51 protein-coding genes and 2 pseudogenes (2 of these 53 running past the window's edge) are annotated in these 55,845 nt (G+C 68.4%); 34 read left to right on the top strand and 19 right to left on the bottom strand.

Annotated elements, in window-relative coordinates:
* Both ACZYRS_RS11725 and ACZYRS_RS11730 read left to right on the top strand, forming a co-directional pair.
* On the top strand, window positions 1-68 hold the 3' end of the coding sequence (locus ACZYRS_RS11725) for a long-chain fatty acid--CoA ligase (RefSeq protein WP_463419405.1). Its footprint begins 1,624 nt before the window's first position; only the last 68 of its 1,692 coding nucleotides appear in the window; its start codon lies beyond the left edge, outside the window; it ends in the stop codon at window positions 66-68.
* A gap of 82 nt (window positions 69-150) precedes the next feature.
* Window positions 151-692: pseudogene (locus ACZYRS_RS11730) on the top strand (thermonuclease family protein).
* A 334-nt stretch (window positions 693-1,026) separates the two neighbouring features.
* Here ACZYRS_RS11730 and ACZYRS_RS11735 read toward each other — a convergent pair.
* Window positions 1,027-1,275: a hypothetical protein gene (locus ACZYRS_RS11735; protein WP_463419406.1), complete on the bottom strand. Its 249-nt coding sequence runs from the start codon at window positions 1,273-1,275 to the stop codon at window positions 1,027-1,029.
* Window positions 1,276-1,291: 16 nt separating this feature from the next.
* Window positions 1,292-2,647, bottom strand: coding sequence for an NAD(P)/FAD-dependent oxidoreductase (locus ACZYRS_RS11740; protein ID WP_463419407.1), 1,356 nt, complete (start codon window positions 2,645-2,647; stop codon window positions 1,292-1,294).
* 155 nt (window positions 2,648-2,802) lie between these two features.
* On the opposite strand from ACZYRS_RS11740, the gene egtB reads away from it, so the two are divergent.
* The 5 genes from egtB to ACZYRS_RS11765 all read left to right on the top strand — a co-directional run bounded on the left by egtB (window position 2,803) and on the right by ACZYRS_RS11765 (window position 7,595).
* Window positions 2,803-4,062, top strand: coding sequence for an ergothioneine biosynthesis protein EgtB (gene egtB, locus ACZYRS_RS11745; RefSeq protein WP_463419408.1), 1,260 nt, complete (start codon window positions 2,803-2,805; stop codon window positions 4,060-4,062).
* A gap of 113 nt (window positions 4,063-4,175) precedes the next feature.
* Window positions 4,176-5,072, top strand: a complete 897-nt coding sequence (egtD, locus tag ACZYRS_RS11750) for an L-histidine N(alpha)-methyltransferase (protein WP_463422479.1) — start codon at window positions 4,176-4,178, stop codon at window positions 5,070-5,072.
* A 921-nt stretch (window positions 5,073-5,993) separates the two neighbouring features.
* A complete protein-coding gene (locus tag ACZYRS_RS11755; RefSeq protein WP_198787219.1) occupies window positions 5,994-6,275 on the top strand; it encodes a DUF427 domain-containing protein in 282 nt (93 codons plus the stop codon).
* Window positions 6,272-7,027 (top strand): 2OG-Fe dioxygenase family protein, encoded by a 756-nt coding sequence (locus ACZYRS_RS11760; protein ID WP_463419409.1) that lies wholly within the window; start codon window positions 6,272-6,274, stop codon window positions 7,025-7,027. Before ACZYRS_RS11755 ends, ACZYRS_RS11760 begins: the two co-directional genes overlap by 4 nt.
* A 127-nt stretch (window positions 7,028-7,154) precedes the next feature.
* The gene (locus ACZYRS_RS11765) at window positions 7,155-7,595 is read left to right on the top strand and encodes a universal stress protein (RefSeq protein WP_013542598.1); all 441 of its coding nucleotides are present in this window, start codon (window positions 7,155-7,157) and stop codon (window positions 7,593-7,595) included.
* On the opposite strand, the gene ACZYRS_RS11770 is transcribed toward ACZYRS_RS11765, so the two are convergent.
* Window positions 7,582-8,244, bottom strand: a complete 663-nt coding sequence (locus tag ACZYRS_RS11770) for an RluA family pseudouridine synthase (protein WP_463419410.1) — start codon at window positions 8,242-8,244, stop codon at window positions 7,582-7,584. The genes ACZYRS_RS11765 and ACZYRS_RS11770 overlap by 14 nt on opposite strands.
* Before the next feature lie 111 nt (window positions 8,245-8,355).
* Between ACZYRS_RS11770 and ACZYRS_RS11775 the strand changes: the two genes are divergently transcribed.
* The gene (locus tag ACZYRS_RS11775; RefSeq protein WP_463419411.1) at window positions 8,356-9,666 is read left to right on the top strand and encodes an MFS transporter; all 1,311 of its coding nucleotides are present in this window, start codon (window positions 8,356-8,358) and stop codon (window positions 9,664-9,666) included.
* Here ACZYRS_RS11775 and ACZYRS_RS11780 read toward each other — a convergent pair.
* The 3 genes from ACZYRS_RS11780 to ACZYRS_RS11790 are packed head-to-tail and all read right to left on the bottom strand — an operon-like array spanning window position 9,663 to window position 10,392.
* Window positions 9,663-9,944 carry a 2Fe-2S iron-sulfur cluster-binding protein gene (locus tag ACZYRS_RS11780; protein ID WP_093431029.1) on the bottom strand — a complete coding sequence of 94 codons (282 nt, stop codon included), beginning with the start codon at window positions 9,942-9,944 and terminating at the stop codon, window positions 9,663-9,665. The genes ACZYRS_RS11775 and ACZYRS_RS11780 overlap by 4 nt on opposite strands.
* Window positions 9,941-10,246, bottom strand: coding sequence for a VF530 family protein (locus ACZYRS_RS11785; RefSeq protein WP_463419412.1), 306 nt, complete (start codon window positions 10,244-10,246; stop codon window positions 9,941-9,943). The genes ACZYRS_RS11780 and ACZYRS_RS11785 overlap by 4 nt, the downstream gene beginning before the upstream one ends.
* Window positions 10,243-10,392: a hypothetical protein gene (locus tag ACZYRS_RS11790; protein WP_013542593.1), complete on the bottom strand. Its 150-nt coding sequence runs from the start codon at window positions 10,390-10,392 to the stop codon at window positions 10,243-10,245. Before ACZYRS_RS11790 ends, ACZYRS_RS11785 begins: the two co-directional genes overlap by 4 nt.
* An 86-nt stretch (window positions 10,393-10,478) precedes the next feature.
* Between ACZYRS_RS11790 and ACZYRS_RS11795 the strand changes: the two genes are divergently transcribed.
* The 3 genes from ACZYRS_RS11795 to ACZYRS_RS11805 all read left to right on the top strand — a co-directional run bounded on the left by ACZYRS_RS11795 (window position 10,479) and on the right by ACZYRS_RS11805 (window position 12,700).
* The gene (locus ACZYRS_RS11795; RefSeq protein WP_463419413.1) at window positions 10,479-10,997 is read left to right on the top strand and encodes an N-acetyltransferase family protein; all 519 of its coding nucleotides are present in this window, start codon (window positions 10,479-10,481) and stop codon (window positions 10,995-10,997) included.
* Window positions 10,998-11,001: 4 nt separating this feature from the next.
* The gene (locus tag ACZYRS_RS11800; RefSeq protein WP_463419414.1) at window positions 11,002-11,697 is read left to right on the top strand and encodes a PepSY-associated TM helix domain-containing protein; all 696 of its coding nucleotides are present in this window, start codon (window positions 11,002-11,004) and stop codon (window positions 11,695-11,697) included.
* A gap of 94 nt (window positions 11,698-11,791) precedes the next feature.
* The gene (locus ACZYRS_RS11805) at window positions 11,792-12,700 is read left to right on the top strand and encodes a DUF808 domain-containing protein (RefSeq protein ID WP_463419415.1); all 909 of its coding nucleotides are present in this window, start codon (window positions 11,792-11,794) and stop codon (window positions 12,698-12,700) included.
* Between the two features lie 57 nt (window positions 12,701-12,757).
* Here ACZYRS_RS11805 and ACZYRS_RS11810 read toward each other — a convergent pair whose 3' ends face one another.
* Together ACZYRS_RS11810 and ACZYRS_RS11815 are read right to left on the bottom strand one after the other, a co-directional pair.
* Window positions 12,758-12,970, bottom strand: a complete 213-nt coding sequence (locus ACZYRS_RS11810; protein WP_463419416.1) for a hypothetical protein — start codon at window positions 12,968-12,970, stop codon at window positions 12,758-12,760.
* A 40-nt stretch (window positions 12,971-13,010) separates the two neighbouring features.
* Window positions 13,011-14,207, bottom strand: a complete 1,197-nt coding sequence (locus tag ACZYRS_RS11815; protein WP_463419417.1) for a lactonase family protein — start codon at window positions 14,205-14,207, stop codon at window positions 13,011-13,013.
* Between the two features lie 101 nt (window positions 14,208-14,308).
* On the opposite strand from ACZYRS_RS11815, the gene ACZYRS_RS11820 reads away from it, so the two are divergent.
* The 3 genes from ACZYRS_RS11820 (at window position 14,309) to ACZYRS_RS11830 (ending at window position 15,939) form a co-directional block, all read left to right on the top strand.
* Window positions 14,309-14,581, top strand: a complete 273-nt coding sequence (locus ACZYRS_RS11820) for a DUF2164 domain-containing protein (protein WP_198787230.1) — start codon at window positions 14,309-14,311, stop codon at window positions 14,579-14,581.
* A gap of 69 nt (window positions 14,582-14,650) precedes the next feature.
* Window positions 14,651-15,079 carry a hypothetical protein gene (locus tag ACZYRS_RS11825; protein WP_198787231.1) on the top strand — a complete coding sequence of 143 codons (429 nt, stop codon included), beginning with the start codon at window positions 14,651-14,653 and terminating at the stop codon, window positions 15,077-15,079.
* A 62-nt stretch (window positions 15,080-15,141) separates the two neighbouring features.
* Complete coding sequence (locus tag ACZYRS_RS11830) at window positions 15,142-15,939, top strand: enoyl-CoA hydratase/isomerase family protein (protein WP_198787232.1); 798 nt, start codon at window positions 15,142-15,144, stop codon at window positions 15,937-15,939.
* Between the two features lie 27 nt (window positions 15,940-15,966).
* Here ACZYRS_RS11830 and ACZYRS_RS11835 read toward each other — a convergent pair whose 3' ends face one another.
* Both ACZYRS_RS11835 and ACZYRS_RS11840 read right to left on the bottom strand, forming a co-directional pair.
* Window positions 15,967-17,070, bottom strand: coding sequence for a M14 family metallopeptidase (locus ACZYRS_RS11835; RefSeq protein WP_463419418.1), 1,104 nt, complete (start codon window positions 17,068-17,070; stop codon window positions 15,967-15,969).
* A 34-nt stretch (window positions 17,071-17,104) separates the two neighbouring features.
* Window positions 17,105-18,436 carry an MFS transporter gene (locus ACZYRS_RS11840; RefSeq protein ID WP_198787234.1) on the bottom strand — a complete coding sequence of 444 codons (1,332 nt, stop codon included), beginning with the start codon at window positions 18,434-18,436 and terminating at the stop codon, window positions 17,105-17,107.
* 148 nt (window positions 18,437-18,584) lie between these two features.
* Between ACZYRS_RS11840 and ACZYRS_RS11845 the strand changes: the two genes are divergently transcribed.
* Window positions 18,585-19,487: a LysR substrate-binding domain-containing protein gene (locus ACZYRS_RS11845; RefSeq protein ID WP_463419419.1), complete on the top strand. Its 903-nt coding sequence runs from the start codon at window positions 18,585-18,587 to the stop codon at window positions 19,485-19,487.
* On the opposite strand, the gene ACZYRS_RS11850 is transcribed toward ACZYRS_RS11845, so the two are convergent.
* Window positions 19,484-20,149 carry a glutathione S-transferase gene (locus ACZYRS_RS11850; RefSeq protein ID WP_463419420.1) on the bottom strand — a complete coding sequence of 222 codons (666 nt, stop codon included), beginning with the start codon at window positions 20,147-20,149 and terminating at the stop codon, window positions 19,484-19,486. The two genes, ACZYRS_RS11845 and ACZYRS_RS11850, sit on opposite strands and share 4 nt — an antisense overlap.
* A gap of 68 nt (window positions 20,150-20,217) precedes the next feature.
* Between ACZYRS_RS11850 and ACZYRS_RS11855 the strand changes: the two genes are divergently transcribed.
* From ACZYRS_RS11855 to zigA, 4 genes are all read left to right on the top strand, one after another.
* Window positions 20,218-21,087: a helix-turn-helix transcriptional regulator gene (locus ACZYRS_RS11855; RefSeq protein WP_463419421.1), complete on the top strand. Its 870-nt coding sequence runs from the start codon at window positions 20,218-20,220 to the stop codon at window positions 21,085-21,087.
* A gap of 42 nt (window positions 21,088-21,129) precedes the next feature.
* The gene (locus ACZYRS_RS11860; protein WP_198787238.1) at window positions 21,130-22,029 is read left to right on the top strand and encodes an SDR family oxidoreductase; all 900 of its coding nucleotides are present in this window, start codon (window positions 21,130-21,132) and stop codon (window positions 22,027-22,029) included.
* An 88-nt stretch (window positions 22,030-22,117) separates the two neighbouring features.
* Window positions 22,118-22,822, top strand: coding sequence for a DUF899 family protein (locus tag ACZYRS_RS11865; RefSeq protein ID WP_463419422.1), 705 nt, complete (start codon window positions 22,118-22,120; stop codon window positions 22,820-22,822).
* A gap of 90 nt (window positions 22,823-22,912) precedes the next feature.
* Window positions 22,913-24,106, top strand: coding sequence for a zinc metallochaperone GTPase ZigA (gene zigA / locus ACZYRS_RS11870; RefSeq protein ID WP_463419423.1), 1,194 nt, complete (start codon window positions 22,913-22,915; stop codon window positions 24,104-24,106).
* 115 nt (window positions 24,107-24,221) lie between these two features.
* On the opposite strand, the gene ACZYRS_RS11875 is transcribed toward zigA, so the two are convergent.
* A complete protein-coding gene (locus ACZYRS_RS11875) occupies window positions 24,222-24,692 on the bottom strand; it encodes a Fur family transcriptional regulator (RefSeq protein ID WP_198787241.1) in 471 nt (156 codons plus the stop codon).
* Between the two features lie 115 nt (window positions 24,693-24,807).
* Between ACZYRS_RS11875 and ACZYRS_RS11880 the strand changes: the two genes are divergently transcribed.
* From ACZYRS_RS11880 to ACZYRS_RS11895, 4 genes are all read left to right on the top strand, one after another.
* Window positions 24,808-25,800 (top strand): AraC family transcriptional regulator, encoded by a 993-nt coding sequence (locus ACZYRS_RS11880; protein WP_463419424.1) that lies wholly within the window; start codon window positions 24,808-24,810, stop codon window positions 25,798-25,800.
* A gap of 146 nt (window positions 25,801-25,946) precedes the next feature.
* A complete protein-coding gene (locus tag ACZYRS_RS11885) occupies window positions 25,947-26,882 on the top strand; it encodes a tryptophan 2,3-dioxygenase (RefSeq protein ID WP_198787243.1) in 936 nt (311 codons plus the stop codon).
* Between the two features lie 11 nt (window positions 26,883-26,893).
* A complete protein-coding gene (locus ACZYRS_RS11890; RefSeq protein WP_463419425.1) occupies window positions 26,894-28,066 on the top strand; it encodes an FAD-dependent oxidoreductase in 1,173 nt (390 codons plus the stop codon).
* A gap of 111 nt (window positions 28,067-28,177) precedes the next feature.
* A complete protein-coding gene (locus tag ACZYRS_RS11895; RefSeq protein WP_463419426.1) occupies window positions 28,178-29,167 on the top strand; it encodes a Bug family tripartite tricarboxylate transporter substrate binding protein in 990 nt (329 codons plus the stop codon).
* Between the two features lie 29 nt (window positions 29,168-29,196).
* Here ACZYRS_RS11895 and ACZYRS_RS11900 read toward each other — a convergent pair whose 3' ends face one another.
* A complete protein-coding gene (locus ACZYRS_RS11900; RefSeq protein WP_463419427.1) occupies window positions 29,197-29,505 on the bottom strand; it encodes a hypothetical protein in 309 nt (102 codons plus the stop codon).
* 148 nt (window positions 29,506-29,653) lie between these two features.
* On the opposite strand from ACZYRS_RS11900, the gene ACZYRS_RS11905 reads away from it, so the two are divergent.
* The 3 genes from ACZYRS_RS11905 (at window position 29,654) to gshA (ending at window position 32,424) form a co-directional block, all read left to right on the top strand.
* On the top strand, window positions 29,654-30,316 hold the full coding sequence (locus tag ACZYRS_RS11905) for an alpha/beta hydrolase (protein ID WP_463419428.1): 663 nt from the start codon (window positions 29,654-29,656) through the stop codon (window positions 30,314-30,316).
* A gap of 68 nt (window positions 30,317-30,384) precedes the next feature.
* Complete coding sequence (locus tag ACZYRS_RS11910) at window positions 30,385-30,696, top strand: putative quinol monooxygenase (protein WP_198787248.1); 312 nt, start codon at window positions 30,385-30,387, stop codon at window positions 30,694-30,696.
* A 171-nt stretch (window positions 30,697-30,867) separates the two neighbouring features.
* Window positions 30,868-32,424, top strand: coding sequence for a glutamate--cysteine ligase (gene gshA, locus ACZYRS_RS11915; RefSeq protein ID WP_198787249.1), 1,557 nt, complete (start codon window positions 30,868-30,870; stop codon window positions 32,422-32,424).
* A 22-nt stretch (window positions 32,425-32,446) separates the two neighbouring features.
* Here the strand turns inward: gshA and ACZYRS_RS11920 are convergent, their stop codons facing one another.
* Together ACZYRS_RS11920 and ACZYRS_RS11925 are read right to left on the bottom strand one after the other, a co-directional pair.
* Window positions 32,447-33,337: a cyclase family protein gene (locus ACZYRS_RS11920; RefSeq protein WP_463419429.1), complete on the bottom strand. Its 891-nt coding sequence runs from the start codon at window positions 33,335-33,337 to the stop codon at window positions 32,447-32,449.
* A 105-nt stretch (window positions 33,338-33,442) separates the two neighbouring features.
* Window positions 33,443-34,464 (bottom strand): annotated as a pseudogene (locus tag ACZYRS_RS11925) (aldo/keto reductase).
* Between the two features lie 102 nt (window positions 34,465-34,566).
* Between ACZYRS_RS11925 and ACZYRS_RS11930 the strand changes: the two are divergent.
* From ACZYRS_RS11930 to ACZYRS_RS11950, 5 genes are all read left to right on the top strand, one after another.
* The gene (locus ACZYRS_RS11930; protein WP_463419430.1) at window positions 34,567-35,478 is read left to right on the top strand and encodes a LysR family transcriptional regulator; all 912 of its coding nucleotides are present in this window, start codon (window positions 34,567-34,569) and stop codon (window positions 35,476-35,478) included.
* 181 nt (window positions 35,479-35,659) lie between these two features.
* A complete protein-coding gene (locus tag ACZYRS_RS11935; protein WP_463419431.1) occupies window positions 35,660-36,040 on the top strand; it encodes a response regulator in 381 nt (126 codons plus the stop codon).
* Between the two features lie 143 nt (window positions 36,041-36,183).
* A complete protein-coding gene (locus tag ACZYRS_RS11940) occupies window positions 36,184-37,110 on the top strand; it encodes an SDR family NAD(P)-dependent oxidoreductase (RefSeq protein WP_463419432.1) in 927 nt (308 codons plus the stop codon).
* A 100-nt stretch (window positions 37,111-37,210) separates the two neighbouring features.
* Window positions 37,211-37,633: a nuclear transport factor 2 family protein gene (locus ACZYRS_RS11945; protein ID WP_463419433.1), complete on the top strand. Its 423-nt coding sequence runs from the start codon at window positions 37,211-37,213 to the stop codon at window positions 37,631-37,633.
* A complete protein-coding gene (locus ACZYRS_RS11950; protein WP_463419434.1) occupies window positions 37,623-38,120 on the top strand; it encodes a MerR family transcriptional regulator in 498 nt (165 codons plus the stop codon). Before ACZYRS_RS11945 ends, ACZYRS_RS11950 begins: the two co-directional genes overlap by 11 nt.
* 9 nt (window positions 38,121-38,129) lie before the next feature.
* Here ACZYRS_RS11950 and ACZYRS_RS11955 read toward each other — a convergent pair whose 3' ends face one another.
* The 3 genes from ACZYRS_RS11955 to bamE form a co-directional block, all read right to left on the bottom strand.
* Window positions 38,130-38,489 carry an HPF/RaiA family ribosome-associated protein gene (locus ACZYRS_RS11955; protein WP_198787257.1) on the bottom strand — a complete coding sequence of 120 codons (360 nt, stop codon included), beginning with the start codon at window positions 38,487-38,489 and terminating at the stop codon, window positions 38,130-38,132.
* 136 nt (window positions 38,490-38,625) lie between these two features.
* A complete protein-coding gene (locus tag ACZYRS_RS11960; protein WP_042581711.1) occupies window positions 38,626-39,054 on the bottom strand; it encodes a CBS domain-containing protein in 429 nt (142 codons plus the stop codon).
* 136 nt (window positions 39,055-39,190) lie between these two features.
* Window positions 39,191-39,790 carry an outer membrane protein assembly factor BamE domain-containing protein gene (gene bamE, locus ACZYRS_RS11965; protein WP_463419435.1) on the bottom strand — a complete coding sequence of 200 codons (600 nt, stop codon included), beginning with the start codon at window positions 39,788-39,790 and terminating at the stop codon, window positions 39,191-39,193.
* A gap of 215 nt (window positions 39,791-40,005) precedes the next feature.
* Here bamE and ylqF point away from each other — a divergent pair, with 215 nt between their 5' ends.
* Window positions 40,006-40,962, top strand: coding sequence for a ribosome biogenesis GTPase YlqF (ylqF, locus tag ACZYRS_RS11970; protein WP_198787259.1), 957 nt, complete (start codon window positions 40,006-40,008; stop codon window positions 40,960-40,962).
* Window positions 40,963-41,048: 86 nt separating this feature from the next.
* On the opposite strand, the gene ACZYRS_RS11975 is transcribed toward ylqF, so the two are convergent.
* On the bottom strand, window positions 41,049-42,683 hold the full coding sequence (locus ACZYRS_RS11975; protein ID WP_463419436.1) for a DUF4139 domain-containing protein: 1,635 nt from the start codon (window positions 42,681-42,683) through the stop codon (window positions 41,049-41,051).
* A gap of 236 nt (window positions 42,684-42,919) precedes the next feature.
* On the opposite strand from ACZYRS_RS11975, the gene ACZYRS_RS11980 reads away from it, so the two are divergent.
* Window positions 42,920-43,348: a PaaI family thioesterase gene (locus tag ACZYRS_RS11980; protein ID WP_463419437.1), complete on the top strand. Its 429-nt coding sequence runs from the start codon at window positions 42,920-42,922 to the stop codon at window positions 43,346-43,348.
* A gap of 539 nt (window positions 43,349-43,887) precedes the next feature.
* On the top strand, window positions 43,888-55,845 hold the start of the coding sequence (locus ACZYRS_RS11985; RefSeq protein WP_463419438.1) for a tandem-95 repeat protein. The gene runs 15,777 nt beyond the window's last position; only the first 11,958 of its 27,735 coding nucleotides appear in the window; the start codon lies at window positions 43,888-43,890; the stop codon falls past the right edge of the window.

Consider the following 55,845-nt stretch of genomic DNA (forward strand, 5'->3'; position numbering starts at 1 on the left):
AGGCGCTGCCCAAGAGCGGCAGCGGCAAGGTGATGTGGCGGTTGTTGCAGGAAGACGAAAACAAATGATTCGGCCGGATGGCGCGGGCGCTTCGCGTCGAGAATCTTTCCCCTCTCTCTTCTTCTCGCAACGCGTCCGTTCCATTCCTGCATGCGCTTTTTTCGACCGACTTTCCTTCTCTCCGTTTTCCTCTCCCTCCCCCTGCTGGCGCAAGCCGCGCCCCGCACCTGCCTCGTCGTTGGCGTGACCGACGGCGACACGCTCACCGCGCGCTGCGGGCACGTCGGGTCTTACGAACAGGTCAAGGTGCGCATCGCCGCCATCGACGCGCCTGAAAAAAGCAGCCCTACGGCCAACGCAGCCGGCAGGCGCTCAGCCGCCTCTGCTACGCCGAGAAGGCGGTCATCACCGAGCGCGACACCGACCGCTACGGCCGCACCGTGGCCGACGTGTCGTGCAACGGCGAGGACGTCGGCGGCCGCATGGTGTCCGAGGGCTGGGCCTGGGTGTACGACTACAACAAGATCGCGACCAAGCGCGGCGGCGGGCTCTTCAAGCTGCAGGACAGCGCGCGCTCGCGGCACTTGGGGCTGTGGGCCGATGCGAAGCCGGTGGCGCCGTGGGACTGGCGAAAGCAACAGCGTGAGTCGCGCGAGCCGCGCGAGTCGCATTGGGGGGCGGGCTTCTTCTGAGGCCTGTTCCGTTCGGGGCGCTTTGTTCGGGGCGGCACTCGCGCCGACGGTGGGCTCTGTTTCGCGAATGTCCCCCGGCCTGCGGCCTCCTCCTTGATTTCGCGAAACAGAGCCCACCATCAGCGCGAGCGCTTCAGAGCGGTCGTTGATCGGCGGTTCACCCAGAGCGTGCCCCCGTGCGCAGGGCATCGGGTGCTCCCCGCAGCGAAATCAAGGAGGAGGGCGAAGCCCGGGGGACATTCGCGGAGGGGAGTACCCGGTGGCCTGTGCACGCCGCATCACGACAAACGATGGCGGCGTGATCGGGACCTGAGGCCGAAAGGGGCGGCGGCGTTCAGCAGGCGCCGCTGCTCCAGCACCGCAGCGAGGGCATGAACAGCCCCACGACGAAGGTGATCGCGCAGAACACCAGCAGGATCAGCGCCGCCATGCGCAGGCCCTCGGCGCTCCAGCGCGGTGCGAAGTTGCTGATGAAGCCCGAGGCCCACGAACCCTCGAGCCGCTCCGCACCGCCCCAGCGCAGCACCCAGACGAGAAACAGCGCCTCGATGGCGTGAATGGCGATCCACCAGATCATCGACATGGCCCCGGCTCCTGTTTCAGGATTCGCTCTTGCCCTGCACGTCGGCCACCACGCGCGCGTTGCGCTGGAAGCTCCAGTACGCGCCGGCCCAGTCCATCATCACGACCACGCGGTTGCGAAAGCCGATGAGGAAGTACGCGTGCGCGAACAGCCAGAAGAGCCACGCGAGGCGGCCGCTGAAGCGCAGCGGGCCGAAGGGCGTGCCCAGGTCCACCACCGCCGAGTTGCGGCCGATGGTGGCGAGGTTGCCGTAGTCCGCATAGCGGAACGGCACGGTCGGCTGGCCGGCGATGCGGCGCAGGATGTTCGATGCCGCGGCGCGGCCCATCTGCTTGGCGCCGGGCGACACGCCGGGCACCGGCTTGGGCGGCTTGCCGGGCGCGTGGCTCATGGCGGCCGCGAGGTCGCCCACCACGCTGATCTCGGGGTGGCCCGCGAGACTCAGGTCGGGCTCGACCTTGATGCGGCCCGCGCGGTCGCATTCGACGCCGGTGGCCGTGCCCAGCATGCGGCCCAGCGGCGATGCCGCGACGCCCGCGGCCCAGACCACGCAGCTGCTATCGATTCGGTAGCTCGCGACCGGGGCGCCGTCCGCGCCGCCGCCGGTCTGCACTTCGAGGCCGGTGGCGTCGATGGCGGTGACGCGCGCATTCAGCCGCACTTCGACGCCGAGCTTTTCCAGCTGTTCGAGCGCCTTCTGGCTCAAGCTTTCGGGCATGGCCTGCAGCACGCGCGGGCCGCCTTCGACCAGCAGCACCTGCGAGCTGCTGGGGTCGATGTGGCGGAACTCGCCCGAGAGCGTGTGCTTGGCGATTTCGGCCAGCGTGCCGGCCATCTCCACGCCCGTCGGGCCGGCGCCGATCACCACGAAGGTGAGCAGGGCGCGGCGGCGGTCGGGGTCGGTGGTGGTCTCGGCGGTCTCGAACGACAGCAGCACGCGACGGCGGATCTCGAAGGCGTCGGCCAGCGTCTTCAGGCCCGGCGCGACGGGCGCCCACTCGTCGTGGCCGAAGTAGCTGTGCGTGGCGCCGGCGGCGACGATCAGGTGGTCGTAGGGCACGGCGGTGCCGCTGGCCAGCTGCACCGTGCGGCCGGCCGGATCGATGGCGCTCACTTCGCCCAGCAGCGTGGTGATGTTCGGTTGCTTGCGAAAGAGCGAGCGCACCGGCGCCGCGATGGAGGGCGCGGCGAGCCCGGCGGTGGCCACCTGGTAGAGCAGGGGCTGGAACAGGTGGTGGTTGGTCTTGTCGATCACGGTCACATCGACATCGGCGCGCTGCAGCTTGCGGGCCGCCTCGAGTCCACCGAATCCGCAGCCGACGATGACGACGCTGGGCCGGGCAGGCCCGCTCGAGGAGGTGTTCGTTTGCATCGAACGGATGATACGCAGCCGCCCTGCACGCCCTCCCATCTTGTGCCACAGTGGCTGCCCGTCGAATTTCCGGCGGCGGCCCTGCGGCGTTTTGTCCTACGGACGGCGCCGACCCGGATGGGCTAAAACTTGCTGCTGACCCGACTGGAGACCCCATGACGCTTTCCCGGCCGATCACACAGGCGGCGAGCGCACTGCGCGACAGATTCCGCGACGTGCGCGCCACGACCCTGGCCCTGGCCGCCCCGCTTTCCGCCGAAGACCAGTGCATCCAGTCGATGCCCGATGCGAGCCCGACCAAGTGGCATCTGGCGCACACGACGTGGTTCTTCGAGACGGTGCTTCTGCAACCGCATGCACAGGGCTACCAGCCTTTCGACACGCGATTTCATTACCTCTTCAATTCGTACTACGAGGCGCTCGGCCCGCGGCATCCGCGCCCGCAGCGCGGGCTGCTCACGCGGCCTTCGGTCGATGAGGTGCATGCGTACCGGCGGCATGTGGACGAGGCGGTGCTCGCGCTGCTCGAAGGCGGCGTCGACGAGCAGGACTGGGCGGCGATCGAGCCCATCGTCACGCTCGGGCTGAATCACGAGCAGCAGCACCAGGAGCTGCTGCTCACCGACATTCTGCATGCGCTGTCGTGCAATCCGCTGCTGCCTGCGTACAAGGCAGCAAGCGGTCCTGCATTGCGCCTGGCTGCTGTGCCTTCCCCGGTGCGCTGGCTCTCGCAGCACGGCGGCATCGCCGAGGTGGGGCATGCAGGGCAGGACTTTTCTTTCGACAACGAGACGCCGCGCCACAAGGCGCTGCTGCAGCCGTATGCGATTGCGGACCGATTGGTGAACTGCGGCGACTATGCGCAGTTCATCGCCGATGGCGGCTATCAGCGTGCGGAGCTGTGGCTCTCCGATGGCTGGGCCGCGGTGCAGGCCAATGGCTGGCGCCATCCGGCGTACTGGCTCGCGGCCGACGATCCGCGCCTGGACCTCGGAACGCAGCAGCAAGGCACGGCCGAATGGCATGTGTTCGGCCTGCATGGCGTGCGGCCGATGGAGGCCGATGCGCCGGTGGCGCAACTGAGTTTCTATGAAGCCGCTGCATATGCCGAATGGGCCGGCGCACGGCTGCCGACCGAGTTCGAATGGGAGGCCGCGTTCGAGGCGCCCGGCATCACGCAGATGACCGGCCATGTCTGGCAATGGACGCGTTCCTCGTACGACCCGTACCCCGGCTTTCGTCCGATGCCCGGGATCGCAGCCGAATACAACGGCAAGTTCATGGTGGGGCAACTGGTGCTGCGCGGCGGCAGCGTGGCCACGCCGGCCGGGCATGCGCGGCCCAGTTATCGCAACTTTTTTCCGCCGGCAGCGCGCTGGCAATTCTCGGGGCTGCGGCTCGCGAAAGACCTTTGATCATGCGCAATCCAACTTCTTCTTCGTCGCTCTCTTCCTTCGTGGCCTCGAAGTCGGCGAAGACGCCCCGCTCGCCGGCGGCCGTCGTGCCGCTGTCCGAATTCGGACGGGAGATGCAGGCGGGCCTGGCGCGCACGCCGCGCAGCATTTCGCCCAAGTTCTTCTACGACGTGGCGGGCTCGCAGCTGTTCGACCGCATCTGCGACCTGCCCGAGTACTACCCGACGCGCACCGAACTGCGCATCCTCGGCGAATGCGCGGGCGAGATCGCCGAGCAGGTCGGACCGAACGCCGAGATCGTGGAGTTCGGCGCAGGGTCGCTCACGAAGGTGCGGCTGCTGCTCGATGCGCTCGAGTCGCCCAAGCGCTATCTGCCGATCGACATTTCGGGCGAGCACCTCGAGGCGGCGGCGGAGCGGTTGAAGGCGGACTATCCGGCGCTTGTCGTGCAGCCCATTGCCGCGGACTACACGATGCCTCTGGTGCTGCCTGCGCCCCTGGCTGGCGCGGGGCGGCGTGTGGGGTTCTTTCCGGGCTCGACCATCGGGAATTTCGAGCCTGAGGAGGCGCTGGCTTTTCTACAGCTGGCGGCGCGGATGCTGCGGGGCGGCGGGCTCTTGATTGGCGTCGATCTGGTGAAGGCGCCGGAGCGGTTGCATGCGGCTTACAACGATGCGCAAGGGGTGACTGCGGACTTCAATCTGAATCTGTTGCGTCGTGCGAATACCGAACTGGATGCGAACTTCGATCTGGATGGGTTCGCGCATGCGGCGTTCTACAACGCGCCTCGGCAGCGGATCGAGATGCATCTGGTGAGCCGCAAGGCCCAGAGCGTTTCCTTGAATGGGGAACAGTTTGGGTTCGAGGAGGGCGAGACCATTCATACGGAGTACTCGCACAAGTTCACTGTGGATGGGCTTCGGGCGCTGGCTGTGCGGGCCGGGTTTCGGCCGGGGGCTGTGTGGACGGATCCGGAGAAGCTCTTCAGTGTTCACTGGCTGGCTGCTTAGGTTTCTTCCGAGGCCGGGTCTCGCCCCGGCGGGCGACTCACTTTCTTTTGCTTCGCCAAAAGAAAGTAAGCAAAGAAAAGGCGACCCCGCTGTCTGCGACCCCTTCGCTGCGCTACGGGGCAACCTGCGGTGCTCGCGTTTCGCGGGGTCTCGCCGAACTCGCTGCGCTCAGACAGCGGCGAGCCCTGATCCGCGAAACGCTGCGCTCCTCGGCGCAGCCAGAGGGGGGTGGATACCGAACGGGCCATCGCTTCGCTCGGCTTGCAGTCGGGCCTTCGCTTCGCTCGGCCACTGTGCCCCCACTCTGCCTTCCGTCGGGAGGAAGGGAGAAGGACAAGACATGTGACATCGGGCCTCATGCATTTCTCTTCCCCTCCCGGGGGAAGGCTGGGATGGGGGCAGACGGCGCTCGCTACACAGCCGCGCCTCATCAAGCGCCGCGTGCCCCCACCCCAACCCTCCCCCCGGAAGGGGAGGAAGCCAATCCAAGCCGAGCGAAGCAAAGGCCCGTGAGGTGTCCAGGCGCCGAGCGCAGCGATGGCCCGCTGGTTCCCAAATCCCTTCTGTCTGCGCCGAGGAGCGGAGCGTTTCGCGGATCAGGGCTCGCCCTTGTTTGAGCGAAGCGAGTTTGGGCGAGACCCCGCGAAACGTGAGCACCGCAGGTTGCCCGCAGCGAAGCGAAGGGTCGCAGACAGCAGGGTCGCCTTTTCTTTGCTTACGTTCTTTTGGCGAAGCAAAAGAAAGTAAGTCGCCCGCCGGGGCGAGACCCGGCCTCGGAAAAAAACCACCTCAATAACGTTCATACATCCCCGAAGAAATCACGCAAGCCAAGCAACGGCACAATACCCAAGCCCCGTGCGCCAGCGATCAGGCCACCGCAACGGCCAGCTCCCCCCGCACCACTCCCCCGGAGATCAGTTTATGAAAGCAACCTGGAACGGCGTCACCATCGCCGAAAGCGACGACACCGTGCTCGTCGAAGGCAACCACTACTTCCCGATGAGTTCGCTCAACCGCGATCACGTCACCTTCAGCAACCACAAGACCACCTGCCCCTGGAAGGGCACTGCGAGCTACTACTCGCTGCTGGTCAACGGCGAGCTCAACACCGACGCCGCCTGGTACTACGCAGACCCGAAGCCCGAAGCCGAGGAAATTCGCGACCGCGTCGCGTTCTGGAAGGATGTGAAGGTCGCCGCGTGACCACCGCCGCCTTCACGCCGCCCTTCATCGATCCTGCCGAACTGCCCGCCGCGCTGCGCGAACAGGGCTACGCGGTGCTCAGCCCGCAGGGCGTGAGCGACTGGCTCGGCGCACCGCTCGCGCAGCTCGAGGCGCTGCACGCGGACTGGAACGACCTTCCGCCCGACGAGTACCTGAAGGACGGCGGCCGCTACCGCACGCGGCGCCATGCCTGCTTCACCGTCGAGGCCGACGACAACGCCACACTGCAGCAGGTGCCGCACCGCGCGCACTGGCAGCCGGTCGAATACAACGCGCTGCACGGCGGCATGCAGCGCTGGTTCGCGCCGATGCTCGCGGAGACCATCGTGCAGCCGGTGTGGCAGCGGCTGCTGCAGCACCTGGGTACCGCGGCGAGCGAGATGCGCGGCGCGCCGCAAAAATGGTTCGTCGAGGCGCACCAGTTCCGCATCGACACCGCAGGCGGCATCGGTCGCCCGACCCCCGAAGGCGCGCACCGCGACGGCGTCGATCTCGTGGCCGTCGCACTGGTCGGCCGCCAGGGCATCAAGGGCGGCGAGACGCGCGTGTTCGAGGCCAACGGCCGGCGCGGCGAGCGCTTCACCATGACCGAGCCGTGGACGCTGCTCGTGCTCGACGATGCACGCGTCATTCACGAATCCACGCCGATCCAGCCGCTCGAAGAGGGCGGCGCGGGCTGGCGCGATACGCTCGTGATCACCTGCCGATCTCAGGGTTTCCAGGGCGATTGACGTCCGTTGGCGGTACTTTGGGTGCCGCTGGCCCGAGTCCTACAGCCGCCCACCGGTGTAGCGGTTAAATTCGGGACCCGGTTCGACTTCGAGCCGTGTCTGTCTGCGAACGAAAGCGAGGTCCGCCATGTTCAATCACATCCTGGTTCCCATCGACGGTTCTGAAACTTCCATGCTCGCCGTCAGCAAGGCCAGTGGCCTCGCACTGGCTTTCGGAAGCCGCATCACGCTGATCCACGTGATCGACAACTACCCCTTCATCGGCGTGGGCGCGGACTATGCGCTCGGCCAGAACGAATACCTCGCCGCCGCCACCGCGAGCGCGAATGCGGCCCTCGCACGCGGCGTGGCCGCATTGGCCGCCGAAGGCCTGCACAGCGACCAGCGCGTCATCGACGGGCACGTGGTGCACGAAGGCATCGTGGACACGGCCATCGCCATCGCGGCCGACCTGATCGTGATGGGCTCGCACGGCCGCAGCGGCATCGAGAAGCTGCTGCTGGGCAGCGTCACGCAGCGCGTGCTGCAGGACGCAACGATGCCGGTGCTCGTGGTCAAGGGCGGCTGAGCGAGAAGCCTGAAGGAGTCTCGAAGCGAAGGGGCCGCTGCGTCGCCGGGTGCACGAAGGCCAACTCGCTCGCATGCAGCATCAGGCGCGGCGCACGCGCCTGCACCGCGGCATCGCCATACAACGCATCGCCAAGAATCGGATGACCGATCGACAGCAGGTGCACGCGCAGCTGGTGCGAGCGGCCCGTCTCGGGTTCGAGCAGCACATGAGTCGCGCTGATTTCTCCCTGCACCGATGACGCGAGCGCACGCCAGCGCGTGAGGCTGGGCTTGCCCGCGGGGTCGGTCTTCTGCAGGGGCCTGCGCGGCCAGTCGGCCATCAGCGGCGCATCGATGACCGACCAGTCCTCGCGCACGGGCATCGCGCCATCGACGATGGCTTCGTAGCGCTTGTGCACCTGCCGGTCGGCAAAGGCCGCGCTCAATGCGCGCTGCATGTCCAGGCTGCGCGCCATCACCACGAGGCCGCTGGTGGCCATGTCCAGGCGGTGCACGACGAGCGCATCGGGCCATTGGCGCATCGCGCGGGCGCTCAGGCAGTCCTGCTTGTCGTCGCCGCGGCCGGGCACGCAGAGCAGGCCCGCGGGCTTCTCCAGCACCAGCAGGTGGGCGTCTTCGTGAATCGGTTGCAGCGGCGGCGCGGTCATGGAGCAAGCGAGTGTAGAGAGGGCGCGAAGGGCAGGGCAGAGCAGGGCTGCGCGGGGCATTGCGCCTTGCTAACGGGCGGCTCACGGCGCCTGGGCTATCCTCGACGCACAATGTCCGGCCCCGCTTCCGCCTCCGCTTCCTCCCCCCAGCCCAGCTTTTCCGACCTGACGCGCGAGCGCCCCTTCATGCACATGTGGACGGCGCGGCTCTTCGGCACCGCCGCCTCGCAGATGCTGCTGGTGGCCATCGGCTGGCACATGTACGAGCTCACCAGCAGCGCCTGGGACCTGGGCCTCGTCGGGCTCTACCAGTTCGTTCCCGCGCTGCTGCTGGCGCTGCTGGCCGGGCACATCGTGGACCGCCACCACCGCGGCCGCATCGTGGCGGCGTGCTTCGCGGTGCAGGGGCTCGTGGGCCTCGTGCTGCTGCTGGCCGTGCTGGAGAAGCACGACACGCGCGGCCTGCTGCTCGGGCTCTCGCTGGTGCTGGGCGCGGTGCGCGCCTTCCAGATGCCGGCGCAGCAGGCGTTGACGCCCCTCCTGGTGCCGCCCTCGATGCTCGCGCGGGCCATGGCCTTCAGTTCGGCCGGCATGCAGGGCGCGATCATCGGCGGTCCGGCGCTCGGCGGGCTCTTGTTCGTGGCGGGCATGTCGGTGGTGTACGGCGCGAGCGTGGCGTTCTTCGTCGTCGCCTGCGTGCTGGTGCTGCGGCTGCGCTATGCCTACACGCCGGCCGCGCGCGAGCCGGTCACGTTGTCCACGGTGTTCGCGGGCGTCGATTTCATCTGGAAGCGCAAGCCCGTGCTCGGCGCCGTCTCGCTCGACCTGTTCGCGGTGCTGCTGGGCGGCGCGGTGGCGCTGCTGCCGATCTATGCCAAGGACATCCTGCACACCGGCCCCTGGGGGCTCGGCCTCTTGCGCGGGGCGCCCGCGGTGGGGGCGCTGGTGATGTCGATCGCGCTCACGCGGCGGCCGGTCGAGCGGCACGTGGGGCGCACGCTGCTCCTGGCCATCGGGCTCTTCGGCCTGTGCATGGTGGTGTTCGGCATTTCGAAGAGCTTCATCGTCTCGCTCATCGCGCTCGCGGTGTCGGGCGGGGCGGACATGGTCAACGTGGTGATCCGCCAGACGCTGGTGCAGCTGGAGACGCCCGATGCGATGCGCGGGCGGGTGAGCGCGGTCAACTCGATCTTCATCGGCGCGAGCAACCAGCTGGGCGAATTCGAATCGGGCGCCACGGCCGCGCTGCTCGGGCCCGTCGGGTCGGTGGTGGTGGGCGGCGTGGGAACGATGCTGGTGGCGCTGACGTGGTTCAAGCTGTTCCCCTCGCTCGCGCAGCGCGATCGCCTCGTGGTGGCGATGCCCGCCGGCGGCAGGCCGGTCGCGCCCGTCGCGCCCAGCAAGTCCGCCGGGCCGGTCTAGAAAACCGAAAAGGCTTTCGGCGCGTCGAGCGTGAGGTCGTCCAGCGCCTCGGCCACGCAGGGCAGGATCCAGCCCTCGTCCTTTTCGTCGGCGCTCAGGCCGGGCCATTCGATGATGTGGCGCACATGGCCCGACACCAGCTGGCAGATGCAGGTGCGGCAGGTGCCGTTGCGGCAGGAGCTCGGCAGTTCGATGCCAGCCGCCTCGGCCGCTTTCAAAAGCGTGGTGCCCGGTTCGGTCTCGAAGCCGAGGCCCGAGGGCGCGAGGCGGACTTTCATTCCCCGGGCGGCTGTTGTTGCTGCTGCTGCTCGCGGCGCTGTTCGCGCAGCATGAAGAGATAAAGGCTCTCGACCTTCTCGCGCGCCCACGGCGTCTTGCGCAGGAACTTGAGGCTGGAGCCCACGCTCGGGTCGATCTGGAAGCAACGGATGGGAACGAGCTCGCCGAGTTGTTCCCAGCCGTACCAGTCGGCCAGCGAGGTGACGATGGCCTCCAGCGTGAGCCCGTGCAGCGGGTTGCGGGGTTGCGCTGGTTTGGCCGGGGCCTCCGGTGGGGGCCCGGCCGGTGCCTCGTCGGTCACTTGTTCTTGAGCTTGCCGCGCGGAATCACCGCCGTGGTGATCGTGCGGACCGGCTCGATGCCGCCGGTGCCCACGGGCTTGGGCGGCGAGGTGTCCTTCTTCGGTTTCTTGGCTTCCTTGGTGCTGCGTTGCTGACTCTTTGCCATGACTTTTCTCCAGTTGATGCTACGGATGCAGCGGGCAGTTTAGCGGTGCGGCGACAATAGCCGGTTCCATCCGATTTCCTGCATTCATGTCCGATTACGAAGTTCGCCCCGCCACGATGCGCGACGCCAAGGCCGTCGCCGAAGTCCATGCCCTGGCCGCCAAGGCCGCCTACGAAGGCATCCTCCCCGAAGAAGAGCTGCGCACGCTGGCCCCGGCCACCCGCGAAGCCAAGTGGCGCGAAGCCATCGAATACAGCGAGCCGCAGGTGCAGGTGGCCACGCTGGACGGCGAGATCGTCGGCTTCGTCGGCTTCGACCGCTCGCGCGACCCCAAGACGCCGTCCACCACGGGCGAGATCTGGGCCATTTACGTCAAGCCCGAGCACTGGGGCAAGGGCGTGGGCGTCGCCCTCTGGGACGCCGCGCGCGAGGGCCTCGAGGAAGAGGGCTGCACCACGGTCACCATCTGGGTGCCCATTCGCAACGACCGCGCCATGCGCTTTCACGAACTCGCGGGCTTCAAGCGCGAGATGAAGACCGCCAAGACCACGCTGCTGGGCACCGTGCGCATCGAAGAGATCCGCCTCAAGCGCACCGTCGCCTGACCGCATGACGACGCCGACCGCGCCGGACGCCGGCCACAGCAACCACGCGGCGCGGGTGCTCGCGCACCAGCGCCGCACGACCCTCGTGCAATGGATTCGCCGCACGCACGGCTGGTTCGGCCTCTGGGGCGCGGTGCTGGGGCTCCTGTTCGGCTTCAGCGGCATCTGGCTCAACCACCGCAACGTGCTCAAGCTGCCGCAGGCCCAGGAGCGCACACGCGCCCAGCTGGCGCTGCCCGATCCGGTGCCCGCAACGCCCGAGGCGATGAGCCAGTGGCTGCAGGGCGCGCTGCGCATGAGCGGCCCGCCCAATTCATCGCGCATCGAGCCGGCGAAGCCCGTGGCTTGGGCCGACAAGAGCGACAAGACCGCGCCTGCGCTCACGCAGCCAGCGCACTGGGTCTTCAACTTCGGCGGGCCCAACGAGACCGTGCAGGCCGACTACTGGCAGGGCAATCGCTCGGTCGGCGTCAACACCACGCACAACGGCTTCGTCGCCACGCTCACCAGCATGCACAAGGGCGGCGGCATGCCGCTCGCGTGGATCCTGCTGGTGGACACGCTGGCCGGCAGCCTGATCTTCCTGTCGCTCTCGGGCGTGGCGCTGTGGATGCTCACGCACCGCCGCCGCCGCGTGGGGCTCGCGCTGTTCGGCGCGTCGCTGGCCGCGGTGCTGGCCATCGCGCTCAGCGCGCTCTGACCGGCGGCGCGCAGGCTGCCGCATACGGTTATTGCGCGCGCGCGCAGCCGCTGCGGCTAAGCTCGCCGCTTCTTTTTCAGACTGACCTTTTCACATGGCCACCAGCCTGCTCCTGCTGCTCGACGACATCGCGACCGTTCTGGACGACGTGTCGATCCTCACCAAAGTCGCCGCCAAGAAGACGGCCGGCGTGCTCGGCGACGACCTCGCGCTCAACGCGCAGCAGGTCTCCGGCGTCAGGGCCGAGCGCGAGATCCCGGTGGTCTGGGCGGTCTGCAAGGGCTCGTTCATCAACAAGGCCATCCTGGTGCCCGCGGCGCTGGCCATCGGCACCTGGCTGCCGTGGCTGGTGACGCCCCTCCTGATGGTCGGCGGCGCCTTCCTCTGCTTCGAGGGCGCCGAAAAGCTCGCGCACAAGTTCCTGCACAAGAAGGAACACGAAGCCGACACAGAACGTCACGAGAATGCCGTGGCCGACGAGGCGGTGGACGTGGTGGCGATCGAGAAGGACAAGATCAAGGGTGCCGTGCGCACCGACTTCATCCTCTCGGCCGAAATCATCGCGATCACGCTGGGCACCGTGCAGGGCCAGCCGTTCACCACGCAGCTGAGCGTGCTGGTGGGCATCGCGCTGATCATGACCATCGGCGTCTACGGCCTGGTGGCCGGCATCGTGAAGCTCGACGACGCGGGCCTCTACCTGAGCCAGCGCGCGAGCGCCGCCGCCCGGGCCCTGGGCCGCGGCATCCTGGCCACCGCGCCCTGGCTCATGAAGGCGCTGTCGGTGGCCGGCACGGCCGCCATGTTCCTCGTGGGCGGCGGCATCCTGGTGCACGGCGTGCCCGCGTTCGGCCATGCGGTCGAAGACTGGGCCAAGGCCACGGGCGGCGTGTTCGGCACGCTGGGCTCGATGGGCGTGAACGCCGTCGTGGGTCTGGTCGCCGGCGCGATCGTGCTGGCGGTCGTGGAGCTCGTGGGCAAGCTGCGCGGCAAGAAGGGCTGAGCCGGCTGCCGCACACGCGCTGCGCTCGCCGAAACCCGCCGCAAGGCGGATTTTCTTTTATGGGCGCTGCTTGTTGCGCTGGAACAGCCCGACGCCGACCAGCGCCACCCCCAGCACCAGCGCGAACCAGCCGACCAGATAAGCGCCCGCCACCATCTCGAACCAGCGCGTGCCCTGCAGGAAGCGCGGCGCCAGCAGGACGGCGGCGCCGATGACCAGGCAGAGGATGCCGCGTTCGAGCGTGCGGAGGGTGCGTTGGGATTTGGCCATGGCTTGTCGTTTCAATCGGTCGGGGCAGTGAGGCGGGCGGTCAGTGCGTCATTGTCCCGCGCATCGCCGCCGGGTGGCCCTGCAACGGAACCGACTTCCCCGTCGGCACCAGCGTGTCGCCATCGACGCGCAGGATCGTGATGTCCTGGTCGATGAAATTCCCCACGTAGAGGTACTTGCCGTCCGCGCTCCACACCGCGCCTTCGGGCAGGCCGCGCACCACCACCTCGTTGGCGCGCGTGACCTTCTTGCCGTCGATCTTGAGCAGCACCACCGAGCCGTTGCGGTTGTAGAAGTAGGCGTTCTTGGCCGAGTTGCTGCCGCGCAGGATCACCGCCACCGCATGCTTTCCGGTCGGGCTCACGGCCAGGCCTTCGGGGCCGTCGCCGACCACCACCTTGTCGATCACGCGCGGCGGCGCGGCTTCCATGTCGATCACGCTGACCGTGTCGACCTGCCCGTCCGATGCGCCCGAGTTGCCGTTGTCGGCCGTGAGCGCGAGCTTGCCGTCGGGCGTCACGTCCACGTTGTAGGGCCACAGGCCCGCCGCGAGGTCGACCTTGTTGTAACTGACCTTCTCGCCGTTCACCTCGAGCAGCGCGATCTTGTGGGTCGGGAATTTGGTCGCCAACGCGCGCTTGCCATCGGGCGTGAAACGCACGTGCGCCACCGAATCGTTCATGGCCACGGTGTCGATGAGCGTCACCTTCTTGCCCGCGATGCGCAGCACGCTCACCGAGTTGTCGGCGCGGTTGGCCACCAGCGCGAGCGTGCCCGCGCGGTTGATCGACAAGCCCGAGGGCTGCTTGCCGACTGCGAGCGTGTCGATCAATTTCGGCGGCGTCGCGGTCAGGTCGATCACGAAGAGGCGGTTGTCGGGCACCTGTTTCCTCACGCCGTTTTCCTCGACCACGTTGAGCGAGTTGGCAACGAGCGCGAGCGTTTCGCCGGGCGTGATCGCGAGGTTCGTCGGTGGGCCGGCGATGGTGTTGTCCAGCTGCAGCGTGCCGACGGCTTTCGGCGCGAGCGGCTCGGTGCCGATGTCGAGCACCTGCACCGTGTCGCGCCCCATGGGGCCGAGGATGACGGCGCCCGCATCGTTCCACGATTGTTTCTCGTCGTTGGCCACGATCATCAACTGGCGCTGCGGCACGGTGGGGGTGAGGTTGGTGCAGCCCGAAATCGCTGCAAGAACGGCGAGGGCGAGGGCAGCCGGCGCGGCTGAGTGGAACTTCATGGCGTTGTCTCCGTTGTTGTGTGTCGTTGTCGCGCGGGCCTTGCGGCCGCAGCGCATCGTAGCGGCACAATCGTGCGGCCCAACCTCCGAGAGCCACCCGCATGACCATCGAGATATCCAAGGAAGCGCGCCAGCAGGCCATCGCCTCGATCGAGCGCTACTTCATCGAGAACATGGAAGAGAAGATCGGCAACATCGCCGCCGGCGCGCTGCTCGGCTTCTTCCTGGAGGAGGTCGGCCCCATCGTCTACAACAAGGCGGTGGCCGAGGTGCAGGAGCGGCTGCAGTCGCGCATCTCCGAAGTCGATCTCGAAGTGCACGAGGACGAGTTCCAGTACTGGCGCAAGTTCGACAGGCAGAAAAAGGGCAAGTAGGCCCGGGCGTCGCGCGCACGCATCGCCTGGCATTCAAAGATGCTTCCAAACGTTGCAGAATCCCAAGCCATGCAACTCCACCGCCCGACCACCCGCCTTTCGCCTTCCTCGCTGCTGCGCACCCTGGTCTTCGTGCCGCTCGTGCTGGCCGCATCCCTCGCCGCCGCCCAGCAGGAGCCGCCCTCGGCGTTTCCCCTGGACGCCGCCGGCTACCTGAACGAGGAACTGCCGCGCATGGAGGCCGCCATCGCCGCCAGGGACCGCAGCTTCTTCCACGGCGCGATGGTCCGCACGGTGCAGTTCTCCGAACGCTGGGGCTTCAAGGTGAAGGCCAATCCGGACCTCGCGGCCTACCCGATGTGCACTTCGGCGGTGATGGACTACGTGGTCGTCGGCATGTGCAGGCTCACGCCCGGCGACGAGGCCTGCGAGCCCGGCCTCGCACCACGTTTCGATGCCAATGTGCAGCGCTGCCGCGAAGTGGCGGCGCGAAAATAGTCTTCCGATCTTTTCAACGAAGAAGAAAGTCCTCGTCCTTTCGGACAAGGGACGGAGACACCATGGACTACACCCGCTACCAGACCCTCGCCATCACCCGCCGCGGCGCCAACGGCACCGTGCTCGACATCCAGATGCGCGCGGCCAACGGCAAACTGCCCACCGCCGGCCATGATGGCCACCGCGAGCTCGCCGAGATCTGGCGCGACATCTCGGCCGACGACACGGTGCGCTGTGCGGTGCTGCGGGGCGAGGGCCTGGGCTTCTCGGGCGGCGGCGACCTCTCGCTGGTGCAGGACATGGCCACCGACGACGCCATCCGCCAGCGCGTGTGGAAAGAGGCGCGCGACCTCGTCTACAACATCATCAATTGCGACAAGCCCATCGTGAGCGCGATGCACGGCCCGGCCGTGGGTGCGGGGCTGGTGGCCGGCCTGCTCGCCGACATTTCCATCGCCACGAAGACCGCGAAGATCGTCGACGGCCACACGCGCCTGGGCGTGGCGGCGGGCGACCATGCGGCGATCGTCTGGCCGCTCCTGTGCGGCATGGCCAAGGCCAAGTACCACCTGCTGCTGTGCGAGCCGGTGAGCGGCGAGGAGGCCGAGCGCATCGGGCTGGTGTCGCTCGCCGTGGAAGAGGCCGACCTCCTGCCGCGCGCCTACGAAGTGGCCGACCGGCTCGCGGCCGGCAGCCAGAGCGCGATCCGCTTCACCAAGTACGCGCTCAACAACTGGCTGCGCCAGGCCGGCCCGACCTTCGACGCCTCGCTCGCGCTCGAATTCATGGGCTTCGCGGGCGCCGACGTGCGCGAGGGCGTGGCGTCGCTGCGCGAGCGGCGCGCGCCGAACTTCGGCTGAAGTCCGGCTTGCCGCGTCAGGCCTTCTTCAGGCCTTCTTCAGGCCTTGCAGCGTCTGCAGCAGCACGACGCGCGTCTGCCCGAGCACCATGCCCTTCCACTCGTCGTTGTCGCAGTAGAACGCGTCGCGCAGCCCCTGGCGGATCTCGCGCTTCTGCGCTTGCGGCGCCTCGGGGTGGCGGCGCAGCCAGGTGTCGGCGCGCAGGCGCGTGAGCACCTCGCCATCGGGCAGCGTGCCGAATTCGAGGCCCATCGGCGCGATGCTCGCGTTCGGGCATTCGTCGTACGCGATCGACACCACGGGTCCCGACACGTCGGCCGAAGCCGAGTCGCCCGCGAAGGGCGCGAACACGTCGGCGCCCCACCACGCATGTGCCTGCGCAAGATCGGCGGGCGTGTTGCGGCCCGGGTAGATCTTCTCGCCGTGGCCGTAGGGGCCGAGGCCGGTGTGGATGTCGATCCAGCCGATGTGCGTGGCCGAGGCCGCGTACTTGCGCAGGATGGCGCGCATCGTGCCGTTGCTCCACGAGGGCGCGGTGCCGCCGTAGAAGAGGCCATCGGGCGACACGTACTGGCCTTTGGTGACGGCCGCGCGGAAGGCGCGCATGCCGTGCTTCTCGACATAGGCGGCCACAGCCACTTCATCGGCCGGCGTCGGCGGCCAGGTGGTGGTCAGCACCAGCGGCTCGACGTCGGCGTACTCCGCGTTCACCGGCAGCGGCGCGTTGAAGTCGATGTGGTTGCGGTTCAGGTCGATGTTGTCTTCGTTCGTGCGGTGCAGGTGCGAAAACCCGTGCGGGTTGACCGCATGCACCAGCAGCAGCGCCACGCCGGCCTGTTCGAGCCGGGAGATCAGGTCGGCGTCGTGCAGCGTCGCCACCTGCGCGCCCGAGCCGCAGAAGCCCTCGGGGCCGTGCGTGCCGGAGGTGACGAGCAGCAGCTTCTTCGCGTCCTTCGCGCCGATCAGCGCCACGTCGGTGGCGAGTTCCTCGCCGAGCGCACCGCGGTGCGCGGGATGCACGAACGATTCGATGGCCGCGCCGCGCTGGGCCGCGGCCTCGAGGAACTTGGCGCGGGCTTCGACATACGTGCCTGAGAAGTGGCGCGTGGCGGCGGTGGGTTGTGCTTGCATGTGGGCTCCTGTGCGGAAATCGTGGGAATGTTTTTCAGGCCGGCGCGTGGGCGCCTGCGGCATCGATGTCGCGCCCCGTATGGTCGCGCAGCCAGATCAGGCCGAGCAGCGAGATCACCGTCATCGCCACGAGGTACCACGCCGGCGCGAGCTTGCTGCCGGTGGCGCTGACCAGCCAGGTGCTGATGAAGGGCGCAAAGCCCCCGAAGAGCGCCACGCCCACGCTGTAGACCAGCGACATGCCGCTTGCGCGCACGCGCTTTGGAAACATCTCCGGCAGCATCGTGATGCCCGGCACCGTCTGCACCACCAGGCCGATGCTCAGCACGCCGAGCACGGTGAACAGCACCGCGGGCGTGGGCGAGGCGTTGAGCCACAGGAAGCCCGGGTAGATCAGGATCGCCATCACGACGCGGCTCCAGAAGATGAGCGTCTTGCGGCCCACGATGTCCGAGAGCTTGCCCACGAACGGCGCGAACGCGAACGAAATCAGCCCCGTGAGCGCCGCGCCGAAGAGCGCCACCGAGGGCGTGAGGCCCAGCTCGCGCACGGCATACGTGGGCATGTAGAAGGTCACCACATACGCAGCCGTGGTGCCGCCGACGATCGCCAAAATTGCGGCCAGCACCGTCTTGCCGTGCTGCGTGCAGACGATCTTCAGGCTGCTCTCGCGCGGCGCGGCCGCCTGTTCGGGCGAGACGTGCAGCGACTCTTCGAGGTGGCGGCGGATGTACATGCCCACCGGCGCGATCAGCATGCCGATGACGAAAGGCACGCGCCAGCCCCAGCTCTGCATCGCCTCGGGCGTGAGTGAGAAGGTGAGCGCGCCCACCACGATGGCGCCGAGCATCACGCCCAGGCCCTGGCTGGCGAACTGCCAGCTCGCCATGTAGCCGCGGTTGGCGGGCGTGGCGTGCTCCACCAGCAGCGTCGTCGATGCGCCCACTTCGCCGCCGGCCGAGAAGCCCTGGATGAGCCGCGCGAGCACGATGACGATCGGCGCCGCGACGCCGATGGCCGCGTAGGTCGGCGTGAACGCGATGAGCGCGCAGCCCAGCGCCATGAGGAAGATGGTGAGCGTCATGGCTTTCTTCCGGCCCGCGCGGTCGGCGTACGCGCCGATCACGATGCCGCCGAGCGGCCGCATGATGAAGCCGACGCCGAAGCTCGCCACCGTCAGCAGCAGCTGGCCGTACGAATTGAAGGTCGGAAAGAAGAGCTTGCCGATCACCAGCGCCAGGAACCCGTAGACCGTGAAGTCGAAGAACTCGAGCCCGTTGCCGATGGTGGTGGCGACGATGGTCTGACGCCGGCGGGCGGAGGAGGGCTGCGTCTGCGTCGGCGTCGACGTATGGGGGATGCTCATGTCTCTCCAGGTGTGCTTTGGTGTGATCTGGTTGGAAGGTGGTGCGACCGCGGCGGATGCTAGAGACTCGCTGGTGTCATGAAAAGACAATAATTGGGCGATAACGATAACTTTAGGTTGTCATGAACAACGTCCGATAAAGCGCCCGATGAAACCCAACCAGTTGCACGCCTTCGTCGCGGTGGTCGAGCAGATGAGCATCCGCGCCGCCGCGCGCGTGCTGGGGCTCTCGCAGCCCGCGGTGACCAAGATCGTGCGCGAACTGGAGCGCGAGGTCGGCGCGCCGCTGGTGGAGCGCAGCGTCAAGGGCGTGCGGCTCACCGAGTTCGGCCAGGCCTTCGCGCCGCGCGCGCGGCTGCTGCTGGCCGACATGCAGCGCGCCCGCGACGAGATCGCGCAGATCCGCGATGGCGCGACCGGCTCGGTGTCGATGGCCGTGAGCGCCTCGTTCGCGCTCACCGTGCTGCCCGCGGCGTTCAAGGACTTCCACACGCGCCTGCCCGCGGTCGACGTGCAATTCAGCGAGGCGGTGCTGCCCTGGATGCTCGCGCGGCTGCGCGACGGCTACCTCGATTTCGCCGTGGCCCACGTGGTGCCCGGCACGCTCGATGCGCAGTTCGAGGCGCTCGAGCTCTTCCCGGTGCAACTGGTGGTGGGCATGCGCGATCGCCATCCGCTGCGGGGCGCGCGCTCGCTGCACGACCTGTACGGCGGCGAATGGATCCTGCCGGGCGACGACCATGGCGGGGGCGATTCGGTGTCGCCGCTCTTCACCCCGCTGGGCCTGCCGCCGCCGGCCCGCATCATCCAGGGGCAATCGGTCACGGTGGCGCTGGGGCTGGTGGGGCACATGGACCTGATCGGCCTCTTCGTCGAGCCGCTGGTCAAGCTCACGTTCAAGCGGCACGGCATCCGGCGCATCGACGTGGTGGAGACGCTGCCGGTGCTGAACGTGTGCGTGGTGCGGCGAAGGGGCCAGTTGCCGACGCCGGCGGCGCAGCATTTCATCGAGTGCATCCAGCGCGCCTCTGCGGCTGCGATGGGCGGCTAGCCTGGCGGGAAATCGATGCCCGCTTCGCCCGCTTCGCCCGTTTTCCACGGCGCGTACTTGGGCATGGCGCGGGCGAACAGCTCCGATGCGGTCCATGCGGACAGCCAGGCGTGCAGGCGAGGCCAGGGCTGGGCATCGAACCATGCGGCATCGACCATCGCGAACTGGCGCACGAAGGGCATGAGGGCCGCATCGGCCAGGGTCGCGTGCGTGCCCGCCAGATGCGGCGAGGCCGAGAGCCGGGCTTCGAGATCGCGCAGGAATGCCGCGCCGCGCTCGCGCGCCGCATGCGCCGTGTCGTCGAATCGATTGGGGTATTTGTAGCGGTCGAGCTGCGGCTTGAAGTCGCCGTCGCACGCGGCCACCAATGCGAGCAGGTCGTCGATGGTGCCGGCATCGGGTTGCAGCCAGCGCTGCGGATCGTTGCGGCGCAGGGCCCACAGCATGATGTCCAGGCTCTGTTCAAACACCGCGCCGTCGGCCATCACCAGCACGGGCACGGTGCCCTTGGGCGAGGCGGCCAGCATCTCGGCGGGCTTGTCGCGCAGCACGATCTCGCGCAGCGCGCAACGGGTGTCGCTCGCGATCAACGCGAGCCTGGCGCGCATCGCATAGGGGCAGCGTCGGAACGAATAGAGAACGGGGAGGGCGGTGGAAGGCATGCGAGCGGGCGATTTTCCGCCAGCGCGGCCGGCTCGCGCCCGGCCGGGTTTTTCAACACAATGGGCCGATGGGTGAACGCCTCTTTCTCCGGCTCGACGACGACCCGCTGCACGGGCCCGAATCGGGCGTGCCCGCCGGCACGCTGCGCGCGGTGCCGGTGAGCGCGGCGCTGCGCCCGCATGTCTCGCACATCCTGTTGTACCGCGAGACCTTCGCCGCGGGGCACGAGGTGCACGAGCGCGTGCTGCCCGATGGCGCGGTGCGCCTGGTCTTCAATCTGGGCGAGGCGCCTTCCGCGGGCGATGGCGCGGGGCTTCCCGTGGAGGCGATCGGCGCTTCCGTCGCGCCGGTCGTGGTGCGCATGCGCGACAAGGTGGAGGGCGTGTCCGTCACGCTGCGGCCCGGCGCGGCGGCCGCGCTGCTGGGCCTGCCCGCCGGCGAGATCGCGGGGCAGGCCGTGCACCTGGACCAACTCTGGCAAGGCGGTGCGGCCGAACTGCTGGCGCGCATGGCCGAGGCGCCCGACGATGCCGCGCGCGCTGCGCTGCTTCAGTCCGCGCTGGAGCGCCGCTTGCTCGAAAGCCGCGGCATCGCGCACCACGCCGCGATGCACGCGGCCCGCCTCATTGCGGGGTCGGGCGGTCGCAAACCCTTGCGTGACGTGGCGGCGGCCGTCGGCGTCGGCGAGCGGCGGCTGCAGCAGCTCTTCCATGCGCATGTCGGGCTGTCGCCGCGCGCCTGGGCGCGATTGGCGCGGCTGCACGAGTGCCTCCGCGCGCTGCGATTGCAGCCCGCGCCGGCCTGGGCCGACGTGGCGGTGGAGAGCGGCTTCTACGACCAGTCGCACCTGGTCAACGAATTCCGCGCGCTCTGCGGCGTCACGCCGACCGAGTTCATGGGCCATGCGATTTCGGGTTCTTCCAAGACGCCCGGCTGAGCGCGCACTATCTTCGTCGGCGTTCAAACCAAGGAGCACCGGATGACGCAGAACGAGAACACGAGCCGCCCGCTGAAGGATTGCGTGGCGGTGGTCACGGGGGCCAGCCGCGGCGCGGGGCGCGGCATCGCGATGGAGCTGGGCGCGGCCGGCGCCACGGTGTACGTGACCGGCCGCAGCACGCGCGCGCAGCCCGCCGACACCTATGGGCAGTTGCAGGCCCTGTCCGATATGCCGGAGGTGCCCGGCAGCATCGACGACACCGCCGACGAAGTCACGCGCATGGGCGGGCGCGGCATCGCGGTGCGCTGCGACCACACCCGCGAAGAAGACGTGAAGGCGCTCTTCGCGCAAGTCGAGCGCGAGGCCGGCCGCATCGACCTGCTCGTGAACAACGCGTGGGGCGGCCACGAGACCTTCAACGGCGTGTTCGACGCGCCCTTCTGGGAGCACCCGCTCGCCAACTGGGATTCGATGTTCGACCGCGGCGTGCGCAACCACCTCGTGGCCAGCCGCATCGCCGCGCCGCTGATGGTGTGCGCCGGGCGCGGCCTGATCGTGACCACCACCTTCTGGGACCGCGGCCACTACATGAAGGGCAACCTCTTCTACGACCTCGCGAAAGCCTCGATGACGCGGCTGGCCTTCGGCATGGCGCAGGATCTCAAGCCGCACGGCGTGGCCTCCGTCGCCGTGTCGCCGGGCTGGATGCGCACCGAATTCGTGCTGGCCGGTCACAAGACCGACGAGGCGCACTGGCAGGAGCGGCCCGCACTGGCGAACACCGAATCGCCGCGCTACCTCGGCCGCGCGGTGGCCGCGTTGGCAGGTGATTCGCAGGTGCTGGAGAAAACGGGTGAAGTGCTGCGCGTGGCCGACCTGGCGAAGACCTACGGCTTCACCGACATCGACGGCCGGCAGGTGAAGGCCTTCGAGATGTAGGACGGCGCGCCCCTGCGATTCGCGAACTGTTCGGACCGGGGCAGGGCGGCTACGGGCACAGCATGGACTGACAGGAGGCAACATCCCCATGTCTTTCCAAGCCCAACTTCAACCTGCCGGACAACTTGCAAGCGCCAACCCCGTGCGCCTGCCCAACGAGAGCGCCGCCTATCGCGAGGCACGCACCGCGCTGCTGGCCGAAGAGATCGAACTGCGCCGGCACTGCGAGCGCGTCGCCGAGCAGCGGCGCCAATTGCCGCCGGGCGGCGAAGTGCCCGAGGACTACGCGTTCCAGGGACCGAATGGCCCCGTGAAGCTCTCCGGACTCTTCGGCAAGCACGACACGCTGATCACCTACAACTGGATGTACGGCCCCCAGCGCGAGCGGCCGTGCCCCATGTGCACGTCGCTCCTGAGCGCCTACGACGGCGAGATGCCCGACATCCTGCAGCGCGTGGCCTTCGCGGTGATCGCCACTTCGCCGATCGAGCGGATGCGCGCCTTCGCCGTGGAGCGCGGCTGGCGCCACCTGCCGCTCTACTCATCGGCCGGCAACCATTTCAACCGCGACTACGCCGACGAGACGCCCGACAGCGGCGACAACGCGGCGTTCAACGTGTTTCACCGCAGCGGCGGCACCATCCGCCATTTCTGGGCCGCCGAGATGGGTGCAGGCAGCGCGGACCCGGGGCAGGACCCGCGCGGCGCACCGGACCCGATGCCGATCTGGAACCTGCTGGACATGACGCCCGAGGGCCGCGGCAAGGACTGGTATCCGAAGCTGAGCTACTGACCACTCTTTGGGGTGGGGTTGCAGCAAGTGCAACCTTGTTGCGATTGATCCCTATAATGCAATGCTGTTGCATCTATGGATTGCGCTCCCATGCCCCATCGCCTCCCCGTCACCGTCCTGTCCGGCTTCCTCGGCGCGGGCAAGACCACCTTGCTCAACCACATCCTGCACAACCGCGAGGGTCGACGCGTGGCGGTCATCGTCAACGACATGAGCGAGGTCAACATCGACGCGGCGCTCGTGCGTGACGGCGGCGCCAAGCTCTCGCGCACCGAAGAGAAACTGGTCGAGATGAGCAACGGCTGCATCTGCTGCACGCTGCGCGAAGACCTGCTCATCGAGGTGAACCGCCTCGCGAAAGAGGGGCGCTTCGACCAGCTGGTGATCGAGTCCACCGGCATCTCAGAGCCGCTCCCCGTGGCCGAGACCTTCACCTTCGCAGGCGAGGACGGCAAGAGCCTGGCCGACGTGGCGCGGCTGGACACGATGGTGACGGTGGTCGATGCCTTCAACTTCCTGCGCGACTACGGCTCGCCCGACAGCCTGGGCCAGCGCGGCCAGTCGCTCGGTGACGAGGACACGCGCACGGTGGTGGACTTGCTGATCGAGCAGATCGAGTTCTGCGACGTGCTGGTGGTCAACAAGACCGACCTCGTCACCGCCGAAGAGCGCGAGCGGCTGATGGCGATCTTGCAGAGCTTGAATCCGCGAGCGCGCATCGAGGCGTCGCAGTTCGGCCGCGTCGCGCTCGACCGCGTGCTCGACACGGGGCTCTTCGATTTCGAGCAGGCCGAGCAGGCGCCGGGTTGGCTCGCCGAGCTGCGCGGCGAGCACGTGCCCGAGAGCGAGGCCTACGGCATCCGCAGCTTCGTCTACCGCTCGCGGCTGCCGTTCCATCCGAAGCGCTTCTGGGACCTGGTGCAAGGCGAGTGGGAGGGCGTGGTGCGCTCCAAGGGTTTCTTCTGGCTCGCGAGCCGCGCCACGCGCGCGGGCTCGTGGTCGCAGGCCGGCGGTGCCTGCCGCTACGGCGCGGCGGGGTTCTGGTGGGCGGCCGTGCCGCGCGAGCACTGGCCGACCGAGCCGGAGGCGCTGGAGACGATCCACAAGAACTGGGACGCGGCCACCGGCGATGCGCGGCAGGAGCTGGTGCTGATCGGCATCGGCATGGACGAAGCCGCGCTGCGTGCGCGGCTGGATGCGTGCCTGCTCACGGACAACGAGATGCGCTTCGGCCCCTCGTGGTGGCAGAACCTGCCCGATCCGTTCCCGTCCTGGAACGTCTAGAAAACGGCATTGCGGGAAACGCCGCGGAACCGGCTTTGCCGGGCCGCGGGCGTTACCCCCGGGAAGGGGGTTGGCGAAGCGACACGAAGTGCGCGAAGACTGGGGGAGAGCCCTTTTATCGGGCGCAGTCGCCGCAGGTGCCGTGCAAGGTGAGCGCGGTGTGGCGGGTGTCGATGCCTTGCTTGCGCAGCGCCTTGCCGAGCCGGCCCATCACCTTGGGCAGTTCGGGGTCCGAAGGCAGCGCCAGCACCTTGTGGCACTGGTCGCATTCGAAGGTGTTGCCCGAGGCGGCTTCGACGTGCCGCGCGAAGCGGTTGACGCGGTCGGCGCCCACGCGGCGGTCGCACAGGCCCGCTTCGACGAGGCGGTCGAGCACGCGATAGATGGTCACGCGGTCGGGGGCTTCACCCGTGGCGGTGGTGTAGGCCGCGGCCACTTCCTCGTGCGTCAGGGGCTGGGAGGTGTGCTTGAGCAGCTCCAGCACGGTCTGGGCGGCGCGGGTCACGCGCAGGCCGCTTTCGCGCAGCAGGGTCTCACTGTCGAAGGCGGCGAGCGGGGGCTTCGGGTGCGGTGTCGGGGTCTTCATGGGAAACGCCATTGTGTTGCATCCCCGGGGCTCGTGTGTAACGCAAGGCCAAAATCGCCCGCCAGGCATGCCAGATAATCGGCCGCATTCCAGACCACCGGACGGCACGAACAGCATGGACACAGAGCGCGGCGGCGACGCACTCAGCCACGTGCTTGCGACGTACAGGTCCGAGCGGGCGGTCACGGCGCGCTTCTCGCTCTCCGCGCCATGGGCGCTGCATTCGAGCGGCGTCGCCGGCCCGCTGATCCGCATGTGCACTGGCGCCCCGTACTGGATCGCAGTGGACGGCGCCGCGCCGGTGGCCGTCGCGCCCCACGACATCGCGATGCTGCCGCAGGGCGGCGCGCACACCGTGTCGTCCGCGCCGGGTCTCGAGGCCGAGCCGTTTCGCGATCTCATCACCGCGCACTCGGTCGGCCGGCATGGCGACCACCCGATCGTGTTCTCGCACGGCGGCGGCGGTGCGGCGACCGCGTTGTTCTCATTGCACCTGTGGATGCCCGCGGAGGGCCTCGGCTCCATCATGGCCAGCCTGCCGCCGTTGATCGTGCTGCGGCAGGATGAGATTCCCACCACCGCGTCGCTCGCGCAGGCGATGGAATCGCTGGTGAACGAAACCATCGCGCAGCGCCCGGGCTGGCAGCTGTCGGCGGCGCGCATGGCTGACCTGCTGCTGGTGCACATCCTCTGCGAGCACCTGTACGCGCAGCCCCAGGCCGACCAGGCGCAGCAGGCCGGCCAGCTGCGCGGCCTGGACGACGAGAGCATCGCGCGCGCGATGTCGCTGATGCACGAGCGGCCCGAGCACCCGTGGTCGGTGGCCACGCTGGCGCAGGCGAGCTATCTCTCGCGCACCATCTTCAGCGAGCGCTTTCGCGCGCTGGTCGGCGTGACGCCCATGCACTACCTGGGCTCCTACCGCATGACGCTCGCGGCCGAGAGGCTCAAGAACCGGCAGCTGAGCCTGCACCAGGTGGCCGAGGCGGTGGGCTATGCGTCGGAAAAGGCGTTCTCGCGCGCCTTCCAGCGCTGGACGGGCATGACGCCCAGCGCGTATGTGCGTCAGGCTGCGCCCAATAGCGATAGCCAGGACCGTTCACGCTGAGCTTGTCGAAGCGCAGCGCAAGGCTTCGACAAGCTCAGCCCGAACGGTTTGCGGCGATCCGCATGAGTTGCCGCACCGGACGATCGGTGCCCAAATCCGGCGTGCCGGAGGTTGAGGCGGCCGCAGGCGCGTCGAACAATCGGCGCATGCCCATCCAACGCCACCGAGTCATCCCCGACGTCCGCAACCCAGCGCTCGAAAACTCCCTCGTGAAGTCGATCGCCACCGGCGACAACCGGCAGCGCGAAGCCACGGTGAAGAACACCGACGGCGAGCCGCTGCTGCAGTTCGAGGGCCAGAGCAATCCGTACCTGGAGCACCAGCGCAACGACCTGCTGCTGAGCATCCAGCACCTGCGCAGCGAAGGCCACGACGAGATGGTCTTCCTGTGCATCACGCACTGCAAGGAGCTGACCTTCAAGGCCATTCATTACGAGCTGGTCAACATGCAGGCGCGCATCCGCGCCGACGACGTGGCCGGCGCGCTGCAGCTGGTGCCGCGGGTGCGCGCGCTGCTGGAGTTTCTGGGCAAGACCTGGGACGTGCTCTCCACCATCACGCCGCACGAGTTCAACCAGTTTCGCAACACGCTGGGTATCGCCTCGGGGCAGCAGTCGTACATGTACCGGCATGTGGAGTTCATCCTGGGCAACAAGTCGGTGCCGCTCGCGCGTGCGCATGCGAACAACCCCGACGTGTGGCCCGGCATGGAACGCGCGCTGAATTCGCCGAGCCTCTACGACGACGTGCTCGCGCTGCTGCACCGGCGCGACATCGCGGTGCCGGCCGAGGCGCTCGCGCGCGACTGGTCCGCGCCCTATGTGGTGAACCCGGGCGTCGAGGCCGCGTGGCTCTGGGTCTACGGCGACCCGACGCCGGAGAACGATCTCTATCGCCTCGGCGAAGCGCTGATGGACATCGCCGACGTGTTCTCGCAATACCGCTGGCGGCACTTCGTGTCGGTCGAACGCATCCTCGGCTTCAAGCCGGGCACGGGCGGCTCGGCCGGCGTGGGGTGGCTGCGCAGCGTGGTCGACCACCGGTTCTTTCCGGAGCTGTGGTCTGTGCGAACGCAACTCTGAGGCGCCCGTTCATGACTGTCACACACAAGGTACTGATCGTCGGCGCAGGCATCGCGGGCTGCTCGGCCGCCATCGCGCTGGCCGACAAGGGCATGCAGGTCACGCTGGTCGAAAAGCAGCCCGAATGGCGCTTCCAGAGCTCGGGCATCTTCATCTACAGCAACGGGCTGGAGGCGCTGCGCAGCGTCGGGGTGCTGCCGCAGATCCTCGATGCGGGCTTCGGCATCGCGGACGGGCGCAACGTCTACCTCGACCACCACGGCGCGCCGATCGTCGATGTGTTCTATCCGCGCTCGCATGGCGGCGCGGTGCCGGTCCTGGGCATCAAGCGCGCGGAGATGCACCGCATCCTCGCGGGCCGGCTCGGTGCGCTCGGCGTCGAGATCCGGCTCGCGACGACGGTGGCGACGATCCATTCGCCCGCCGGCAGCGATCACGCGGAGGTCACGTTCTCCGATGGATCGGTGCAGCGCTTCGACCTCGTCGTCGGCGCCGATGGCATCCGCTCGCAGGTCCGCGAGGCCGTGTGCGGACCCGTCGCACCGCGCTACACGGGCTTCGGCGTCTGGCGCAGCGTGCACGCACGGCCGCGCGCGCTGGACGCGAAGGTCATGATGATGGGCATCGGCAAGCGCCTGGGCATCATGCCGATCAGCGACGACAGGCTCTACATCTTCGGCACGGTGAGCGAGCCTGCGGACCGCTGGTATCCGAGGGAGCAATGGCCCGCGTTGATGCGCGCGCGGTTCGCGGAATTCGGCGGGCCGGCGCGACAGTTTCTCGATGAGCTCTCCGCGGATTCGGAAGTGCTCTACACCGCCGTCGAGGAAGTGCAGGCCCCGTTGCCCTGGCACGCGGGCCGCGTGCTGCTGATCGGCGATGCGGCGCACGCCTCGACGCCGTTCATGGGGCAGGGCGGCGCGATGGCGGTGGAAGACGCCGTGGTGCTCGCTGAAATGCTCGCGGCGCACGGCATCGGCGAACAGACCCTGAAGGCCTTCGGCGAGCGCCGCTTTCCGATGTGCCGCTTCGTGCAGGAGGCTTCCCGCAAGGTCGGCGAGGCGGGCGCCGTGGAAGACGCCGCGAGCTGCGCGCGCCGCAACGCGGCGATGCGGCAGACGGCCCAGCAGCAGGTCGATGGCTTCTATCGCGAACTCGATGCGCTGCGTGCCATGCCGGCGTAGAGACACCGCTTATGCCCGGATGCAGCTAAGCATCTGACGAAAGGGTCGTTCGCGCGAAGGCGGGCACGCGACAGAATCGCGCGCTTTGTCTTTTGCAACCGAAAGTCTTCCATGCGCGTCCACCCCTCGCTGAAAAAACCGTTCCTCGCACTGTGGGCCGGTGCGCTGTTCTCGCTGGGCGCACAGGCGCAGCAACCGCCCGCGGCCTATCCGTCGAAGGCCGTGCACATCACGGTCGCCAACACGCCCGGCAGTTCGCCCGACGTGCTCGCGCGCTATCTGTCGCAGCGCCTGTCAGAGCAATGGAAGCAGCCCGTGGTGGTCGACAACCGCGCCGGGGCTGCGGGCATCCTGGCGGCCGATGGGCTCGCGAAGGCCCCGGCCGACGGTTATTCGCTGCTGGTGGGGGCCGACGGGCCGATCACCATCCTCCCCAATCTCCAGGCCGGCCTGCCGTACGACGCGCGACGCGACCTGGTGCCGGTGGTGTCGCTCGGGCAGATCGATTTCGTGCTGGTCGCGAATCCGAAGACGGGCTTTCGCACCGTGGCCGATTTCGTGCGCGCCGCCAAGGCGCAGCCCGGGCGCATCAACTACGCCTCGGCGGGCAACGGCAGTCCGCAGCAGCTGAGCATGGAACTGCTCAAGCAGAAGACCGGCATCTACGTCACCCACATTCCGTACCGCGGCGGACCGCTGGGCATGCAGGACGTGATCGCGGGGCAGGTGGACGTGATGTTCATCGCCGTCGGCCCCGCGCTGCCGCACATCCGCACCGGCAAGCTGGTCGCGCTGGGCACCAGCGGCGAGAAGCGCCATGCGCTGCTGCCCGAAGTGCCGACCGTCGCCGAGACCTACGCGGGCTACCGCTCGGGCACTTGGTTCGGCCTGTTCGCGCCGGCCCGCACGCCGCAGCCGGTGCTCGATGCCATTGCGGCCGAGGCCGGGCGCATCGTGCAGACGCCCGCGGCACGCGCCGATCTCGCGGTGCAGGGCATCGAGGCCACGGGCTTTGCGCAGCGACAGTTCCAGCAGCAGGTGTCGGCCGAGTACGAGCGCTATGCGCAGATCGTGAAGGCCACGGGCATCAAGGCCGAGTAGCGTCGAAGAGGGCCGAATAGGGCCGTCGATCAGCGAAACGACCGGGACAGCGCCTTGGCGAAATCCGCGACATCGTCGTCGCGGCACACCTCGGCGGCGATCGGCGCGTGGCCGCCCGCCACGGCGACCAACGCCATCGCCTTCTTCGGGCAGAGGCCCAGGCACGTCGACTGCACGACGCGAAGGCGCCCCGGCACATGCACCAGGTCGCGCTTGAGTTCCTTGCGGACCTGCCGGGCCTTGAGTTTGGTGGGGCCGTCGCTGCGCTCTTCGCAGTCGCCGCAGACCAGCACGACGCCGGAGAGCTTGGTTTCGACCAGGGGAGGGGAATGGCTCACGCGTTGCGTTCCTTTTTTCTTTCCTTTTGTTTCAGCCCATCTTGGGCGCCAAGGCGCGCCGCGCACGTCAGCCGACTGCCCGAATGCGCTAAGGTGCGGCCATTCGCGTTCCTGAATACCTTTGCCCGACCACCACGTCCCGACCACCATGTCCCGACTCCCCATCGAAATCGAAACCGCCCCGAACCCCACCGCCACGGTGATCCTGATGCACGGCCTGGGCGCCGATGGCAACGACTTCGTGCCGATCGCCAGCGAGCTGGACCTCTCCAGCGTCGGACCGGTGCGCTTCGTGTTCCCCAATGCGCCGGTGATTCCGGTGACCCTGAACAACGGCTACCAGATGCCGGCCTGGTTCGACATCGCCGGCCCCGATTTCAACGTGCAGGAAGACGCCACGGGCCTGCGCCGCTCGCAGGCCACCATCGAGGCGCTGATCTCCAACGAAAAGGCCCGCGGCATCCCCGCGAACCGCATCGTGGTGGCCGGCTTCTCGCAGGGGTGCGCGATGGCGCTGCTCACGGGGCTGCGCCACACCGAGCGCCTGGCCGGCATCGTCGGCCTCTCGGGCTGGCTGCCGCTGGCGGCCAGCACCGCCGCCGAGCGCCATGCGGCCAACCACGAGACGCCGGTGTTCCTCGGCCACGGCCGGCAGGACCCGATGGTGCCCCTCGCACGGGCCGCGCAATCGCGCGACGCGCTCGCCGCCCTGGGCTACACCGTCGAGTGGCACGAGTACGCGATGGCGCACTCGGTCTGCATGGAGGAGGTGGCCGACCTGAACGATTTCCTGCGGCGCGTGCTGGGCTGAAGAGAGCCACGGGCCGCTGCGGCAACCCACGAGACGGACAGAGAAGATAGACAGAGAAGGAGACCGCCATGATCCTCGTCATCGGACACGCCCTCGCCAAGCCCGACACCTTGCAGGCGATGTTGGCCATCAGCGTGGAGCACGTGCTGCGCTCACGCGCCGAGCCCGGCTGCATCTCGCACGAAGTCACCACCGACGTGCAGGCGCCGCTGCGGCTGACCTTCGTGGAGCGCTGGAGCGACATGCCCGCGCTGCAGGCGCACTTTCGCGTCGATGCCTCGCGCGCCTTCGGCAAGGCGCTCGCGGCGATGGCCGATGGCACGCCGGAGATCCACGTCTACCAGTCCGACGAGATCGATCTGCGGGCGGGCCGCGCCTAGCCCGAATCTTTCACTACAAAACAGGCCTCTGGCCCCCACGGTGCCTATGCAGGGAGCTATCAAAAAAATAGCGGGCGGACGCCTAGCCGGAAACGGGATTCCCTGCGCAAGCAGTGCCCGCGCGCCCGTGCTACCTTCCAGCCCCTCAGAAGATTGATGGGTCATAACAATATGAGCAACAGATTGCAGGAGAGGCTGGGTGCCCTTTCAGCCGCACGCCTGACAGGCATGCGCCGCGGCATCGAGAAGGAAAGCCTGCGCGCGCTGCCCGACGGCAAGCTCGCGCTGACGCCGCATCCGTTGGCGCTGGGCTCGGCGCTCACGCATCCGCACATCACGACCGACTTCAGCGAATCGCAGCTCGAGCTCATCACGGGCGTGCACGCCGGCGTCGAATCGGCGCTTGAGGAATTGACCCGCGTCCACCAGTTCACCTACCGCGTGCTCGACCAGCTGGGCGACGAGCGCCTGTGGGTCTCCAGCATGCCCTGCGGCCTGCCGACCGACGAGACCATTCCCATCGGGCGCTATGGCTCATCGAACGTGGGCCGCGCCAAGAGCGTCTACCGCATGGGCCTGAGCCACCGCTACGGCCGCCGCATGCAGACCATCTCGGGCATCCACTACAACTGGTCGCTGCCCGACGTGTCGAGCGAACAGTACTTCGCGCTGATCCGCAATTTCCGCCGCCACGCCTTCCTCCTGCTGTACCTGTTCGGCGCCTCGCCGGCCTTGTGTTCGAGCTTCGTCGCGGGCCGCCCGCACGAGCTGCAGCCGCTGGGCGACGGCAGCATGTTCATGCCGCACGGCACCTCGCTGCGCATGGGGCGCCTGGGCTACCAGAGCGATGCGCAGGCCTCGCTGGCGGTGAGCTACAACAGCCTGGACGGCTACGGCGCCTCGCTGCAGGACGCGCTCACCCGCCCCTGGCCGGGCTACGAGGCCATCGGCATCCGCAACCTGGGCGGCGACTACAACCAGCTGGGCACGAGCCTGCTGCAGATCGAGAACGAGTTCTACGGCACCATCCGCCCCAAGCGCGTGATCAACCCCGGCGAGCGCCCGCTGCATGCGCTGCGCGAGCGCGGCGTCGAGTATGTCGAGGTGCGCCTGATGGACCTCGATCCCTTCGAGACGGTCGGCATCAACGCGCAGACGATGCGCTTCATCGATGTCTTCCTCCTGCACTGCCTCCTGAGCGACAGCCCCGACGACACCCCCGAGGAAATCGCCGACCTCGCGCGCAACCAGCACCTGACCGCCGCGCGCGGCCGCGAGCCGGGCCTGCGCTTGTCGCGCGGCGGCAGCGAAGTGACGCTGACCGACTGGGGCATCGAACTGGTCGAAGAGTGCCTGCCGATCGCCGCCGCGCTCGACGCGGCGCAGGGCGGCACGCACCACACCGACGCGGTGAAGGCCGCCAAGGCCGCGCTGCGCAATCCCGACAGCCTGCCCTCGGCCCGGGTGCTCGCGGCCGTCGAGCAGCAGCACGGCAACTCGTTCATCGGCTTCGTGCGCGCCCAGTCGGAGCAGACCCGCGCCGCGCTGCTGGCCCTGCCGTTCTCGCCCGAGCAGCAGGCCGGCTTCGAGCGCATGACCGCCGAGTCGATCCAGGAGCAAAAGCGCATCGAGGCGGCCGACACCATGCCCTTCGAGATCTACCGCGAGCAGTACGTCTCGCCCGCGCGGCTGGGCATCGCCCGTGGCCGCATGGCGGTCGCCGCCTAGGGCCGCTGGGCAAGCCGGCGATCTAGAAGATCGCCACCGGATTGATGTTCACCTGCGTCGAGCCGGTGTACAGCGGCTGGCCCAGCACGAACAGGAACTCGCACACGCTCTCGCGCAGCAGCGCGCGGGTGTCGATCAGTTCGAGGTTGTAGATGCCGTGCTTGGCCAGCATGAACTGGTTGACGGGGAATTCTTCCCCGCTGGTGCCGGGGTAGATTTCAGACGCCCAGGTGTCGCCGCCGAAGGCCACGATCTGCCGCTCGGCGAGCCAGCGCGCGGCTTCCATGCCGATGCCGGGCTCGGCCTCGAGAAAGCGCTTGTCGTCCTTGCCGATCAGTTCGAGCCAGCCGGTGTTGAACAGCACGACATCGCCTTTTCTCAGCGCGAGGCCGGCCTTCTTCAGCACGGCTTCGATGTCCGCGACGGTGAACTCCGTGGTCTCCGCAACGATCGCCTGCTTGTAGTGCGCGGCCATGTCCAGCACCACGCCCCGCGTGACCAGCGGCGGCACCTTCTCGATGCCCAGCTTCGTCACGCCCTCGATGGTCACGAAATCGGCCGCCTTGTTGCCGTTGTAGTAGACGTTGTCGATGCCGATGTGGCCGATGCCGTTGAGCTGCGTGCCCACGCCCGTCCAGCCCTCCACCAGCTCGTCGTTGAAGGTGAACTTGTTGGGCCCGGTCGACAGGCCCGCCTGCTGCCCTGGCTGGACATTGAAGAGCTTGAAGCTGCGATGGCGAAACGCCGGCGTCTTCCGGTTGACCTCGACCGCGAGCGGCAAGGCCTTGCCCTTCTTGACCAGCCTGATGGCCTGCAACAACACGTCGGGCGTCAGCAGGTTCGCCGCGCCGATCTCGTCGTCCTTGCCGTACGCGGATGGATACCAGCGCGCGTCTTGTTCAGTCGTTTTCATAGGAGGCTTTCCAGGTTGTTCCCGGGACGGATGCCGGGCGGTTGAATCCCACGGTATCGAAGCTCCTCCGCCGGGCCTGTAGGACGGCGGCAGGAAGGCGGCTTTTTACTTTCCCTTGCGGCCTGCCGGCGTCGGCGCATCGGCTGCGATGAGCTTCTCTGCGCGCATCTCGTCCCAGAAGGCCGCGGGAATCACCGCGGCCAGCGCCGCCTGGTCTTCGGCGATGCGCTCGGGGCGGCTCGCACCGGGAATCACAGCGGCCACCGCCGGGTTGGCCAGCGAGAACTGCAGCGCGGCGGCCTTGATGCCGACCGAGTGGCGATCGGCCACGGCCTTGATGCGCTCGACCTTGGCGATGATCTCCGGCGATGCCTTCTGGTACTCGAAGTGCGTACCGCCGGCCAGGATGCCGGAGCTGTAAGGGCCGCCCACGACGATGTCCACGTTCTGCCTGGCGGCGGCGGGCATCAGGCGCTGCAGGGCGCGCTCGTGGTCCAGCAGCGTGTAGCGGCCGGCCAAGAGGAACCCATCGGGCTTCGCTTCGGCGAGGTCCAGCGTCAGCTCGCACGGCTCCACGCGGTTGACCCCGAGGCCCCAGGCCTTGATCACGCCTTCCTCGCGCAGGCGCGTCAGCACGCGGAAGGCTCCCTTGCGGGCGATTTCGAACTGCGCGAGCCATTCGTCGCCGTAGAAGTCCTGCGCAATGTCGTGCACCCAGACGATGTCCAGCCGGTCGGTGTTCAGGCGCTTCAAGCTGTCCTCGATCGAGCGCAGGGTCGCGTCCGCCGAGTAGTCGTTGACCAGCTTGTTCGGCCGGCCGAACTCGAAGAGCCCGCCTTTTTCGCCGAGGTCGCGCGCGGTGGTCTCCTCGGTTTCGTCCAGCACGAGGCGGCCGACCTTGGTGCTCAGCACGTAGTCGTCGCGCCGGTGTTTCGCCAGCGCCGCGCCGAGGCGGATCTCGGCCAGGCCCGCGCCGTAGAAAGGCGCCGTGTCGAAGTAGCGGATGCCGTGGGCCCACGCCGCATCGACGGTGGCGAGGGCTTCGGCCTCGGGGATGTTGCGGAACATGTTGCCAACGGGGCGGTTCCGAAGCCCAGGAGGCCGGGGAGTTTGTCCTTGATGCTCATGAAAGAAAGTCCTTGGTGGGTAATCGATGGCTTCACTGTAGGTTTCGCGGTTGAGTCTGTCCAAGACATAATTCGTCATACTTGAGTCTTCACGGGTCTTAAATGCTGGACATCCGCCAACTCCACTACTTCGTCGCCGTCGCGGAAGACGAGCACGTCGGCCGCGCCGCCGAGCGGCTGCATATCTCGCAGTCGCCGCTGAGCCGGCAGATCGCGCAGCTCGAAGAGCGGCTCGGGCTCGTGCTGTTCGAGCGCAGCCAGCAGCGCATTCGCCTCACGGCCGACGGCCGCACCTTTCTCGCGGAGGCGCGCGCGCTGCTCACGCACGCCAACCGCCTGGAATCGCTCGCGCGCCGGCTGGGGCGCGGCGACGAAGGGGGCCTGTGCATCGGCTACATCGAGAACGCGATGCACGCCGGCGTGCTGCCCGATGCGCTGCGCACCCTGCGCGCGACGCGGCCGGCGGTGCACGTCGCGCTCTACAACCTGAAGTCGGCGGACCAGTTGGAGGGCCTGCGCCAGCGCAGCCTGGATGTCGCGCTGGTGTGCGAGCCGCCGCCCGCGAACGATCCGGACCTCAAGGGCGCGCAGCTGATGAGCGATCCGATGCTGCTGGCGCTGCCCGATGCGCATCCGCTGGCCTCGGCAGCAAAGCTGACACCGGCCGCGCTCGGAAAGCTCGAATGGATCGCCGTGCAGCAGAAGGAGGGCGCGCTCACGCACGACGGTTTCGTGGCCGCCTGCGCGAAGGCGGGCTTTACGCCGAACATCTCGATGGAGGCCACCGAGCCGCTCACCGCGCTGGGGCTGGTGGCCGCGGGCCTGGGCGTGGCCATGGTGCAGAGCAGCCTGCGCCACCATGCGCCGGCCGGCGTGGTGCTGCGCGAGTTGCCATGGTTCACCTACCGCACGCCGCTGTGGGCGGCCTGGCACAACGTCAACCTGCGGCCGCTGGTGGAGGTCTTTCGCCTGACGTTGCTGGAGGGCGTGCGGCTGGAGGGTGCGGCTCGCTAGCGATCTGCTGGATCGCCGATGCCTTGCGTCGCGCCGTCCGCAGACGACACAGGCGCTGGCCGATGGCCTACAGGCATTGGCCTGCATCGCCCACCGCGCATGGGAACCGCGCTGCGAGGATGAGCGTCATGCACCGCGCAAACACCAACGCCAACTCCAACATCGTTTCTTCGGTTTCACCATGACATTCAAGGCCTACCTCGTCGAGGACAGTCCCGTGATCCGCGAGAACCTCGTCGGATTTCTCGAGGACGTGGCCGACGCGCAGGTCGTGGCCTCCGCCAGCACCGAGGAAGAAGCCGTGAACTGGCTGCGCCAGCACCGCGACGACTGGGACCTGACCATCGTCGACCTGTTCCTGCAGCGGGGCAACGGGCTGGGCGTGATCAACGCCTGCCGCAACCGCTCGGCGCACCAGAAGGTGGTGGTGCTGAGCAACTACGCCACGGCCGACATGCGCGATCGCTCGACGCAACTCGGCGCCGACGCCTTCTTCGACAAGTCGGCCGAACTCGACCAGCTGGTGGCGTACTGCGCCACCATGCAGCCGTCGCACGGGTGACTGGGGCCGCGCGTCTGCCGGGGCGCCGGGCCGCTTTTCTGGGGTAAAACGCCACGCTGCCGCGCAGCGGCAAGCTGGAACACCCCTGCCGTGCAGCGGCAAGGCCGGAACATCCCCAACGAACGCAGCCAAGAGAAACACCCATGAGCAGCAGCAACACCATCGACTTCAAGGGCCGCGTGGCCATCGTGACCGGCGCGGGCGGGGGCCTCGGCCGCCAGCATGCGCTGGCCCTGGCTGCACGCGGCGCCAAGGTGGTGGTCAATGACTTGGGCGCCGCGCGCGACGGCTCCGGCGGCTCGGTCAGCGCCGCGCAGGCGGTGGTCGACGAGATCGTCGCGGCCGGCGGCGAGGCCATCGCCAACGGCGCATCGGTGACCGACTTCGAGGCCGTGCAGGCCATGGTGCAGCAGGCGGTGGACGCCTGGGGCCGCGTCGACATCCTGGTGAACAACGCCGGCATCCTGCGCGACAAGAGCTTCGCCAAGATGGAGATCGCCGATTTCAAGCTGGTGGTCGACGTGCACCTGATGGGCGCGGTGAACTGCACCAAGGCGGTCTGGGCGCGCATGAACGAACAGAAGTACGGCCGCATCGTGATGACCACCTCGTCCTCGGGCCTGTACGGCAACTTCGGCCAGAGCAACTACGGCGCCGCCAAGCTCGCGCTCGTGGGCCTCATGCAAACGCTGAGCATCGAGGGCGCCAAGAACGACATCCGCGTGAATTGCCTCGCGCCCACCGCCGCCACCCGCATGACCGAGGACCTGTTCCCCAAGGAGATGCTCGAGGCCTTCCAGCCCGACGCGGTGGTGCCCGCGATGCTGGTGCTGGCCGCCGAGGGCGCGCCCAACCGCACGGTGCTGTGCGCAGGTGCCGGCGTGTTCGAGGCGGCGCACATCACGCTCACGCAGGGCGTGTGGCTGGGCAACGGCCCGGACGCCGCCGAGCAACTGGCCGCGCGGCTGGCCGAGGTGACCTCTCGCGAGGGCGAGACCGTGCCGCAGGCCGGCACCGCGCAGGGCAGCAACGAAGTCGCCAAGGCCATGGCGAACGCCAGAAGAGGCTGAGCGGGCGACCCTGTTCATGGCGCTTGACCTAGAGCGCACTCGAGCATTTCCAATGAATTCACCGGGACTTCCGGTTCATTCAATTGCCAAGGAAAAAGCCATGAACACGATCGACAACAAGGCCCTGGTCCAGCACATCCATGCGGAGCTGGACAAGGGCAACGGCCAGGCCTTCATCGACAGCCTGGCCGACGACGCCAACTGGACATTGGAGGGCACCACGCCCTGGTCGCGCACCTACGCGGGCAAGGCGGCCATTCGCGAGGAGCTGATCGCGCCGCTCTTCGCGCAGTTCGCCGCGCCCTACGTGAGCAAGACCGAGCGCATCATCGCCGAGGGCGACCGGGTGGTGGTGCTGTTCAGCGGCGACGTGCCGACCAAGGCCGGCAAGCGCTACAACAACCGCTACTGCTACGTCTACCGACTCGAAGGAGGCAAGGTGAAAGAGCTGACCGAGTACTTCGACACCGCACTGGTCCAGGAGGCGCTCCAGGCGCCGCCGGTCGCCGCGCATGCCGGCTAGCGCGCCCGCAGTACCTGCAGCACCGGCAGCACCCGCGGCACCGGTCGTGAAGGGCACGCCTTTCCACATCGGCGAGCTGGCCACCCGCACCGGCCGCACGGTGCACGCGATCCGCTGGTACGAGACGCAGGGCCTCGTGCCCGGCGTGGCGCGCGACGACGGCGGCCGGCGCCTCTACGGCGAGCTGCACGTCGGCTGGCTCGACCTGATGGAACGCCTGCGCCGCACCGGCATGTCGATCGCCGAGATGCGCCAATACACCGCGCTCGCGCTGCAAGGCAAGGCCACGCTGCAGCAGCGCCGCGACATGCTCGCCGCGCACCGCCAGCGCGTGACCGAGACCATCGCCGATTGGAAGAGGGCGCTCACGCTGGTCGATCGCAAGATCGATTTCTACGATGCGTGGATGGCGAGCGGCCATCGGCCGCCGCTGATTCCCGCGGACACGCCGCGCGCCGCACCACTCAAGCGGCGCAAGACGCGCTGAACGCGGCCGCTATTCCGCGACGAAGCCGCTGTCCTTGCGGATCGAATCGCGGTCGCGGTGGTTGTTCAGGCGCCCCAGCGTGCTGTCGAGCAGGCGCTTGAGCTTGTCGGACGCGCCGCGGAAGGCCTCGTCCATCGTGTTGCCGTGCTGCGTGACGGCCAGCGGCTGGTGGTGGGCAAGGCGCGCTTCCATCACGCAGCGCTTGTCGCCGCCACCGGCCTTGTCGTGGTTCTCGTCGCTCAGATGCACCTCGATGCGCGTCACGTCCGCGACGAAACGGCTCAGTTGCTGCTTGATTTCTGTGTCGGCCCAGCGTTCCAGCGTGTCCTTGTTCTCGATACCGTTGCTCGTGTTGACCTGAATCTGCATGCAATGCCTCTCTCTGCTGGATGGATGAACGAAAGCCCACTGTGCGCCCTGAAGCGCCGTGCCGTGCGTAGGTCTATTCCCTACCCACGCGACGGGCAGGGTCCGCAATGCGGCGGTCTTCCCCGGTTCCGGGGCGTCAGCTCTGGATGTAGCTGGTCAGCTGGGTGATCGTCTGCTCGTGCTCGCTGATGATGTCGTCCATCAGGTCCTGGATCGAGATCATGCCCACCACCTTGTCGCCATCGACCACCGGCAGGTGGCGGAACTTGCGCTGGCTCATCAGCGCCATGCAGGCGCGGGTGCGGGTTTGCGGTGTGACGGTCATCACATCGGGCGTCATGATCTCCGAGACCTTCATCTCCTTGGAGTTCTTGCCCTGCAGCGCGACCTTGCGGGTGTAGTCGCGTTCGGAGAGAAAGCCCACCAGCTTCTCGCCGTCCATCACCATGAGCGCGCCGACCTCGAAGCGGGCCAGCGTGGCCAACGCATCGAACACGCTGGTGTCGGGCGCCGTGCGCCAGGCGGCGGAGTCGTGGCGCTTGAGCAGTTCGGAGACGGGTTTCATCGCGGTCACTCCATCAAAAGGGTTTCGATTCGACCGACGCCGCTGGCGCCGCACTCGGTCAAATCATAGGGGCGTACAAGGCCCCCGCGATGCAAAACCCTCTAGGGGATTGCGCGTGTCCCGCACGCGCGAGAACTTAAGGTGTCGCGGCCAGCACGCGGCTGAGCGCCACGGGGTCGCCCACCACGGCCTTCACGAGGCCCTTGTCGTCGAAGTTGACCTGGTACTCCGACCAGCGGTCGCGCCAGTAACGCCACGTGGTGGCGTCCAGGCTCGGGTTCTCGCCGGCGATGGGGTAGCCGATGGCCATCAGGACCTGCTCGCGCGTCATGCCGGGCATCACCTTGCCGGCGCGGATCGCGGTGCTCACCGCGGGCGGGAAGGCGGCCATCTTCTGCTTCGGATCTTCGGTGACCACGTAGCGCCTGGCGAAGTCGATCAGCGGGATGTTGCGGCTGTAGTCGTTCTTGATGCGCTGGGGCTTGCCCGCCAGATCGAGGTTGAAGAAGCGGAAGTCGTAGGCCGTGATGCGTGCCGGTGTGCCCACGGCCACGATGCTGGTGCCCTGCTCGTCGTAGTTGATGTCGCTGATCGAATCGCCGTAGGTGCGCATGTTGCAGCACAGGTAGCCGTTGATCAGCGGGCCGGGCGGCGGCGAAGGGCGCTGGGCGTGGACGACGGACACGGGCACGACGGTGGCTGCCAGCACGGCGGCAGCGGCAAGGCGCTTGAACATGGATTTCCCTCGGTGTTGTTGGAATGGCTGCGGGGCGCAGCGCGCGGATTCTAGGGGCGATGCCGGGGCGGGCGAAGGCAGAATAGGGTTTACAGCTATGGAAAAGATAGCGTCGGCGAGCCGTTCAGGTTCCCGGGCCACAATGCCCGTCCGGCCCGCGGGCCGGCCCCCCCTTCAAACCCTTCCAGACAGCGCGACAGAAAGAGCATCCATCGATGGCGATCCAGTGGTTCCCCGGGCACATGTACACGACCCAGAAGGCCATCACCGAGCGGGTGAAGGACATCGACGTGGTCATCGAGCTGCTCGACGCGCGCCTGCCCGGCTCCAGCGCCAACCCGATGCTGGCCGAGCTCACGGCCGGCCGGCCCACGCTCAAGGTGCTCAACAAGCAGGACCTGGCAGACCCCGCGCGCACCGCGCTCTGGCTCGCGCACTACAACGCGCTGCCCGCCACGCGCGCCATCGGTCTGGATGCGAGCCTGACCACGCCCGCGCAGCAGATCGTCAAGGCCTGCCACGAACTCTCGCCCAACCGCGGCGGCATGGCCAAGCCGATGCGCGTGCTGATCTGCGGCATTCCGAACGTGGGCAAGTCCACCCTCATCAACACGCTGACCGGCGGGCGCAAGGCCAAGACCGGCGACGAGGCCGGCATCACCAAGCTGGAGCAGCGCATCACGCTGGCCGACGACTTCTATTTGTGGGACACGCCCGGCATGCTGTGGCCGCGCATCGTGGTGCCCAAGAGCGGCTACAACCTGGCGGCCAGCGGGGCGGTGGGGCGCAATGCCTTCGATGAGGAAGAGGTGGCGCTCGAGTTGCTCAACTACCTGAAGACGCACTATGCGACGGGCATCGCCGAGCGCTTCAAGCTGGTCGAGCTCGATGCCCAGACCATCGCCGGCATGAAGGACGAGGACGTGCTCGACACCATCGGCCGCAAGCGCGGCGCGCTGCTGGGCAAGGGCCGCGTCAATCTGCAGAAGGCGGCGGAAATCGTGATGCACGAATTCCGCGCCGGCAACCTCGGGCGCATCACGCTGGAGACGCCCGAGGAGTTCGCGCAGTGGCTGGCCGAAGGGCAGCGCATCGATGCGGAGCGCGCGGCCAAGAAGGCGGCGCGCGGCAAGAAGCGCAAGTCCGGCGACGAGCCCGCGGCTGCGGATTGAATGGGCATCGGGGCCGTCGGCTTGCTGCTGGCCAACGGCGAGGTCGCGAAGGTCGTCGGCCAGGTTCGACTTCTGAATGTGCGCGCTCAGCGCATCTGCAGGCGCGCGTCCTTCGGGTAGCTGATGGTGTAGTCGGCCGCCACGCGCGCGGTCTTGCCGGCGTCGAGGTCGAAGCTCCACATCGCGAGGCCCGGCTGCTTGTTCCACGCGAGCTCGCCCGGCTGCGGCGAGAACTGCGAGGCGACGCGCACCTGCTCGTCCACCGAGACCGGCGCCGCCTCGAGCACCTGCACCGCGATGGGCGTGCGGTGGCGGTTCTCGACCACGTAGGCGCGCTGCACCTTGCGCTCGGCGCGCGTGCCGGCGAAGCCGCCCGTGCCCTGGTTGTCGCGCTCGGGCTCGGCCTGCACGCGCACCAGTTCGTCGCGGCCAAAAGAGAGCGTCAGGCGCGCATCGCTCGGCGCTGTCCACTGGCCGCTGCCGACGAAATTGCCGTCGCGGTAGAGCTGCATCGGGCCGGCCGGCCACACGCCCGTGGGCTGCGAGAGATCGGCGACGAGGAAGGCGCTTGGGTCCACGCGCGGACTCGTGCGCGAGGCGAGCCTGGCCGTGTCCTCGTACTGGCCGAGCGCCATCGTCACGCGTTGGCCATTGGAGGGCACGTCGATGCTTTGCGGCACGGAGAATTCGGTGGCGAAGCTGTTGTCGAACACGCTCACGTCGAACAGCGGTGCGCGGCGTTCCATGGCCGACTCCTTGGCGATGGGCGCCATGGCCGAAGCAGCCGGTGCCGCCGGATAGGCCATGTCGGCGCGGGCACGTTGCGGCTGCGGTGGCGGCTCGATGCCGATGCGCCATGCGCCCGGCATGCGGCCCGTGGTTTCGCGGCGTGGCTGGCCGGTGGAGAGCACCAGCTTCACGCCGCGCCAGTCTTCGCCCGTGGCCTGTGCGACCAGCGCCTGGCGTTCGATGCGCACCTTGCGCGTGGTGGTGTCGAGCAGCGCGCGGTAGGTGGGCGTCCAGCCGGGGCCGTTGACCTGGTAGCTGAGCTTCACCTCGGCATCGGCGCTGGCCGCCAGTGTGACGGTCACGGCCACCACCTGCGCGCCGTTGCCCTGCGAGCGCGTGCGCTCGGCGAGCAGCGGGTTGAGCTGGCGGTCGATGTCGCCCTGCCTGCGTGTGAGCTGGTGTTGTTTCAGCAATGAGTCCTGCCCCGTGCGGCGCATCGCGTCGGTCATCGCGGCGAGGTTGCGCGCATCCATCGACGCGCGGGCGCCCTGGGGCGAATCGCCGCCGGAGAGCCCCTTGAGGTAGCCCGTCACCATGCCCAGCGCATCGCTCTCGGCCTGCAGCGCGGCCTTCTGGTCCTCGAGTTCGCGGATGCGGCCGTCGAGTGCGCTGGTCGCGCAGCGCGCCGAGAGCTCGCGCTGCTCGGCGAGCACCGAGGTCTCGCCGACGCGCACCGACGCATCGGCCGACACCTGCAGGCTCTGCACGTCCAGCCCGGCCGGCAGGCACGCAAAGGTGACCGAGCGGCTGCCCGCCGCGACGCGCGCCACGCGCTCCACGGTGGCGCTGCCGGGGTACACCTTGACCTGGGTGATGCGCGAGTCGGCCGGGGCCGCGGCCTGCGTCTGTGCATGCGCGCTGGCGTTCAGCACGAGCCAGGTGGCCGCGACGGCGGTGGCGCGCAAGAGGAGGGCGGGGGAGGGTGCGTTCATGACGGGCCTTCGGATGAGTGAGATCAATGGATCGGTCTGCACTCATACGGACGGGCGCGCGCAGCGGGGTTAAGCCGCCCGAAATTCTTTGAACGGCGGTCGGTGCTGTCGCCAATGCAACCGCGCGCGCCTCGGCGGTCGCGCGCGCGACGACGCGCGGCGGTGGCTTTTCCTAGAGTGGGTCCGCGCGCACCCCCACCTCTTGCCTCCACCCTTTTTCATCGAAGGAGCTCCTCATGCTCGACACCATTCAAGCCATCAACAAGACCGCCGCGTTCAACCGCTGGGCCGGCATCGAAGTCACCAGCGCCGCCAACGGCGAGGCCGAGCTGCGCATGCGCTGGCGCGCGGAAGACATGGGCCAGTACGCCGGCTTTCTTCACGCGGGAATGATCGCCGCGCTGCTCGACACGGTGAGCGGCTATGCGGCCGCCACCGTCGCGGGCCGGGTGCTGGCCTCGCACTTCTCGGTCAACTGCATCTCGCCTGCGATAGGCCAGGTGTTCGTGGCGCGGGGCCGCGTGGTGAAGGCTGGGCGCAAGCAAGTGTTCGCCGCGGCCGAGCTCTATGCCGAAGACGAAGCGGGCGCGCAGAAGCTGGTCGCGACCGGCAACGCCATCCTCGTTCCGGTCGCGGAAACACCGGACAACGTACCCAAGATGTAACGCCGGGCGGACCGCACGCGCGGCGGCGCCGAACCGTTCGTTAGAGCTTCCCGATTACTCCGGGCGCAGCCGCGCACCCGCGCACCCGCGCCCCCGAGGCGCGATGCCGCGCAACCCACGCCGCATGGGAATACGACGTTAAGACCTCATTGCGCCTAGTTCAGAACACACGCTGACGCAATAAGACAACGAGTCTTTTACTGAGTTGACACTTTGAAGTAAACGCTTAGAGACAAACGTAAAGCAACTGTTAAAAAAGCACACCGACCCTGCGGCTGACGGTCACGCCATCTCGCGAACCGTCCGGCTCGTGCCGTGCTGTCGATGGCTCGATGAAAAGCTTGAACGTTTGGTTTGCATTCAGGGATCTGCTGTCACTGCGTCTTCGTTGCGGGGTGCTGCCCGCCGTGCCTGCCCGACCTGCGGTCAGGCACATCCATCTTCTTGAATCCGTTTTGCACCGGTGTGCGTACGCGCATCTGCGGGCGCGGCCTTTTCGCCGCGTCGCCGGGCAAAAGCAATAGGTTCTGGTTACACCCATGGCAAAAAAATCCTCCCGCACCGGCACCCCGCGTGCCGCCGATCTTTCTGCAGCGGCCGCGCCCCAGAGCGCGGGGCTTCGCGCCATGGCGCTGGAGGCCCGTTACATGTTCGACGCCGCGGCCGTGGCAACCGGCGCCGAAGTGCTCGCGGCGCAGGCCGCGGCCCAGCAGGCCGATGCCGCCGTCGCCGATGCCGCGCGACAAGCCGGCCAGGCTGACCAGGCCGACCACGCGCAGGCGCCCGCTCCCGCGGCGCCCGCCACCCTGGCCAATGGCTGGAGCGAAGACACCTCCTACATGTACACGTCGGTCGATGAGAAGACCGGCACGGCGGACCACGGCGGCACCTCTGCGTTCGATGGCCTCGGCCACGCGCTGCAGGCCCTCGCGCCGCGCGAGAACCAGGGCGCGCAGATCGTCTTCATCGACCCCGGCATCTCGGACGTGTCGACGCTGCTGCAGGGCATCGACCCGTCGGCCGAAGTGGTGTTCCTGGACAGCCGCTCCGACGGCCTCTCGCAGATCGCGAGCGCGCTGCGCGGGCGCACCGACGTCGGCGCGATCCACATCATTTCGCACGGCGACCCGGGCGAGTTGCGGCTGGGCAATGCGGTGTACGACAACGCCGACCTCTCCGCGCGGTCGGCCGAACTCGCGGCCATCGGCAGCGCGCTCGGCCGCGACGGCGACATCCTCCTGTACGGCTGCGACACCGCGCAGGGCGTGGTGGGCGAGCAGTTCACGCACAGCCTCTCGCGCCTGACGGGCGCGGACGTCGCGGCCTCGGTGGACCTCACCGGTGCGCAGCGCCTGGGCGGCAACTGGAACCTCGAATACCAGGTCGGCCACATCGAGAGTCGCGTGGTGGTCGACGACCACGCGCAGGCCGCCTACGACAGCACGCTCGATGCGGCCGTGAACACCGGCAGCGGCGCCGTGCTCGCCGTGTACGGCCGCACGATCGTGAGCATCGACGTCACCACCGGCAAGGCCACCACGCTCACCAACGTGCCCGCGACGGTCGGCGGCATCGCGGTGGGCGACACGCCCAACGCGCTGTCGCTCAATGCGGCGGCCGGGCTCATCTACTACCTGGACGGCACCTCCACCACGTCGCGGGCGCTCTTTGCCTACGACTACATCAACAACACCCACATCCTCATCGACTCGAACATCACCGACAACGGCAGCCTCGTCGTGGCGGGCGACCAGGGCGTGAGCGGCGGCGGCGCGGCCTACTACAACGGCGCGATGTACCTGGGCGTGGAGAACGTCGGCGGCACCACGTCCGACCGCATCTTCCGCCTCGTGTTCGCGGCCGACGGGCGCAGCATCACCGGCACCTCGGTGTTCGTGAGCGCCGTTGCCGGCGGTGCGGAATGGGGCGACCTGGCCATCGACACGGCCAACAACGCGCTGGTGAGCGTGGGCAGCAACGACGCGACCACGCGCTCGTTCGTGCGCTGGGACCTTGCGACCGGCAACCAGTTGACCAACGTGGCCTACAGCCCGACCTCGATCCAGCTGGCCACCGGCACCAACGGCGGCCTCTATGCCATCGGCGGCACCACGATCCAGAGCCTCAACCCGGCGACCGGCGCGCTGGTCTCGACGGTGAACGTCACCACCAACGGCTCGACCGCCATCGGCGGCTCGGTGGCCGACGGCGCCGGCGCCGTGCCGGCCACCGGCACCATCGGCGACAGGATCTTCGACGACAACAACGGCGACCGCGTCTTCGGCGCCGGCGACACCGGCATCGCGAACGTCACGGTGCAGCTGATCGACGACGTCAACGGCAACGGCGTGGCCGACACGGGCGAGCGCGTGCTCGCCACCGACACCACCAACGCGACGGGCAACTACCTGTTCACCGGCGTGCTGCCCGGCGCCTACGTGGTGCGCGTGACCGACACCAACGGCGCGCTGGGCGGAAGCTCGCCGACCAACGGCGCCGCGTTCCGGGCCATCTCGCTCGCGAGCATCGGCGGCTCGGACCTCACGGCCGATTTTTCCTACGACAAGGTGCCGCCGGTCATCGACCTGAACTCGGGCACCAACACCACCGACGTCGTGAACAACGGCGGCTTCACCGGCGGCGGCACGGGCTGGACCTCGACGGGCTCGACCACCTTCGCCGGCGACCACGCCCAGTGGACCTCCGACATCACCTCCGGCTCGCTCACGCAGGCCGGCCTCACGGGGCTGCAGTCGGGGCCGGGCACCAGCGGCGCGGCGCAGATCGTCTTCGGCTTCGGCTGGAACAACGGCTTCCCCGATTCCAACGCCTCGTCCGTTCTCACCGTGAGCGTGGGCGGCGTGGTCTACGCGACCATCACCACCGGCCGCTCGGGGCTGAACCCGAACATCGCCACCGTCGTCTACTCGAACGGCGCCACCGGCCCGAGCACCATCGTCGCGCCGAGCACGTTCGGCAACTGGACCTACACCGACATCACCATCAACCTGCCTAGCACGGTCGCCAACGCCGGCAACCTGGTCTTCAACTTCACGCCCGACACGACGCTGCTGGCCGCGGGCGACGACGTGTCGATCGACAACGTGCGCGTGTTCACCTCGGCGGACATCACGCCGGGCCGCGACTGGAGCGGCACCTACACCGAAGACGGCGCGCCGGTCGCCATTTCGGACACCGACGCCTCCATCGTGGACAGCGACTCGACCAACATGGTCTCGGCGCAGATCGTGCTCACCAACGGGCAGGCGGGCGACCTCATGCGCATCGGCGGCGTGGCGCTGGCCAACGGCTCGACCGGCACGCTCAACGGCCTGGCCTACACCGTCAGCGTGAGCGGCGGGGTGACCACGATCAACCTCACCGGCTCGGCCACCAAGGCGGTGTATGCGAGCACCATCGGCGCGATCACCTTCGAGAGCACGCTGCAGAACCCCACGGCCTCGCCGGTGCGCGACATCACCGTCACCGTGAACGACGGCGCCTTCACCTCCAACGTCGCGCATTCGCTCATCACGGTGGTGCCTGTGAACGACGCGCCCGTGCTGGGCACCGGCTCCACGTTCACCTACACCGAGAACGGCGCGCCGGCCGCGGTGAACGGTGCGATCACTGTCTCGGACGTGGACAGCGCCACGCTCGCCTCGGCCACGGTGGCGATCACCGGCAACTTCGTCGCGGGCCAGGACATCCTGGGCTTCACCAACGTGCCCGCGACCATGGGCAACATCACCGCCACCTACAACGCGACCACGGGCGTCATGACGCTCAGCTCGGCCGGCAACACCGCGACCACGGCCCAGTGGCAGGCGGCGCTGCGCGCGGTGCAGTACAGCAACGGCTCGGACAACCCCTCGACCGCCGCGCGCACCGTGAGCTACACGGTGAACGACAGCGCGCTCAATTCCAACGTCCTCACCTCGACCGTGAACGTCACCGCGGTGAACGACGCGCCGGTGCTCTCGGGCGGCTCCAGCGTCACCTACACCGAGAACGGCACGCCCACCGCGGTGAACGGCGCCATCGCCGTTTCCGACCTGGACAACGCCACGCTCGCGAGCGGCACCGTGGCCATCACCGGCAACTTCGTGCCCGGCCAGGACGTGCTGAGCTTCACCAACGTGCCGGCCACGATGGGCAACATCGTGGGCACCTACAACGCCGCGACCGGCGTCATGACGCTGAGCTCGGCCGGCAACACCGCCACCACCGCGCAGTGGCAGGCGGCGCTGCGCGCGGTGCAGTACGCCAACACCTCCGAAGACCCCTCGGCCGTGGCGCGCACCGTCACCTACACGGTCAACGACAGCGCCGCGAACTCCAACACCGTGACCTCGACCGTCAACGTCGCGCCGGTCAACGATGCGCCGGTCAACACGCTGCCCGCGGGCTGGAGCACGAACGAAGACGCGATGGTCGGCCTCACCGGCCTGCAGGTCAGCGATGTAGACGCCGGCAGCGGCAATCTGCGCGTGACGCTGAGCGTGCCCACGGGTTCGCTCACGGCCGCCTCGGGCGGCGGCGTCACCGTGACCGGCAGCGGCACGGGGACGCTGGTGCTCGAAGGCTCGCAGGCCAGCATCAATGCCTACCTCGCGAGCGCGGCGCGGCCGAACTATGTGCCGCTGGCGAACGCCAACGGCAGCGTGACGCTGACCATGACCACCACCGACCTGGGCAATGCTGGCGGCGGCGGCGCGCAGACCGACACCGATATGGCAACGATCACCATCGCCGCGGTGAACGATGCGCCATCGGGCACCGACCGCACGGTCACGCTCAACGAAGACGGCACCTACACCTTCTCGGCCGCGGACTTCCCGGTCACCGATGCGGCCGACACGCCGGCCAACGGACTGCAGTCGGTCATCGTCACCACGCTGCCGCCGGCCTCGCAGGGCGTGCTGCGCCTGAACGGCGTGGCGGTGACGGCGGGACAGGTCATCCCCGCGGGGAGCCTCGGGCAACTGACCTTCACGCCGGCCGCCAACCTCAACGGCAACGGCCTGGGCGCATTCACCTTCCAGGTGGTGGACAACGGCGGCACGGCGAACGGGGGCCTCAACACCGACGCGACGCCCAACACCTTCGCCTTCAACGTCACGGCCGTGAACGACGCCCCGGTCATCAACCCCGACAGCGCCACCGGCACCGAGGACACACCCGTCACCGGCAATGTGCTGGCCAACGACACCGACGTGGACGGCGACCCGCTCGCGGTCACGCAGTTCGTGGTCAACGGCTCGACCTTCACCGCAGGGCAGACCGCCACCATCGCGGGCGTGGGCACGCTGGTGATCAACGCCAACGGCAGCTACACCTTCACGCCGGCCGCCGACTACAACGGCACACCGCCGGTGGTGACCACCTACACGGTGAGCGACGGCACCACCGCCGTCACCTCCACGCTCACCATCACCGTCACCGCGGTGAACGACGCCCCGGTCAACACGCTGCCCGCGGGCTGGACGACCAACGAAGACGCGGCGGTCGGCCTCACCGGCCTGCAGATCACCGACGTCGATGCGGGCAGCGCCACCATGCGCGTCACGCTGAGCGTGCCGGCCGGCACGCTCACGGCGGCCTCGGCCGCAGGCGTCACCGTGACCGGCAGCGGCACCGGCACGCTCGTGCTCGAAGGCTCGCAGGCCAGCATCAACGCGTACCTTGCGAGCGCGGCGCGGCCGAACTTCCAGCCGCTGGCGAACCAGAACGGCAGCGTGACGCTGACCATGACCACCACCGACTTCGGCAACACCGGCACCGGCGGCACGCTGACCGACACCGACACGGCGACCATCACCATCAACACGGTGAACGACGCGCCCTCGGGCGCGGACCGCACGGTGACGATCGCCGAGGACGGCACCTACACCTTCTCTGCCGCGGACTTCCCGATCACCGATGCCGGCGACACGCCGGCCAACAGCCTGCTGTCGGTGGTCATCACCACGCTGCCGCCCGCAACGCAGGGCGTGCTGCGCCTGAACGGCGTGGCGGTGACGGCGGGGCAGGTGATTCCGGTGGGCAGTCTCGGCCAATTGACCTTCACGCCCGCGGCGAATGCGAACGGCACGGGCATCGGGTCGTTCACCTTCCAGGTGGTGGACAACGGCGGCACCGCCAATGGCGGCCAGAACACCGACCAGTCGCCCAACACCTTCGCCTTCAACATCACGGCGGTCAACGACGCGCCGGTCGGCAATGCGGACACGGGCACCGGCGCCGAAGAAACGGTCGTCACCGGCAACGTGCTGGCCAACGACACCGACGTCGATGGCGATGCGCTCACGGTCACGCAGTTCGTGGTCAACGGCTCGACCTTCACCGCGGGGCAGACCGCGACCATTGCGGGCGTGGGCACGCTGGTGGTCAATGCCAACGGCAGCTACACCTTCACGCCGGCCGCGAACTTCAACGGCGCAGTGCCGGTGGTCACGTACACGCTGAGCGACGGCACGGCGACCGCCACCTCGACGCTCGCGCTCACGGTGAGCGCGGTGAACGATGCGCCGGTCAACACGCTGCCCGCCGGCTGGACCACGAACGAAGACACGACAGCCGGCCTCACCGGCCTGCAGATCGCCGACGTGGACGCGGGCACCGGGCCGATGCGCGTGACGCTGAGCGTGCCCACGGGCTCGCTCACGGCGGCATCGGGCGCAGGCGTCACGGTGACGGGCAGCGGCACGGGCACCCTCGTGCTCGAAGGCACGCAAGCCAGCATCAACGCCTACCTCGCGAGCGCGGCGCGGCCGGACTACGTGCCGGTCGCGAACGCCAACGGCAGCGTGACGCTGACCATGACGACCAGCGACCTGGGCAACACCGGCACCGGCGGCGCGCTGACCGACACCGACACGGCGACCATCACCCTCACCGCGGTGAACGACGCGCCCTCGGGCGCGGACCGCACCGTCTCGCTGAACGAAGACGGCACCTACACCTTCTCGGCGGCGGACTTCCCGATCACCGATGCGGGCGACACGCCGGCCAACAGCCTGCAATCGGTGGTCATCACCACGCTGCCACCGGCGGCACAGGGCGTGCTGCGGCTGAACGGCGTCGCGGTGACGGCGGGGCAGGTCATTCCCGTGGGGAGCCTCGGCCAGCTCACCTTCACGCCGGCGGCCGATGTGAACGGCAACGGCCTCGGTGCGTTCACCTTCCAGGTGGTGGACAACGGCGGCACGGCCAACGGCGGACAGAACACCGACCAGTCGCCCAACACCTTCGCCTTCAACGTCACACCCGTCAACGACGCGCCCGTGGCCAACCCCGACACGGTCGCTGCCACCGAAGACACGCCGCTCTCGATCCCGGTGGCGAACCTGCTGGGCAACGACACCGATGTGGAAGGCAACACGCTCACCATCACCAGCGTGCAGGGCGCCGTCGGCGGCACGGTGAGCCTCGTGGGCGGCAATGTGGTCTTCACGCCCACGGCGAATTTCAATGGCGCCGCGAGCTTCACGTACACGGTGAGCGACGGCAACGGCGGCACCGCGACCGCGACGGTGACCGTCAATGTCGCGGCCGTGAACGACGCGCCGGTGGCCGCCAACGACTCGGCCAGCACGCCGATCAACACGCCTCTCGCGAACATCCCGGTGCTGGCGAACGACACCGATGTGGACGGCGATGCGCTCAGCGTGACCGGCGCGACGGTGAACCCGGCGCTCGGCACCGTCACGGTCAATCCGAACGGCACGCTCAACTTCACGCCCGCCACCAACGTGACGGGCCCGGTGCAGATCACCTACACGGTGAGCGACGGCCACGGCGGCACGGCCAGCGCGGTCCTCACGGTCAACGTGGGCGCCAACACGCCGCCCCAGAGCGCCGACACGACCGCCAACGGCACCGAGGACACGCCGCTCGTGCTGACGACGGCGAACTTTCCCTTCACCGATGCCGACGCGGGCCAGACGCTCACGAACGTGCGCATCGACACCTTGCCCGTCAACGGCACGCTGCTGCTCAATGGCGTGGCGGTCGCCGCGGGCCAGACCGTCACCGCGGCCGACATCGCCGCGGGGCGGCTCACCTTCGTGCCGGGCGCCAACGGCAACGGCGCGACCTACGCGAGCTTCACCTTCTCGGTGCAGGACTCGGGCGGCGCGTTCGACGCCGCGCCCAACACGCTCACCTTCAACATCGCGGCGGTCAACGACGTGCCGGTGGCCAACCCCGACAGCGTCGTCACCAACGAGGACACGCCGGCCACGGGCAATGTGCTGACCAACGACACGGATGTCGAAGGCGGGCCGCTCACGGTGACGCAGTTCGTCGTCGGCGGCAACACCTTCACCGCAGGCCAGACCGCGACCATCGCGAACGTCGGCACGCTGATGATCAACACGAACGGCAGCTACACCTTCACGCCGGCCGCGAACTACAACGGGCCGGTGCCGGTGGCGACCTACACGGTCACCGACGGCACAGCCACGGCTACTTCGACGCTGACGTTCAGCGTGACCGCGGTGGACGATCCGTTCACCGACGCCAACGAGACGGTGACCACCAACGAAGACACGCCGCTCACGGGCTCGGTGCTCACGGGCACGACGAGCGTGGACGGCCCCGTCACCGTCACCACCTTCACGGTGGCGGGCGATCCCACCGTCCATACCGCCGGGCAGACCGCCAACATCGTGGGCGTCGGCACGTTGGTGATCAACGCGAACGGCAGCTACACCTTCACGCCGGCGGCCAACTACAACGGTCCCGTGCCGGTGGTCACGTACAGCATGACCGATGGCTCCAGCGGCGACACCTCGACGCTGACCATCACCGTGGCCCCGGTGGACGATCCGTTCACCGACGCGAACGAGACGGTCACCACCAACGAAGACACGCCGCTCTCGGGCTCGGTGCTCACCGGCACCACGAGCGTGGACGGCCCGGTCACAGTTGCCAACTTCACGGTGGCCGGCGACGGCACGACGTACACCGCAGGACAGACTGCGACGATTGCGAACGTCGGCACCCTGGTAATCAATGCCGATGGCACCTACACCTTCACGCCGGCCGCGAACTACAACGGCCCTGTTCCCGTCGTCACCTACAGCCTGACCGATGGATCGAGTGGCGACACCTCGACGCTGACCATCACCGTCGCACCGGTGGACGATCCGTTCACCGATGCGAACGAAACCGTCACCACGAACGAAGACACGCCGCTGACCGGCTCGGTGCTGACTGGCACCACCAGCGTCGACGGTCCCGTGACGGTCACGGGCTTCAGCGTGGCGGGCGACGCCACCGTCTACACGGCAGGCCAGACCGCGACGATCACCGGCGTGGGCACGCTGGTCATCAACGCCAACGGCAGCTACACCTTCACGCCGGCCGCCAACTACAACGGGCCCGTGCCGGTCGTCACCTACAGCCTCACCGATGGATCGAGCGGCGACACCTCGACGCTGACGATCACGGTCGCGCCCGTGGACGATGCGTTCACCGACGCGGACGAAACCGTCACCACCAACGAAGACACGCCGCTCACCGGCTCCGTGCTCACCGGCACCACGAGCGTCGATGGCCCGGTCACGGTCACGAGCTTCAACATCGCAGGTGACGCCACGGTCTACACCGCGGGCCAGACCGCGACCATCGTGAACGTCGGCACGCTGGTGATCAACACCGACGGCACCTACACCTTCACGCCGGCCGCCAACTACAACGGCGCGGTGCCCGTCGTCACGTACAGCACGACGGACGGCTCCAGCGGCGACACCTCGACGCTCGCGATCACGGTCGCGCCGGTGGACGATGCGTTCACCGATGCCGACGAGACGGTGAGCACGAACGAAGACACCGCGCTGACCGGCTCGGTGCTCACGGGCACCACCAGCGTCGATGGCCCGGTGACGGTCACGGGCTTCACGGTGGCGGGCGACGCCACGGTCTACACCGCGGGCCAGACCGCGACCATCGCCAACGTCGGCACGCTGATCATCAATGCCAACGGCAGCTACACCTTCACCCCGGCCGCGAACTACAACGGCCCGGTGCCGGTCGTCACGTACAGCACGACGGATGGCTCCAGCGGCGACACCTCGACGCTGACCATCACCGTCGCGCCCGTGGACGATGCGTTCACCGACGCGAACGAAACCGCGAGCACCAACGAAGACACGCCGCTCACAGGCTCCGTGCTCACGGGCACCACGAGCGTGGACGGCCCGGTCACTGTCACGAGCTTCACCGTCGCGGGCGATCCGCTCACCTACACCGCGGGCCAGACGGCCACCATCGTCGGCGTCGGCACGCTGGTCATCAACGCCAACGGCGGCTACACCTTCACGCCGGCCGCGAACTACAACGGGCCCGTGCCGGTCGTCACGTACAGCCTCACCGATGGATCGAGCGGCGATACCTCGACGCTGACGATCACGGTAGCGCCCGTGGACGACGCGTTCACCGACGCCGACGAAACCGCCACGACGAACGAGGACACGCCGCTCACCGGCTCCGTGCTCACGGGCACGACCAGCGTGGACGGCCCGGTCACCGTCACGGGCTTCACGGTCGCGGGCGATCCGGCGACATACACGGCGGGCCAGACGGCCACCATCGCCAATGTGGGCATGCTGGTCATCAACGCCAACGGCAGCTATACCTTCACGCCGGCCGCGAACTACAACGGCCCGGTGCCCGTGGTCACGTACAGCCTGACCGACGGCTCGAGCGGCGACACCTCGACGCTGACCCTCACGGTCGCGCCCGTGGACGATGCCTTTACAGACGCCAACGAAACCGTCACCACCAACGAAGACACGCCGCTCACCGGCTCCGTGCTCACGGGCACGACGAGCGTGGACGGCCCGGTGACGGTCACCACCTTCGGCATCGCGGGTGACGACACGGTCTACACGGCAGGCCAGACCGCGACCATCGCGGGCGTGGGCACGCTGGTCATCAACGTCAACGGCAGCTACACCTTCACGCCGGCTGCGAACTACAACGGCCCGGTCCCGGTGGTCACGTACAGCATGACCGACGGCTCCAGCGGCGACACCTCGACGCTGACGATCACCGTCGCCGCCGTGGACGACGCGTTCACCGATGCCGACGAGACCGCGAGCACGAACGAAGACACGCCGCTCTCGGGCTCCGTGCTCACCGGCACGACGAGCGTCGACGGCCCGGTCACCGTCACGGGTTTCACCGTGGCCGGCGACGCCACGGTCTACACCGCAGGCCAGACCGCGACGATCGCGAACGTCGGCACGCTGGTGATCAACACCAACGGCACCTACACCTTCACGCCAGCCGCCAACTACAACGGCCCGGTGCCCGTGGTCACCTACAGCATGACCGACGGTTCGAGCGCGGACACCTCGACGCTGACCCTGAGCGTCGCCGCGGTCAACGACCCGCCGGTCGGCAACCCCGACACCGCCACCGTGACCGAAGACGTGCCCGCCACGGGCAACGTGCTGGCCAACGACACCGACATCGACGGCAATGCGCTCACGGTCACGAGCTTCACCATCGCAGGCGACGGCACCTTCGCCGCGGGACAGACCGCGACCCTCGCGGGCGTCGGCACGCTGGTGATCAACGCGAACGGCAGCTACACCTTCACGCCCGCGACGAACTACAACGGCCCCGTGCCGGTGGTGACGTACACGGTCAGCGACGGCACAGCGATCGCCACCTCGACGCTGACGCTCACGGTGAGCGCGGTGAACGACGCGCCCGTCAACACGCTGCCCCCGGGCTGGACCACCAACGAAGACGCCACGGTCGGCCTCACCGGCCTGCAGATCACCGACGCGGACGCGGGCAGCGGCCCGATGCGCGTGACGTTGAGCGTGCCCACGGGCGCGCTCACGGCCGCATCCGGCGCAGGCGTCACCGTGACCGGTAGCGGCACGGGCACGCTGATCCTGGAAGGCTCGCAGGCCAGCATCAACGCCTACCTGGCCAGCGCCGCGCGGCCGAACTACACGCCGGTGGCCGACCAAAACGGCAGCGTCACGCTGACCATGACCACCAGCGACCTGGGCAACACCGGCGCCGGCGGCACGCTGACGGACACCGACACGGCGACCATCACCATCGCCGCCGCGAACGACGCGCCTTCGGGCGCCGACCGCACGGTGACGATCAACGAAGACGGCACCTACACCTTCTCGGCGGCGGACTTCCCGATCACCGATGCGGGCGACACGCCGGCCAACAGCCTGCAGTCGGTGGTCATCACGACGCTGCCGCCCGCAGCGCAGGGCGTGCTGCGCCTGAACGGCGTCGATGTCACGGCAGGGCAGGTGATTCCGGTGGGAAGCCTCGGCCAGCTCACCTTCACGCCCGCGGCCAATGCGAACGGCGCGGGCATCGGCGCGTTCACCTTCCAGGTGGTGGACAACGGCGGCACCGCCAATGGCGGGCAGAACGCCGACGCGACGCCCAACACCTTCGCCTTCAACGTCACGGCCGTCAACGACGCCCCGGTGGCGAGCGACGACGTC

The organism is Variovorax sp. AC194 (assembly GCF_979257995.1).

Excerpts from the sequence above, each read along its gene's own strand:
- ACZYRS_RS11790 (WP_013542593.1), bottom strand. The coding sequence starts at position 10,392 with ATGGCAAAGAGTCAGCAACGCAGCACCAAGGAAGCCAAGAAACCGAAG.
- ACZYRS_RS11825 (WP_198787231.1), top strand. The coding sequence starts at position 14,651 with ATGCAACTCCACCGCCCGACCACCCGCCTTTCGCCTTCCTCGCTGCTG.
- ACZYRS_RS11805 (WP_463419415.1), top strand. The coding sequence starts at position 11,792 with ATGGCCACCAGCCTGCTCCTGCTGCTCGACGACATCGCGACCGTTCTG.
- bamE (WP_463419435.1), bottom strand. The coding sequence starts at position 39,790 with ATGTTCAAGCGCCTTGCCGCTGCCGCCGTGCTGGCAGCCACCGTCGTG.
- ACZYRS_RS11910 (WP_198787248.1), top strand. The coding sequence starts at position 30,385 with ATGATCCTCGTCATCGGACACGCCCTCGCCAAGCCCGACACCTTGCAG.
- ACZYRS_RS11905 (WP_463419428.1), top strand. The coding sequence starts at position 29,654 with ATGTCCCGACTCCCCATCGAAATCGAAACCGCCCCGAACCCCACCGCC.
- ACZYRS_RS11960 (WP_042581711.1), bottom strand. The coding sequence starts at position 39,054 with ATGAAACCCGTCTCCGAACTGCTCAAGCGCCACGACTCCGCCGCCTGG.
- ACZYRS_RS11935 (WP_463419431.1), top strand. The coding sequence starts at position 35,660 with ATGACATTCAAGGCCTACCTCGTCGAGGACAGTCCCGTGATCCGCGAG.
- ACZYRS_RS11950 (WP_463419434.1), top strand. The coding sequence starts at position 37,623 with ATGCCGGCTAGCGCGCCCGCAGTACCTGCAGCACCGGCAGCACCCGCG.
- ACZYRS_RS11865 (WP_463419422.1), top strand. The coding sequence starts at position 22,118 with ATGTCTTTCCAAGCCCAACTTCAACCTGCCGGACAACTTGCAAGCGCC.
- ACZYRS_RS11735 (WP_463419406.1), bottom strand. The coding sequence starts at position 1,275 with ATGTCGATGATCTGGTGGATCGCCATTCACGCCATCGAGGCGCTGTTT.
- ACZYRS_RS11890 (WP_463419425.1), top strand. The coding sequence starts at position 26,894 with ATGACTGTCACACACAAGGTACTGATCGTCGGCGCAGGCATCGCGGGC.
- ACZYRS_RS11940 (WP_463419432.1), top strand. The coding sequence starts at position 36,184 with ATGAGCAGCAGCAACACCATCGACTTCAAGGGCCGCGTGGCCATCGTG.
- ACZYRS_RS11975 (WP_463419436.1), bottom strand. The coding sequence starts at position 42,683 with ATGAACGCACCCTCCCCCGCCCTCCTCTTGCGCGCCACCGCCGTCGCG.
- ACZYRS_RS11770 (WP_463419410.1), bottom strand. The coding sequence starts at position 8,244 with ATGACCGCGCCGCCGCTGCAACCGATTCACGAAGACGCCCACCTGCTG.
- ylqF (WP_198787259.1), top strand. The coding sequence starts at position 40,006 with ATGGCGATCCAGTGGTTCCCCGGGCACATGTACACGACCCAGAAGGCC.
- ACZYRS_RS11810 (WP_463419416.1), bottom strand. The coding sequence starts at position 12,970 with ATGGCCAAATCCCAACGCACCCTCCGCACGCTCGAACGCGGCATCCTC.
- ACZYRS_RS11740 (WP_463419407.1), bottom strand. The coding sequence starts at position 2,647 with ATGCAAACGAACACCTCCTCGAGCGGGCCTGCCCGGCCCAGCGTCGTC.
- ACZYRS_RS11800 (WP_463419414.1), top strand. The coding sequence starts at position 11,002 with ATGACGACGCCGACCGCGCCGGACGCCGGCCACAGCAACCACGCGGCG.
- gshA (WP_198787249.1), top strand. The coding sequence starts at position 30,868 with ATGAGCAACAGATTGCAGGAGAGGCTGGGTGCCCTTTCAGCCGCACGC.
- ACZYRS_RS11920 (WP_463419429.1), bottom strand. The coding sequence starts at position 33,337 with ATGAAAACGACTGAACAAGACGCGCGCTGGTATCCATCCGCGTACGGC.
- ACZYRS_RS11775 (WP_463419411.1), top strand. The coding sequence starts at position 8,356 with ATGTCCGGCCCCGCTTCCGCCTCCGCTTCCTCCCCCCAGCCCAGCTTT.
- ACZYRS_RS11780 (WP_093431029.1), bottom strand. The coding sequence starts at position 9,944 with ATGAAAGTCCGCCTCGCGCCCTCGGGCCTCGGCTTCGAGACCGAACCG.
- ACZYRS_RS11860 (WP_198787238.1), top strand. The coding sequence starts at position 21,130 with ATGACGCAGAACGAGAACACGAGCCGCCCGCTGAAGGATTGCGTGGCG.
- ACZYRS_RS11855 (WP_463419421.1), top strand. The coding sequence starts at position 20,218 with ATGGGTGAACGCCTCTTTCTCCGGCTCGACGACGACCCGCTGCACGGG.
- ACZYRS_RS11820 (WP_198787230.1), top strand. The coding sequence starts at position 14,309 with ATGACCATCGAGATATCCAAGGAAGCGCGCCAGCAGGCCATCGCCTCG.
- ACZYRS_RS11895 (WP_463419426.1), top strand. The coding sequence starts at position 28,178 with ATGCGCGTCCACCCCTCGCTGAAAAAACCGTTCCTCGCACTGTGGGCC.
- ACZYRS_RS11945 (WP_463419433.1), top strand. The coding sequence starts at position 37,211 with ATGAACACGATCGACAACAAGGCCCTGGTCCAGCACATCCATGCGGAG.
- ACZYRS_RS11980 (WP_463419437.1), top strand. The coding sequence starts at position 42,920 with ATGCTCGACACCATTCAAGCCATCAACAAGACCGCCGCGTTCAACCGC.
- zigA (WP_463419423.1), top strand. The coding sequence starts at position 22,913 with ATGCCCCATCGCCTCCCCGTCACCGTCCTGTCCGGCTTCCTCGGCGCG.
- egtB (WP_463419408.1), top strand. The coding sequence starts at position 2,803 with ATGACGCTTTCCCGGCCGATCACACAGGCGGCGAGCGCACTGCGCGAC.
- egtD (WP_463422479.1), top strand. The coding sequence starts at position 4,176 with ATGCAGGCGGGCCTGGCGCGCACGCCGCGCAGCATTTCGCCCAAGTTC.
- ACZYRS_RS11885 (WP_198787243.1), top strand. The coding sequence starts at position 25,947 with ATGCCCATCCAACGCCACCGAGTCATCCCCGACGTCCGCAACCCAGCG.
- ACZYRS_RS11835 (WP_463419418.1), bottom strand. The coding sequence starts at position 17,070 with ATGCAAGCACAACCCACCGCCGCCACGCGCCACTTCTCAGGCACGTAT.
- ACZYRS_RS11795 (WP_463419413.1), top strand. The coding sequence starts at position 10,479 with ATGTCCGATTACGAAGTTCGCCCCGCCACGATGCGCGACGCCAAGGCC.
- ACZYRS_RS11765 (WP_013542598.1), top strand. The coding sequence starts at position 7,155 with ATGTTCAATCACATCCTGGTTCCCATCGACGGTTCTGAAACTTCCATG.
- ACZYRS_RS11815 (WP_463419417.1), bottom strand. The coding sequence starts at position 14,207 with ATGAAGTTCCACTCAGCCGCGCCGGCTGCCCTCGCCCTCGCCGTTCTT.
- ACZYRS_RS11850 (WP_463419420.1), bottom strand. The coding sequence starts at position 20,149 with ATGCCTTCCACCGCCCTCCCCGTTCTCTATTCGTTCCGACGCTGCCCC.
- ACZYRS_RS11755 (WP_198787219.1), top strand. The coding sequence starts at position 5,994 with ATGAAAGCAACCTGGAACGGCGTCACCATCGCCGAAAGCGACGACACC.
- ACZYRS_RS11875 (WP_198787241.1), bottom strand. The coding sequence starts at position 24,692 with ATGAAGACCCCGACACCGCACCCGAAGCCCCCGCTCGCCGCCTTCGAC.
- ACZYRS_RS11930 (WP_463419430.1), top strand. The coding sequence starts at position 34,567 with ATGCTGGACATCCGCCAACTCCACTACTTCGTCGCCGTCGCGGAAGAC.
- ACZYRS_RS11955 (WP_198787257.1), bottom strand. The coding sequence starts at position 38,489 with ATGCAGATTCAGGTCAACACGAGCAACGGTATCGAGAACAAGGACACG.
- ACZYRS_RS11845 (WP_463419419.1), top strand. The coding sequence starts at position 18,585 with ATGAAACCCAACCAGTTGCACGCCTTCGTCGCGGTGGTCGAGCAGATG.
- ACZYRS_RS11830 (WP_198787232.1), top strand. The coding sequence starts at position 15,142 with ATGGACTACACCCGCTACCAGACCCTCGCCATCACCCGCCGCGGCGCC.
- ACZYRS_RS11840 (WP_198787234.1), bottom strand. The coding sequence starts at position 18,436 with ATGAGCATCCCCCATACGTCGACGCCGACGCAGACGCAGCCCTCCTCC.
- ACZYRS_RS11880 (WP_463419424.1), top strand. The coding sequence starts at position 24,808 with ATGGACACAGAGCGCGGCGGCGACGCACTCAGCCACGTGCTTGCGACG.